This is a genomic window from Pseudochelatococcus sp. (assembly GCF_050946405.1).
Classification (GTDB): domain Bacteria; phylum Pseudomonadota; class Alphaproteobacteria; order Rhizobiales; family Beijerinckiaceae; genus Pseudochelatococcus.
In genome coordinates, this window is record NZ_JBMNUS010000010.1 from 56,913 (window position 1) to 114,583 (window position 57,671).

Annotated in this window: 44 protein-coding genes (2 of these 44 cut by a window edge); 32 read left to right on the top strand and 12 right to left on the bottom strand. The window is 66.5% G+C overall.

Features of this window, described 5'->3' with window-relative positions; all coding sequences use genetic code 11:
- The 19 genes from nuoG to pstB form a co-directional block, all read left to right on the top strand.
- Positions 1-1,297 carry the 3' portion of an NADH-quinone oxidoreductase subunit NuoG gene (nuoG, locus tag ACOYJQ_RS14830; protein WP_433459452.1) on the top strand. 782 nt of this gene lie to the left of the window's left edge, so the window shows 1,297 of its 2,079 coding nt (coding positions 783-2,079); its start codon lies off the left edge, out of view; its stop codon occupies positions 1,295-1,297.
- 10 nt (positions 1,298-1,307) lie between these two features.
- Positions 1,308-2,351: an NADH-quinone oxidoreductase subunit NuoH gene (nuoH, locus tag ACOYJQ_RS14835; protein WP_433459454.1), complete on the top strand. Its 1,044-nt coding sequence runs from the start codon at positions 1,308-1,310 to the stop codon at positions 2,349-2,351.
- Positions 2,348-2,611: a hypothetical protein gene (locus ACOYJQ_RS14840; RefSeq protein ID WP_433459455.1), complete on the top strand. Its 264-nt coding sequence runs from the start codon at positions 2,348-2,350 to the stop codon at positions 2,609-2,611. Before nuoH ends, ACOYJQ_RS14840 begins: the two co-directional genes overlap by 4 nt.
- A gap of 131 nt (positions 2,612-2,742) precedes the next feature.
- Positions 2,743-3,231, top strand: coding sequence for an NADH-quinone oxidoreductase subunit NuoI (nuoI, locus tag ACOYJQ_RS14845; RefSeq protein ID WP_433459457.1), 489 nt, complete (start codon positions 2,743-2,745; stop codon positions 3,229-3,231).
- Positions 3,232-3,339: 108 nt separating this feature from the next.
- The gene (locus ACOYJQ_RS14850) at positions 3,340-3,957 is read left to right on the top strand and encodes an NADH-quinone oxidoreductase subunit J (protein ID WP_433459459.1); all 618 of its coding nucleotides are present in this window, start codon (positions 3,340-3,342) and stop codon (positions 3,955-3,957) included.
- Between the two features lie 15 nt (positions 3,958-3,972).
- Positions 3,973-4,281 (top strand): NADH-quinone oxidoreductase subunit NuoK, encoded by a 309-nt coding sequence (gene nuoK / locus ACOYJQ_RS14855; protein ID WP_433459460.1) that lies wholly within the window; start codon positions 3,973-3,975, stop codon positions 4,279-4,281.
- A 12-nt stretch (positions 4,282-4,293) separates the two neighbouring features.
- The gene (gene nuoL / locus ACOYJQ_RS14860) at positions 4,294-6,321 is read left to right on the top strand and encodes an NADH-quinone oxidoreductase subunit L (RefSeq protein WP_433459463.1); all 2,028 of its coding nucleotides are present in this window, start codon (positions 4,294-4,296) and stop codon (positions 6,319-6,321) included.
- On the top strand, positions 6,321-7,832 hold the full coding sequence (locus tag ACOYJQ_RS14865) for an NADH-quinone oxidoreductase subunit M (protein ID WP_433459466.1): 1,512 nt from the start codon (positions 6,321-6,323) through the stop codon (positions 7,830-7,832). Before nuoL ends, ACOYJQ_RS14865 begins: the two co-directional genes overlap by 1 nt.
- 10 nt (positions 7,833-7,842) lie before the next feature.
- The gene (gene nuoN, locus ACOYJQ_RS14870; protein WP_433459468.1) at positions 7,843-9,279 is read left to right on the top strand and encodes an NADH-quinone oxidoreductase subunit NuoN; all 1,437 of its coding nucleotides are present in this window, start codon (positions 7,843-7,845) and stop codon (positions 9,277-9,279) included.
- Positions 9,279-10,082: a biotin--[acetyl-CoA-carboxylase] ligase gene (locus ACOYJQ_RS14875; protein ID WP_433459469.1), complete on the top strand. Its 804-nt coding sequence runs from the start codon at positions 9,279-9,281 to the stop codon at positions 10,080-10,082. The genes nuoN and ACOYJQ_RS14875 overlap by 1 nt, the downstream gene beginning before the upstream one ends.
- Positions 10,083-10,088: 6 nt before the next feature.
- Positions 10,089-11,759, top strand: coding sequence for a ribonuclease J (locus tag ACOYJQ_RS14880; RefSeq protein ID WP_433459472.1), 1,671 nt, complete (start codon positions 10,089-10,091; stop codon positions 11,757-11,759).
- A gap of 134 nt (positions 11,760-11,893) precedes the next feature.
- Positions 11,894-12,124: a DUF1467 family protein gene (locus tag ACOYJQ_RS14885; protein ID WP_433459473.1), complete on the top strand. Its 231-nt coding sequence runs from the start codon at positions 11,894-11,896 to the stop codon at positions 12,122-12,124.
- 401 nt (positions 12,125-12,525) lie between these two features.
- Positions 12,526-13,857 (top strand): proline--tRNA ligase, encoded by a 1,332-nt coding sequence (proS, locus tag ACOYJQ_RS14890; RefSeq protein WP_433459475.1) that lies wholly within the window; start codon positions 12,526-12,528, stop codon positions 13,855-13,857.
- A 127-nt stretch (positions 13,858-13,984) separates the two neighbouring features.
- On the top strand, positions 13,985-15,271 hold the full coding sequence (locus ACOYJQ_RS14895) for a lipoprotein-releasing ABC transporter permease subunit (protein WP_433459477.1): 1,287 nt from the start codon (positions 13,985-13,987) through the stop codon (positions 15,269-15,271).
- Positions 15,272-15,276: 5 nt separating this feature from the next.
- Positions 15,277-15,975 (top strand): ABC transporter ATP-binding protein, encoded by a 699-nt coding sequence (locus ACOYJQ_RS14900; protein WP_433459479.1) that lies wholly within the window; start codon positions 15,277-15,279, stop codon positions 15,973-15,975.
- A 929-nt stretch (positions 15,976-16,904) separates the two neighbouring features.
- A complete protein-coding gene (locus ACOYJQ_RS14905) occupies positions 16,905-17,939 on the top strand; it encodes a PstS family phosphate ABC transporter substrate-binding protein (RefSeq protein ID WP_433459481.1) in 1,035 nt (344 codons plus the stop codon).
- A 210-nt stretch (positions 17,940-18,149) separates the two neighbouring features.
- Complete coding sequence (pstC, locus tag ACOYJQ_RS14910; protein WP_433459582.1) at positions 18,150-19,517, top strand: phosphate ABC transporter permease subunit PstC; 1,368 nt, start codon at positions 18,150-18,152, stop codon at positions 19,515-19,517.
- 1 nt (position 19,518) lies between these two features.
- Positions 19,519-20,883 (top strand): phosphate ABC transporter permease PstA, encoded by a 1,365-nt coding sequence (gene pstA, locus ACOYJQ_RS14915; protein WP_433459483.1) that lies wholly within the window; start codon positions 19,519-19,521, stop codon positions 20,881-20,883.
- Between the two features lie 74 nt (positions 20,884-20,957).
- On the top strand, positions 20,958-21,740 hold the full coding sequence (gene pstB / locus ACOYJQ_RS14920; RefSeq protein ID WP_433459583.1) for a phosphate ABC transporter ATP-binding protein PstB: 783 nt from the start codon (positions 20,958-20,960) through the stop codon (positions 21,738-21,740).
- A gap of 17 nt (positions 21,741-21,757) precedes the next feature.
- Here the strand turns inward: pstB and arsK are convergent, their stop codons facing one another.
- The gene (gene arsK, locus ACOYJQ_RS14925; protein ID WP_433459484.1) at positions 21,758-22,978 is read right to left on the bottom strand and encodes an arsenite efflux MFS transporter ArsK; all 1,221 of its coding nucleotides are present in this window, start codon (positions 22,976-22,978) and stop codon (positions 21,758-21,760) included.
- A 340-nt stretch (positions 22,979-23,318) separates the two neighbouring features.
- Between arsK and ACOYJQ_RS14930 the strand changes: the two genes are divergently transcribed.
- From ACOYJQ_RS14930 to aztD, 3 genes are all read left to right on the top strand, one after another.
- Complete coding sequence (locus ACOYJQ_RS14930) at positions 23,319-23,960, top strand: hypothetical protein (RefSeq protein ID WP_433459485.1); 642 nt, start codon at positions 23,319-23,321, stop codon at positions 23,958-23,960.
- A gap of 266 nt (positions 23,961-24,226) precedes the next feature.
- On the top strand, positions 24,227-25,213 hold the full coding sequence (gene aztC, locus ACOYJQ_RS14935) for a zinc ABC transporter substrate-binding protein AztC (protein WP_433459487.1): 987 nt from the start codon (positions 24,227-24,229) through the stop codon (positions 25,211-25,213).
- 51 nt (positions 25,214-25,264) lie between these two features.
- Entirely contained in the window at positions 25,265-26,515 is a 1,251-nt protein-coding gene (gene aztD, locus ACOYJQ_RS14940; RefSeq protein WP_433459488.1) for a zinc metallochaperone AztD, read from the top strand.
- 63 nt (positions 26,516-26,578) lie between these two features.
- On the opposite strand, the gene ACOYJQ_RS14945 is transcribed toward aztD, so the two are convergent.
- Together ACOYJQ_RS14945 and hemH are read right to left on the bottom strand one after the other, a co-directional pair.
- The gene (locus tag ACOYJQ_RS14945; RefSeq protein WP_433459489.1) at positions 26,579-27,568 is read right to left on the bottom strand and encodes a KpsF/GutQ family sugar-phosphate isomerase; all 990 of its coding nucleotides are present in this window, start codon (positions 27,566-27,568) and stop codon (positions 26,579-26,581) included.
- Between the two features lie 145 nt (positions 27,569-27,713).
- A complete protein-coding gene (gene hemH / locus ACOYJQ_RS14950; RefSeq protein WP_433459491.1) occupies positions 27,714-28,799 on the bottom strand; it encodes a ferrochelatase in 1,086 nt (361 codons plus the stop codon).
- A 329-nt stretch (positions 28,800-29,128) separates the two neighbouring features.
- On the opposite strand from hemH, the gene ACOYJQ_RS14955 reads away from it, so the two are divergent.
- From ACOYJQ_RS14955 to ACOYJQ_RS14965, 3 genes are all read left to right on the top strand, one after another.
- On the top strand, positions 29,129-30,082 hold the full coding sequence (locus ACOYJQ_RS14955; RefSeq protein ID WP_433459494.1) for an energy transducer TonB: 954 nt from the start codon (positions 29,129-29,131) through the stop codon (positions 30,080-30,082).
- Positions 30,083-30,185: 103 nt separating this feature from the next.
- Complete coding sequence (locus ACOYJQ_RS14960) at positions 30,186-31,310, top strand: FecCD family ABC transporter permease (RefSeq protein ID WP_433459495.1); 1,125 nt, start codon at positions 30,186-30,188, stop codon at positions 31,308-31,310.
- The gene (locus tag ACOYJQ_RS14965; RefSeq protein ID WP_433459498.1) at positions 31,307-32,104 is read left to right on the top strand and encodes an ABC transporter ATP-binding protein; all 798 of its coding nucleotides are present in this window, start codon (positions 31,307-31,309) and stop codon (positions 32,102-32,104) included. The genes ACOYJQ_RS14960 and ACOYJQ_RS14965 overlap by 4 nt, the downstream gene beginning before the upstream one ends.
- A 65-nt stretch (positions 32,105-32,169) precedes the next feature.
- Here ACOYJQ_RS14965 and ACOYJQ_RS14970 read toward each other — a convergent pair whose 3' ends face one another.
- Positions 32,170-33,984 carry a M3 family oligoendopeptidase gene (locus ACOYJQ_RS14970; RefSeq protein WP_433459499.1) on the bottom strand — a complete coding sequence of 605 codons (1,815 nt, stop codon included), beginning with the start codon at positions 33,982-33,984 and terminating at the stop codon, positions 32,170-32,172.
- A gap of 243 nt (positions 33,985-34,227) precedes the next feature.
- Here ACOYJQ_RS14970 and ACOYJQ_RS14975 point away from each other — a divergent pair, with 243 nt between their 5' ends.
- The 3 genes from ACOYJQ_RS14975 to ACOYJQ_RS14985 all read left to right on the top strand — a co-directional run bounded on the left by ACOYJQ_RS14975 (position 34,228) and on the right by ACOYJQ_RS14985 (position 39,896).
- Entirely contained in the window at positions 34,228-35,781 is a 1,554-nt protein-coding gene (locus ACOYJQ_RS14975) for a sigma-54-dependent transcriptional regulator (RefSeq protein ID WP_433459500.1), read from the top strand.
- Positions 35,782-35,839: 58 nt separating this feature from the next.
- Entirely contained in the window at positions 35,840-37,729 is a 1,890-nt protein-coding gene (locus tag ACOYJQ_RS14980) for a L,D-transpeptidase family protein (RefSeq protein ID WP_433459502.1), read from the top strand.
- A 205-nt stretch (positions 37,730-37,934) separates the two neighbouring features.
- Positions 37,935-39,896, top strand: a complete 1,962-nt coding sequence (locus ACOYJQ_RS14985) for a DUF882 domain-containing protein (protein ID WP_433459505.1) — start codon at positions 37,935-37,937, stop codon at positions 39,894-39,896.
- Between the two features lie 114 nt (positions 39,897-40,010).
- Here the strand turns inward: ACOYJQ_RS14985 and ACOYJQ_RS14990 are convergent, their stop codons facing one another.
- The gene (locus tag ACOYJQ_RS14990) at positions 40,011-40,268 is read right to left on the bottom strand and encodes a DUF2312 domain-containing protein (protein ID WP_433459507.1); all 258 of its coding nucleotides are present in this window, start codon (positions 40,266-40,268) and stop codon (positions 40,011-40,013) included.
- 247 nt (positions 40,269-40,515) lie between these two features.
- Between ACOYJQ_RS14990 and ACOYJQ_RS14995 the strand changes: the two genes are divergently transcribed.
- The gene (locus ACOYJQ_RS14995) at positions 40,516-40,986 is read left to right on the top strand and encodes a DUF1036 domain-containing protein (RefSeq protein WP_433459510.1); all 471 of its coding nucleotides are present in this window, start codon (positions 40,516-40,518) and stop codon (positions 40,984-40,986) included.
- 12 nt (positions 40,987-40,998) lie between these two features.
- Here ACOYJQ_RS14995 and ACOYJQ_RS15000 read toward each other — a convergent pair whose 3' ends face one another.
- From ACOYJQ_RS15000 to ACOYJQ_RS15010, 3 genes are all read right to left on the bottom strand, one after another.
- A complete protein-coding gene (locus tag ACOYJQ_RS15000; RefSeq protein ID WP_433459511.1) occupies positions 40,999-41,337 on the bottom strand; it encodes an ArsR/SmtB family transcription factor in 339 nt (112 codons plus the stop codon).
- Between the two features lie 12 nt (positions 41,338-41,349).
- Complete coding sequence (locus ACOYJQ_RS15005; protein WP_433459512.1) at positions 41,350-41,556, bottom strand: YgaP family membrane protein; 207 nt, start codon at positions 41,554-41,556, stop codon at positions 41,350-41,352.
- 229 nt (positions 41,557-41,785) lie between these two features.
- Positions 41,786-46,621, bottom strand: coding sequence for a metallophosphoesterase (locus tag ACOYJQ_RS15010; protein WP_433459514.1), 4,836 nt, complete (start codon positions 46,619-46,621; stop codon positions 41,786-41,788).
- Between the two features lie 152 nt (positions 46,622-46,773).
- On the opposite strand from ACOYJQ_RS15010, the gene ACOYJQ_RS15015 reads away from it, so the two are divergent.
- Complete coding sequence (locus ACOYJQ_RS15015; RefSeq protein WP_433459516.1) at positions 46,774-47,505, top strand: UTRA domain-containing protein; 732 nt, start codon at positions 46,774-46,776, stop codon at positions 47,503-47,505.
- 51 nt (positions 47,506-47,556) lie between these two features.
- Here ACOYJQ_RS15015 and ACOYJQ_RS15020 read toward each other — a convergent pair whose 3' ends face one another.
- Positions 47,557-49,533 carry a glycerophosphodiester phosphodiesterase family protein gene (locus tag ACOYJQ_RS15020; RefSeq protein WP_433459518.1) on the bottom strand — a complete coding sequence of 659 codons (1,977 nt, stop codon included), beginning with the start codon at positions 49,531-49,533 and terminating at the stop codon, positions 47,557-47,559.
- Positions 49,534-49,873: 340 nt separating this feature from the next.
- On the opposite strand from ACOYJQ_RS15020, the gene ACOYJQ_RS15025 reads away from it, so the two are divergent.
- On the top strand, positions 49,874-50,416 hold the full coding sequence (locus tag ACOYJQ_RS15025) for an Hsp20/alpha crystallin family protein (RefSeq protein ID WP_433459520.1): 543 nt from the start codon (positions 49,874-49,876) through the stop codon (positions 50,414-50,416).
- 102 nt (positions 50,417-50,518) lie between these two features.
- Here the strand turns inward: ACOYJQ_RS15025 and ACOYJQ_RS15030 are convergent, their stop codons facing one another.
- Positions 50,519-52,735, bottom strand: coding sequence for an esterase-like activity of phytase family protein (locus ACOYJQ_RS15030; protein WP_433459522.1), 2,217 nt, complete (start codon positions 52,733-52,735; stop codon positions 50,519-50,521).
- A 414-nt stretch (positions 52,736-53,149) separates the two neighbouring features.
- On the opposite strand from ACOYJQ_RS15030, the gene ACOYJQ_RS15035 reads away from it, so the two are divergent.
- Entirely contained in the window at positions 53,150-56,194 is a 3,045-nt protein-coding gene (locus ACOYJQ_RS15035; RefSeq protein WP_433459524.1) for an ExeM/NucH family extracellular endonuclease, read from the top strand.
- Between the two features lie 78 nt (positions 56,195-56,272).
- Here the strand turns inward: ACOYJQ_RS15035 and ACOYJQ_RS15040 are convergent, their stop codons facing one another.
- Both ACOYJQ_RS15040 and ACOYJQ_RS15045 read right to left on the bottom strand, forming a co-directional pair.
- Positions 56,273-57,304 carry an ABC transporter ATP-binding protein gene (locus ACOYJQ_RS15040; RefSeq protein ID WP_433459525.1) on the bottom strand — a complete coding sequence of 344 codons (1,032 nt, stop codon included), beginning with the start codon at positions 57,302-57,304 and terminating at the stop codon, positions 56,273-56,275.
- On the bottom strand, positions 57,301-57,671 hold the final stretch of the coding sequence (locus ACOYJQ_RS15045) for an ABC transporter permease (RefSeq protein WP_433459528.1). Its footprint extends 424 nt past the window's final position; only the last 371 of its 795 coding nucleotides appear in the window; its start codon lies beyond the right edge, outside the window; it ends in the stop codon at positions 57,301-57,303. Before ACOYJQ_RS15045 ends, ACOYJQ_RS15040 begins: the two co-directional genes overlap by 4 nt.

A 57,671-nucleotide genomic window follows, 5' to 3' on the forward strand; every position in this document is an offset into this window, starting at 1 on the left:
CGAGGAATGGATTTCCGACAAGACGCGCTTCATCTGGGACGGGCTGAAGACGCAGCGCCTCGACCGCCCCTATGTGCGTGACGACGGCCGGCTGCGTCCCGCCTCCTGGCAGGAAGCGTTCGCGCGGATCGCGGACAAGGTGAAGGCGACGGCCGCGGACCGGATCGGCGCCATCGTCGGCGATCTGGCGGCGGTCGAGGAGAGCTTCGCGATCAAGTCGCTGCTCGCCCGGCTCGGCTCCCCCAATATCGACGGGCGGCAGGACGGCACGGTGCTCGATCCCATCCTCGGGCGCGCGAGCTATGTCTTCAACGCGACGATCGCGGGTGTGCACGAGGCGGATGCGGTGTTGCTCGTCGGCGCCAATCCGCGCCGCGAGGCGGCGGTGTTGAACGCCCGCATCCGCGAGCGCTGGCGGGCCGGCAACCTGCCGGTCGGCGTGATCGGCGAGCCGGTCGATCTGACCTATACGCACGAATATCTCGGCGCCGGTCCCGAGACGCTGGCCGCGATCACCGACGGCACGCATTCCTTCGCGGAAGTGCTGAAGCAGGCCGAAAGGCCGCTGATCGTCATCGGTCAGGGCGCATTGACGCGGGCGGACGGTCTTGCCGTGCTGTCGCTGGCGGCGCGGGCGGCGCTCGCCGTGGGCGCCGTCAAAGAGGGCTGGAACGGTTTCTCCGTGCTGCACACGGCGGCCGCGCGCGTGGGGTCGCTCGATCTCGGCCTCGTGCCGGGCGAGGGCGGCATCGATGCCGCCCGTCAGGCGGCCGGCGGCGTCGACGTACTGTTCCTGCTCGGCGCGGACGAGATCAAGGTCGCGCCGGGGCCGTTCGTGGTCTATATCGGGACCCATGGCGATCAGGGCGCGCATCGCGCCGACGTGATCCTGCCGGGCGCCGCCTACACCGAAAAGTCCGGCATTTACGTGAATACGGAAGGTCGCGCGCAGATCGCCAACCGGGCGGTGTTTCCGCCGGGGCAGGCGCGTGAGGACTGGGCGATCATCCGCGCGCTGTCGGATGTGCTCGGCCACCGGCTGCCGTTCGACAATATCGCGCAATTGCGCCAGTCGCTTTTCGTGTCGCATCCGCATCTGGCGAAGATCGACACGGTGGAGCCGGCCGATCCGGCGACCGTCGAGCGCCTCGCGGCTCTCGGCGGCGCGGTTGAACGGGCGGGCTTCGAATCGCCCGTGACGGATTTTTACCTGACCAACCCGATCGCCCGCGCATCGGCGATCATGGCGGAATGCTCGGCGCTGGCGCTGGGCGTGACCCGCCAGGCCGCGGAATAGGAGCCGGTCGATGGAAACGCTGCTGACAGTGCTGCTCATCCTCGGCAAGAGCCTGCTGCTGCTCGTCGCCCTGCTGGTGTTCATCGCCTATATCCTGCTCGCCGACCGCAAGATCTGGGCCGCGGTGCAGTTGCGGCGCGGGCCGAACGTCGTCGGGCCTTACGGGCTGTTCCAGTCCTTCGCGGACTTGCTGAAGTTCGTGTTCAAGGAGCCGACGGTTCCCGACAGCTCGAACAAGTTCCTGTTCCTGCTCGCGCCCCTGCTTACGTGCGTGCTGGCGCTCTCCGCATGGGCGGTGATTCCGGTGGCGGACGGCTGGGCCATCGCCGATATCAATGTCGGGGTGCTTTACATTCTGGCGATTTCGTCACTGGGCGTCTACGGCATCATCATCGGCGGCTGGGCGTCGAACTCGAAGTATCCCTTTCTTTCCGCGCTGCGCTCGGCGGCGCAGATGGTCAGCTACGAGGTGTCGATCGGCTTCGTCATCGTCACGGTGCTGATGTGCGCCGGGTCGCTCAATCTCAACGAGATCGTGCGCGCGCAGCAGGATTACGGGCTGGCGAGCGCGCTCGGCCTGCCGTGGCTGACGTTCCTGAACTGGTACTGGCTGCCGCTGTTCCCGATGCTGGTGATCTTCTTCATCTCGGCGCTGGCCGAGACGAACCGCCCGCCCTTCGATCTGGCGGAAGCCGAATCGGAACTCGTGGCCGGCTTCATGGTTGAATACGGCTCGACGCCATACCTGCTGTTCATGCTCGGCGAATATGTGTCGATCATGCTGATGTGCGCGATGACCACGATCCTGTTCCTGGGGGGCTGGACATCGCCGATCGGCTTCGCGCCGTTCACCTGGGTGCCGGGCGTGGTGTGGTTCACGATCAAGGTGTCGCTGGTGTTCTTCATGTTCGCCATGACCAAGGCCTTCGTGCCGCGCTATCGCTATGACCAGTTGATGCGGCTCGGCTGGAAGGTGTTTCTGCCGATCTCGCTCGTCATGGTGATCGCGGTTGCGTTCGTGCTGCAACTGACGGGCTGGGCGCAGGCGGGGTGAGTCTGCCGGCATTCCTGCCGCAGGCGGCGGTTGTCGGCGGGCTTCTGGGCCTGTCGATGGGGTTGATCGGGCACGGGCTCGTGTCCCGTGTCATCGGAGCCTGGCTCGACGCGGCGGAGCGCGACGAGGAGGAGCCGGTGAGCATGACGCGGGCGGAGCTTGAGCGCTGGGCCACCGGTTTTCGCCGGATGGTCTGGGCCGGCACGGTGATCCTGTTTCCGGTGGCGGGCTTTCTGATCGGCCTCGCCATCGGCGGTTGAGTTCGTGCGGTTGCGCGGTGTTCAGGACATTTCGGCCTTTCGCGGAAATGTTCTATCCTGTTGTGTGAGCATAATCTTTTCCGAAAGGCGGTTTCCGCTTTTCGGGATCATGCGAGAGAGCGAGGCGGGCGATGAGGCTCGATCAGGCTGCTAAGGCGCTGTTCCTGAAGGAGTTCGTATCGGCATTTTTGCTGTCGATGCGGTATTTCTTCAAGCCCAAGGCGACATTGAACTACCCTTATGAAAAAGGGCAGCTCAGCCCGCGGTTTCGCGGCGAACACGCCTTGCGCCGCTATCCCAACGGGGAAGAACGCTGCATCGCCTGCAAGTTGTGCGAGGCGATCTGTCCGGCGCAGGCCATCACCATCGAGGCGGGTCCGCGCCGCAACGACGGCACGCGCCGCACGACGCGTTACGATATCGACATGGTGAAGTGCATCTATTGCGGCTTCTGCCAGGAGGCTTGCCCCGTCGACGCGATCGTCGAGGGGCCGAACTTCGAGTTCGCGACGGAAACGCGCGAGGAGCTCTACTACGACAAGGAGCGGCTGCTCGCCAACGGTGCGCGCTGGGAGCGGGAAATCGCCCGCAACATCGCGGCGGATGCGCCTTACAGGTGATTCTGGAACCCGGCAAGAAAACGTGAACCTGCCGGGTTCGGTGTTTCGAGATCAATCGGCTGCATCGTCACGACATCGACGACACGGCCATCAAAGGCGGGAACGGGCATGGCGGCAGCGGCCTTCTTCTATCTGTTTGCGGGTATCTGCATCGCGTCGGCGTTCATGGTGATCGCCGGGCGCAACCCTGTGACGTCGGTGCTGTTCCTGATCCTCGCGTTTTTCAACGCAGCGGGCCTGTTCGTCCTGATCGGGGCGGAATTCCTGGCAATGATGCTCGTCGTCGTCTACGTGGGCGCGGTGGCGGTGCTGTTCCTGTTCGTCGTGATGATGATCGACGTGGACTTTGCCGAGCTGAAGGCGGGCTTCCTGCAATATCTGCCGGTCGGCGCGCTGGTGGCGATCGTGTTCCTCATCGAGCTCGTCATGGTGGTGGGCACGCTGTTCGCCGATCCCGCCAGCCTTCAGGTGGCGGCGGGCGCTGCGGCCGATGCGCCGGCAGCGGGGCTGACGAACACGGAAGCCATCGGCCATGTGCTCTATACGCAGTATCTGTTCGCCTTCCAGGCGGCCGCCTTCGTGCTGCTGGTCGCGATGGTGGGGGCGATCGTGCTCACCCTGCGCCACAAGCCGGGCGTGAAGCGCCAGGACATCGCCGTGCAGGTGGCGCGCTCGCACAAGGATGTCGTCGAGTTGAAGAAAGTGCCGTCCCGGCAAGGCGTTTGAGGGGGCTGAGGGAAAATGGAAATCGGGCTCGTTCATTACCTCACGGTGGCGGCGGTGCTGTTTACGCTGGGCGTGTTCGGCATCTTCATCAACCGCAAGAACGTGATCGTCATCCTGATGTCGGTCGAACTGATCCTGCTGGCGGTGAACATCAACCTCGTCGCTTTCTCGATCTTCACCAACACCATCGCGGGGCAGATCTTCGCGCTTTTGGTGTTGACGGTGGCGGCGGCCGAGACATCCATCGGCCTCGCCATCATGGTGGTCTACTTCCGCAACCGCGGCACCATCGCGGTTGAGGACATCAATCTGATGAAGGGCTGAGGGCCAAGCCGAATGTATCAGGCAATCGTCTTTCTGCCGCTTGTCGGCTTTCTTGTCGCGGGCCTTTTCGGCCGCTTCATCGGCGCGCGCGCCAGCGAGATCGTCACGACCTCGTTGCTCGGGGTCTCGGCCCTGCTGTCGTGGGTGGCCTTCATCTCGGTCGGCTTCGGGGCGGAAACGTTCACGGTTCCGGTCGCGCGCTGGATCACGTCCGGCACCCTCGTGGTCGACTGGGCGTTGCGCATCGACACGCTGACGGTGGTGATGCTCGTCGTCGTCAACACGGTGTCGGCGCTGGTGCATCTCTACTCCATCGGCTACATGCACGAGGACCCCGACAGGCCGCGCTTCTTCGCCTACCTGTCGCTGTTCACCTTCGCCATGCTGATGCTGGTGACGGGTGACAATCTGGTGCAGATGTTCTTCGGCTGGGAGGGCGTGGGTCTCGCGAGCTACCTGCTGATCGGCTTCTGGTATTCGAAGCCGTCCGCCTGCGCGGCGGCGATGAAAGCCTTCATCGTCAACCGCGTCGGCGACTTCGGCTTCATGCTCGGCATGCTGCTGATCTTCGTGCTGTTCGGCTCGGTTGGCTTCACCGACATCTTCTCCCGCACGGAAGAATTCAAGGACGCGACCTTCCATTTCATCGGCTTCGACTGGCATGCGCTGACTTTGGTGTCGCTGCTGCTGTTCGTGGGTGCGATGGGCAAGTCGGCGCAGTTCCTGCTGCACACCTGGCTGCCGGATGCGATGGAGGGGCCGACGCCGGTCTCCGCGCTCATTCATGCCGCCACCATGGTGACGGCCGGCGTGTTCATGGTGACGCGCATGTCGCCGGTGTTCGAATATGCGCCGGACGCATCCTCCGTGGTCATCGTGGTCGGCGCGACGACGGCATTTTTCGCCGCGACCATCGGGCTCGTCCAGAACGACATCAAGCGCGTCATCGCCTATTCGACGTGTTCGCAGCTCGGCTACATGTTCGTGGCGCTGGGCGTCGGGGCCTATAGCGCGGGTGTGTTCCACCTGTTCACGCATGCCTTCTTCAAGGCGCTGCTGTTCCTTGGCGCGGGCTCGGTCATCCACGCGATGCATCACGAGCAGGACATGCGCAAGATGGGGGGCCTGCGCAAGCATATTCCCCTCACGGCGATCGCGATGACCATCGGCACGCTGGCGCTGACGGGTTTTCCCTTCACGGCGGGCTTCTACTCCAAGGATGCGATCATCGAGGCCGCCTATGCCTCGCATGCGCCGGGCGCCACCTTCGCCTTCATCTCGACGGTGCTCGCCGCGCTGATGACATCGTTCTACTCATGGCGGTTGTATTTCCTCACCTTCGAGGGCAAGCCGCGCTGGGGGCATGACGCGCACGACGATCATGCGCACGACGACCATGCCCATGCCGCCCACACGCACGACGATCACGCGCATGACGATCACGCGCATGACGATCATCACGGCCACGATCACACGCCGCATGAGAGCCCCTGGGTGATGCTCGGTCCGCTGGTCGTGCTCTCCGCGGGGGCGATCCTTGCCGGCCTGGCATTCTATGGCGCCTTCATCGGCGAAGGCTATGACGCCTTCTGGAAGGGGGCGATCTTCACGGGTGAGCACAACCACATCCTGCACGACATGCATGACGTGCCCTTGTGGGTGAAGCTCGCGCCGTTCGTGATGATGATCTCCGGCTTCCTGCTCGCGCTGTGGTTCTACGTGCTCGATCCGGCAAAGCCGCGTCAGCTCGCGGCCGCCAACCCGCTGCTTTACCGCTTCCTGCTGAACAAGTGGTACTTCGACGAGCTGTACGAGCGGCTGTTCGTGCGTCCGGCGAAGTGGCTCGGCAAGTTCTTCTGGAAGCAGGGCGACGGCTGGCTGATCGACGGTTTCGGGCCTGACGGCGTCTCGGCCCGTGTGCTCGACGTCACCGGACGCGTCGTGAGGCTGCAATCGGGCTATGTCTATCATTACGCCTTCGCGATGCTCGTCGGTGTCGCGGCCTTTGTGACCTGGTACATTTTCGGGGGCGCGATCTGATGTTTGGGCTTGGCATCCTCTCAGGCCTGCTGTTGCTGCCGCTGGTCGGCGCGGCGGTCATCCTGACGCTGCGCGGCGACGATGCCGCCGTCCGCTCCAACGCGCGGTCCATCGCGCTGGCGACGACCCTCGTCACCTTCGTTCTGTCGCTGGTGGCGTGGGGCCGGTTCGATGCGGCCGATCCCGCCTTCCAGCTCGTCGAGACGCATCCGTGGCTGGCGGAAACGGTGGCGTTCAAGCTCGGCGTGGACGGGTTCTCGTTTCCGCTGGTGCTGCTGACCACCTTCCTGATGCCGTTCTGCATCGCCGCCTCGTGGAATTCCATCGACACGCGCGTGCGCGCCTATTACGTCGCGTTCCTCGTGCTGGAGACGACGCTGCTCGGCGTGTTCGTGGCGCTCGACCTCGTGCTGTTCTACGTATTCTTCGAGGCCGGCCTCATTCCGATGTTCCTCATCATCGGCATCTGGGGCGGGAAGCGGCGTATCTACGCCAGTTTCAAGTTCTTTCTCTACACGCTGCTCGGCTCGCTGCTGATGTTCCTCGCCATCCTCGCCATGTACTGGCAGGCAGGCACCACGGACATTCCCACCTTGCAGACGTTCAAGTTCGGATCGTCCCTCCAGATCTGGCTGTGGCTGGCGTTCTTCGCCTCGTTCGCGGTGAAGATGCCGATGTGGCCGGTGCATACATGGCTGCCGGACGCGCACGTCGAGGCGCCGACGGCGGGATCGGTGATCCTGGCCGGCATCATGCTGAAGATGGGCGGCTACGGCTTCATCCGCTTCTCGATCCCCATGTTTCCTGAAGCCTCGCTCTACTTCCAGCCGCTCGTCTTCGCGCTGTCGGTGGTGGCGATCATCTACACCTCGCTCGTGGCGCTGGCCCAGCAGGACATCAAGAAGCTGATCGCCTATTCCTCCATCGCGCACATGGGCTTCGTGACGATGGGCCTGTTCACGCTCACCGAGCAAGGCATTCAGGGCGCGATGTTCCAGATGATCTCGCACGGGATCGTCTCGGGCGCGCTGTTCTTCGGCGTCGGCATCATCTATGACCGCATGCACACGCGCGACATCGCCGCCTACGGCGGGCTGGTGCACCGCATGCCGCATTATGCGGTGGCCTTCATGGTGTTCACGATGGCGAACATCGGCCTGCCGGGGACCTCGGGCTTCATCGGCGAGTTCCTGACGCTGGCCGGCGCTTTCCGAGCCAATCCGTGGGTGGCCTTCTTCGCGGCGACGGGCCTCATTCTTTCCGCGCCCTACGCGCTGTGGCTCTATCGCCGCGTGATCTTCGGACCGCTGGAGAAGGAGAGCCTGAAGCTCATTCCCGATCTGGACCGGCGGGAGATCGCCGCCGTGGTGCCGCTGATCCTGCTCATCATCTGGTATGGCGTGCAGCCCGACGACATCCTGAACGTGTTCGCTCCGGCGACGGAGCAATTGCTGAAATCCACAGAAGCGGCGCTGGCGCTCGTCAAGACCGCCGCCGTAAGCGTGCAGTGAGGCCAGAGCGATGACATCCGAGACACTTCCTGCGATCGGCGTGGTCCTGCCTGAGCTGCTGCTGGCGGTCGGCTCGCTTTTTCTGCTGCTGATCGGCGCGATCCGGGGGGATCGCTCGAGCGGCCTCGTCAACGCGCTGGCGCTTGTCCTTCTGGTGCTGGCGGGCGCGGCGGTCGCCCTGCAAGGCGGCGAGACAGTCGTGACCCTCAGCGGTTCCTTCATCGTCGACGGCTTCGCCCGCTTCTGGAAGATACTGGCGCTGATCGGCTCGGCGGTAGCGATCGCCCTGTCGCGCGAGTTCTTCGCACGCGAAGGGCTCGACAAGTTCGAGTTTCCGGTGCTCGTCCTGCTGTCGACGCTCGGCATGCTGATGATGATCTCCGCCAACAGCCTGCTCATCCTGTATGTCGGGCTGGAGTTGCAGAGCCTGGCGATCTACGTCATCGCCGCCTTCGATCGCGACAACGCGCGCTCCACCGAGGCCGGGCTGAAGTATTTCGTGCTGGGCGCGCTGTCGTCGGGCATGTTGCTCTACGGTTCCTCGCTGGTCTACGGCATGACGGGCAGCATCGTGTTCCAGGACATCGCCGCCTCGCTCGCCGGCGGGCACGGCGTCGTGTTCATCTTCGGGCTGGTGTTCATCATCGCCGGGCTCGCGTTCAAGATTTCGGCGGTTCCGTTCCATATGTGGACGCCCGACGTGTATGAGGGCGCGCCCACGCCCGTCACCGCGTTTCTCGCGGCCGCGCCCAAGATGGCGGCCATGGCGCTGACCGTGCGCGTGCTGGCGGGCGTGTTCCCCGCCATTGTCGATCAATGGCAGCAGATCCTCGTGGTCGTGGCTTTCGCCTCGATGGCGCTCGGCTCGTTCGCGGCCATCGGGCAGCGCAGCATCAAGCGGCTGATGGCCTATTCGTCCATCGGTCATATGGGTTATGCGCTGGTCGGGCTCGCGGCGGGCACGCCGCAGGGCGTCGAGGCGGTGCTGATCTACATGGCGATCTATCTCGCCACCACGCTCGGCGCCTTTGCCGGTATCCTGGCGCTGCGCAACGGCAATGTCTATGTGGACCGCATCGACGATCTCGCCGGCCTGTCGCGGACGCAGCCGGCGATGGCGTTCTTCTTCGCCATGATCTTCTTTTCCTTCGCGGGTATCCCGCCGTGGGCCGGCTTCTTCGGCAAGCTTTATGTATTCGGGGCGGCGATCGAGGCGGGGCTCTATACGCTGGCTGTGATCGGCGTGCTGACGAGCGTCGTCGGCGCCTATTACTATCTGCGCGTCGTCAAGATCATCTATTTCGATGAGGCGACGACGCCCTATGAGCCGATGACGCCGGTGCTCAAGGCGGTGCTCGGCGCATCCAGCATCGTCGTGCTGCTGTTCTGGGTGGTGCCCGCGCCTCTCGTCGGCGCAGCCGCGACGGCCGCAAAGTCCCTGTTCTGATGGTGTCGGACGGCGGTTTTTCCCTGTCGCCCGAAGTCGAGGCCGCCGGTTTCAGACTGGCGGCTTTTGACGTGTTGAGCGGTTCCACCAATACCGAGGCGATGGGGCGCGGCCGTGCGGGCGATCCCGGCCCGCTGTGGGTCGTGACCGGCCATCAGCTCGGCGGGCGCGGGCGCCGGAACAGGGCATGGACCTCCCCACAGGGCAATCTCGCCGCAAGTCTGCTGATGACCACGGATGTGACGGTGGCCGCGGCCGCGACCCTCGGCTTCGTGGCCGGCGTCGCGGTGGAGCGGGCGATCGTGCGGGCCGCGCCTTTTCTGCGCGGGCGCATCAGTCTCAAATGGCCCAACGACGTGCTGGCGGACGGAGCGAAGCTCTCCGGTATCCTGCTTGAAAGCGAGCCGCTCGAGTCTGGAAAGCGGCTGGTGGTGGTGGGCATCGGCGTCAACGCCGTGGCGGCGCCGCCCGGTCTGCCCTATCCGGCGGCCTCGCTTCTATCCCTGGGGGCGGCGATTTCGGCGCAAACGCTGTTCATGGCGCTTGCCGAGGAGTGGCATCGCTGTATAGGACTTTGGGATGACGGGCGCGGCATGGCGGTCATCCGGGATCTGTGGCTCGAGCGCGCATCGGGGCTCGGTGCGCCGGTGAACGTGCAGACGGCCGGAGGCGCTCTGAAGGGCGTGTTCGAAACAATAGACGATTCAGGTCGTCTGATCATGCAGCGGGCGGATGGGCAGGTCGTGGCGATCGCTGCGGGTGAGGTTCATTTCGGCTCGGCTGCGACGGTACGGAAGGATTGACAGCCTATGGCGCGTCGCGCGGACGATCTGGTATTCGTCGCCCTCGGGGGGCTTGGCGAGATCGGCATGAATCTCGGGCTTTACGGCTTCGGCCCCGAGGATCGCCGCAAATGGATCATGGTCGATTGCGGCATCAGCTTTGCCGGGGAGGAGGCGCCTGGCGTCGATCTGGTGTTCCCCGATATCCGTTTCATCTCGGAGGAGCGGCGCGATCTCATCGGCATCGTCATCACCCATGCGCATGAGGATCATATCGGCGCGCTGGCGAAGCTGTGGCCGCATCTCGATGCGCCGGTCCATTGCACGCCTTTTGCTGCGGGACTGCTGGAAACGCGGCGGCTCTCGGAGCCCGGCGCGCCGCGTATCCCGCTCAAGACGGTGAAACCGGGCGCGCGGATCGCGTTGCCGCCGTTCGACATCGAGTTCGTGCCCGTCGCGCATTCGATCCCGGAGGCGACGGCGCTGGCGATTCGCACGCCGTTGGGCACGGTGCTCCATACGGGCGACTGGCGGATCGACCCAACGCCTTTCGTCGGCGTTCCGACAGACGGCGCGCGCCTGTCGGCGATCGGCGACGAGGGCGTTCTGGCGATGGTGTGCGATTCCACCAACGCCACGAGCGACGGCGCCAGCGAAAGCGAGACTGCTGTCGCAGCGTCGCTGGTCAAGCTGATCGCCGAAGCGCCGGCGCGGGTGGCGGTGACGACTTTCGCCTCCAACGTGGCGCGCATCCGTGCCGTGGCCGAGGCCGCGGCGAAGGCTGGACGCGAGGTGGTGGTCGTGGGGCGCGCGATGGACCGCGTGATCGGCGTTGCGGGGGAACTCGGCTATTTCGATGGCCTGCCGCCGTTCAGATCATCGGAAACCTGGGACCAGTTGCCGCGCGACAAGGTGGTGGCGCTGCTCACCGGCAGCCAGGGCGAGCCGCGGGCGGCGATGGCGCGAGTCGCCGTCGACAACCACCCCGATATCTCGCTGGCGTCGGGCGACCGCGTGATTTTCTCGTCGCGCGCCATTCCGGGCAATGAGAAAGCCATCAGCGGCATCATCAACAATCTGGTGCGGCGCGGCGTCGAGGTGATCACGGATCGCGATGCGCTCGTGCATGTTTCCGGCCACCCGCGCCGGGGCGAACTGGAGCAGATGTATCGCTGGGTGCGGCCGAAGATCGTGCTGCCCGTGCATGGCGAGCCGCTGCATCTGGCGGCGCATCGCGATTTCGCGCGCAAGCAGGGCGTCGGTACCGTGCTCAACGCGGAAGACGGGGATGTGGTGCGTTTCGCGCCCGGCGATGCCGCCGTCATCGACGAGGTGCCGGTCGGGCGCGTGTATCAGGATGGCGATCTGCTCATCAGCGCCGCCGAGCGCGCCGTGCCCGAGCGGCGCAGGCTGGGTTTCTCCGGTGTCATTTCGATTGCCGTGGCGCTTTCCGACAAGGGGGAACTGGCGGGCGATATTTCCGTGGGCAGCTCCGGGCTGCCGGCTGCGACGCCCGACGGCCAGAACTTCGATGAGATCATCGGGGAAACCGTCGTCGAATTGCTGGAATCGCTGCCGCGCGCGCGCCGGCGCGATCCCGATTCCGTGGTGAATGCGCTGGAACGCGCCGTGCGCGCTGAAATGCAACGCAGGTGGGGCAAGAAGCCCACCTGTCATGTGCATGTCGTGACGGTCTGATGCGCCGCAATCCGGCTCCGGAGCGACGGAGATTCAAACGGGGACATGCCGCCGCTCCATCCATTTGTTTACGCGCTGAGTTTTCCTGCAAGGCGCATACACTTCCCGGCTTGATGCCATAGCCAGAGGCGATCATGGATAGCCCCGCGGGCATGATAGCCCTCTATTTCATCATCTGGTGGATCACGCTGTTTGCCGTGCTGCCTTTCGGCGTGCGCGGCCAGTGGGAAGAAGAGGTGCAGCCCGGCACGGAACCGGGCGCGCCGCAGCGCCCCCGTCTGTGGCGCAAGGCCGCCGTCACCACGGTGCTGGCGGCGGCGATCTTCGCCGGGGTACAGGTGCTGATCCGCACCGTCTCGCTGTGATGCGACAGGCGGGCGCCGACAAAAAAGCAAGGCCGAAGCCTTGCCGTGAAGTGTCAGCCAAATTCTCAACCTACCGCTACGCAAAGGGCCTTTTGCGGCCATTGACCTGCCGCTTGTTGGTGGCGTTGACCGCGCGCGGCTGATTTCCTCCCGAGACTTGGACCGCTGCATCGATACCGCCTTTCGGGCAGCCGACCGCCAGCCGGGGCGATTCATACGACATCCGCGGCAAGTTGTCACCTTTTTGTGCACACGGGCGGATGGTCGCCGGGCGGTGTCCGCGTCGGGCCCGCTTCGCGGCAGCGCCTTGCGGAAACCTGTGTGCAGATGGCGCTACAGATGCTATGGCCTTTGATCCAGAGGTTTTTGCGATTCCATCTGTCTTATCGATCAGGGTTCCCATGCGTCTCAGCCGCTATTTTCTTCCCAGCCTCCGCGAAACCCCCAAGGAAGCGGAAATCGTCTCGCATCGGTTGATGCTGCGCGCCGGGATGATCCGGCAGCAGTCGGCGGGCATCTACGCCTGGCTGCCGCTCGGGCTCAAGGTGCTGAACAGGATCTGCGCCATCATCCGCGAGGAGCAGGCGCGCGCCGGGGCGCAGGAAATCCTGATGCCGACCGTCCAGTCGGCGGATCTGTGGCGCGAATCGGGGCGCTACGAGGCCTATGGCAAGGAGATGCTGCGTATCCGCGACCGTCACGACCGCGAGATGCTCTACGGCCCCACCAACGAGGAGATGGTGACGGATATCGTGCGCTCCTTCGTGCGCTCCTACAAGGATCTGCCGCTCAACCTCTATCATATCCAGTGGAAGTTCCGCGACGAGATCAGGCCGCGTTTCGGCACCATGCGCTCGCGCGAATTCCTGATGAAGGACGCCTATTCCTTCGATATCGACGCCGCCGGCGCCCGCCATTCCTATAACCGCATGTTCGTGGCCTATCTGCGCACCTTCGCGCGCATGGGACTCAAGGCCATCCCGATGCAGGCCGACACCGGGCCGATCGGCGGCGATCTCAGCCACGAATTCATCATTCTCGCCGATACCGGCGAGAGCGAGGTTTTCTGCCATCGGGATTTTCTGGAGTTCGTGGCGCCGCCCGCCGATACCGATTTCGACGACGCGGAAGGGTTGCAGGCCATCTTCGACCGCTGGACGGCGCTCTACGCGGCGACATCGGAAAAGCACGATCCCGCGACCTTCGACGCCATCGCGCCCGCCAAGCAGGTGTCGGCGCGCGGCATCGAGGTGGGGCATATCTTCTACTTCGGCACCAAGTATTCCGATCCCTTCAAGGCGTCCGTGACCGGGCCGGACGGGCAGGAACACACCCTGCACATGGGCTCCTACGGCATCGGCCCCTCGCGGCTGGTCGCGGCGATCATCGAGGCGAGCCACGATGACGCCGGAATCATCTGGCCTGATCCGGTCGCGCCTTTCCATGTCAGCCTTCTCAACCTGAAGGTGGGCGATTCGGCCACCGACGCCGCGGCCTTCCGGCTGGAGAAGGCGTTTGCCGCGCGCGGTTTCGACGTGCTGCATGACGATCGCGACGAGCGCCCCGGCGCGAAGTTCGCGACCGCCGACCTGATCGGTTCGCCCTGGCAGGTGCTGGTCGGACCGAAGTCGCTGGCCGAGGGCAAGGTCGAGGTCAAGCGCCGGGCGACCGGCGAGCGCGAGTTGTTGTCGGTGGAGGATGCCGTCGAGCGCATCGCCGCGGGCGCGTCCTGAAGCGGCGCGGCGGCGGACCGGAGGGCGCTCGCGCTTTCCGGGGCGCGTGATGCGTCAACGAATGGATGGAGCGTCGCCTTGGCGTTCGCGAAGGCGCGATGCTCCGGGGAGAAGAGGTTCGAGGACGATGGCGAGAGGCGGCGATGCATCGCAAGCCGGCGCGACGAGGCCGTTCGCGCCCTTCGAATGGTTGCTGGCGTGGCGTTATCTGCGCGCGCGCCGGCGCGAGGGCTTCATTTCGATCATCGCCGGCTTCTCCTTCGCCGGGGTCATGCTGGGCGTCGCGACGCTGATCGTCGTGATGTCCGTGATGAACGGCTTTCGCGCCGAGCTTCTGAGCAAGATCATCGGCGTCAACGGCCATATCTTCGTCGCTCCCATCGATTCGCCCCTGCGCGATTATGTCGAGGTATCGGAGCGCATCGCCGCCGTGCCCGGCGTGACGCGCGCCGTGCCGATGGTGGAAGGGCAGGCGCTCGCTTCCTCGCCCTACAACGCCGGCGGCGTGCTGGTGCGCGGGGTGCGCGAACAGGATCTCGCCGCCACGCCCTTCATCGCCGATACGGTCCGCGAGGGCACGCTCGCCGGCTTCGACGAGAAGGGCGGGGTGGCCATCGGCCGCCGGCTCGCCGAGCAACTGAGCCTGCGGGCGGGCGACACGCTCACCGTCGTGTCGCCCAAGGGGGCGGCGACGCCCTTCGGCACCGCGCCGCGCATCAAGTCATACCCCATCGTGGCGATCTTCGAGATCGGCATGTCGGAGTTCGACGCCGCCTTCGTCTACATGCCGCTGGAGGAAGCGCAGAACTACTTCAACCGCGACGGCGACGTCAGCGTCATAGAGGTGTTCGTCGCCGACGCCGACCGGGTGGACGAGGCGCGCGCGGCCATCGATCAGGCGGCGGGGCGCCAGATCATGATGACGGACTGGCGCCAGCGCAACCGCACGTTCTTCAGCGCGCTGGAGGTCGAGCGCAACGTCATGTTCCTGATCTTGCTGCTGATCGTGCTCGTGGCGGCGCTCAACATCGTCTCCGGCCTCATCATGCTGGTGAAGGACAAGAGCGCCGATATCGCCACCCTGCGCACCATCGGCGCGACGCGCGGCGCCATCATGCGCGTGTTCCTGATCACGGGCGCGTCCATCGGCATTTCCGGCACGCTGGCCGGCTTTCTCCTCGGGCTCGTGATCACGCTGAACGTGGAATCCATCCGCTCCTTCCTGTCGTCGCTGACCAGCACGGAGCTGTTCTCGGCGGAAATCTACTTCCTGAGCCGCCTGCCGGCGGTGATCGAGCCGGGGGAGGTGGCGACCGTGGTGTTCACCGCCATGCTGCTGTCGCTGCTGGCGACCCTTTACCCAAGCTGGCGGGCGGCGCGGCTCGATCCCGTCGAAGCCCTGCGCTACGGTTGACAGAGATGGTTCACACGAATCCGCCGCCGACACCCGCCCTGTTCCTGTCGCAGGTGGTGCGCCACTACCCGCAGGGAGAAGGATCGCTGGAAATCCTGCGCGGCGCGGATGTCGCCGTGTGGCCCGGCGAGATCGTCGCGCTGGTGGCGCCGTCGGGGTCGGGCAAGTCGACGCTGCTGCATTGCGCCGGCCTGCTGGAGCGGCCCGATTCCGGCGAGGTCTATATCGGCGAGCAGGCGACGGTGGGGCTGGACGACGGCGGTCGCACGCGCCTGCGCCGTCTGGAGATCGGTTTCGTCTATCAGTTCCACCACCTCCTGCCGGAGTTTTCAGCCCTCGAGAACGTCTGCCTGCCCCAGCTCATCCGCGGCCTCGACAGGCGGACGGCGGTGCAGAGGGCGCAGGAGCTGCTGTCCTTTCTCGGGCTCGGCGAGCGCCTGCATCACCGGCCCGCGGAGCTGTCCGGCGGCGAGCAGCAGCGCGTCGCCATCGCGCGCGCGGTGGCCAACGCGCCCCGGCTGCTGCTGGCGGATGAACCCACCGGCAACCTGGACCCCAAAACCGCCGATCACGTTTTCGCGACACTGGTCGCGCTGGTTCGCGCCTCGCGGCTCGGCGCGCTGATCGCCACCCACAATCTCGATCTCGCGGCCCGGATGGATCGCCGCGTGACCATCCGCGACGGTCTCGTGCTGCCCGCGTAGGGTGCGTGGTCAGGCGCAAGCCGCATGCGCGTCAAAACGCCTTCGGCGTGAATCGAAAAATCGCCCCGAGCCGTTTTCCGGCGGCGCTTTTTGCGAAATGTCGGTCTTCTTTCCGTTTCGATGCAGTAGAATGCACAGCAGAGCAACTTGCGTTCAAGCCGATCCATCGGCTTGAACGCAAGTTGCGGTAAAATATGGAATTTAGAGCGGGATGGCGATTCAACCTGATCGCATCCCGGTCTAAAGCGTTTTCAAGCAAAGCGGATACCGCTTTGCGTGAAGAAAACGCGTCAAGTCAATAAGATAGAGCCTTGAGCGGAAAAGCGCGCGCTTTTCGCCGGGCGGCTGTTTGCGCCGGAAAAACGCGACGCATCAATGCATTGACAGAGCCTCCGAGCGCCTCGACCGGGACGTCCGCCGCTTCGGATCTCCATGGCGCGTGGTCGCCCGTTGCCGCCGCCGCGACAGTCAGCCGCACGCCGGTTCCAATATAAAATCGTAAAATCATCGATTTTCCGCCGGGCGGTCAGTTCTTCCAGGTGCTTCGGGGGCGTAGCGTCCGCTTGCCGACGAAGAGTTCGCGAAAAGCGGAAGCTATGGTGCCAGAATGCTATTTGTTATTCATTATCAACTTCTTATGCTGTCTCTGAAATGTTGTTTTATCCTGATATCGTTCTCTCATGCGGTGATTCAGGTGATTGTAGACGCGTCATCCGCAGCCGGCCTCGCAAGGGGCCGGGCAAGACGACCGGCGGGATGTCATGACGCCGCCGGTTCATCGGGATCTTCGCATCCTCCGCCTGCTTCTCCAGAGCAATTCTACTTTTCGTTGAAATGCAGAATTGCTCTATCTTTTTGTTCGAGCATCATCTTTTCCAAAAAGTGGCATCTGCTTTTGGGGATCATGCTCCAGATACGGAAGAGAGATCATGAAGAACGCACTCAAGGCGAGCGTCGCCGCTCTTGCCATTATCGGGGCATTCGCCACCACCGGAGCTTTCGCCCAGAGCCGGGACACCATCCAGATCGCCGGATCTTCGACCGTTCTGCCTTTCGCCTCGATCGTCGCCGAGGAATTCAGCGCAGCCAACCCCGAGTTCAAGACCCCCGTGGTGGGTTCGGGCGGCACGGGCGGCGGCCTGCGCCAGTTCTGCGAGGGCGTGGGCACCTCCACCATCGACATCGCCAATGCCTCGCGCCGCATTCGCGCCGGTGAGATCGAGACCTGCAACAAGAACGGTGTGAAGGACATCCGCGAAGTCCAGATCGGCTATGACGGCATCGTCTTCGCCGTCTCGATCGGCAAGGAAGATTTCAAGCTCGAGCCGGTGCATGTCTACAAGGCGATCGCTGCGCAGCTCTTCATCGACGGCAAGTGGGTGGCCAACCCCAACAAGAGCTGGAAGGACGTGGACGCCTCGCTTCCCGACCAGCCCATCGCCCTCGCCATTCCCGCTTCCAACCACGGCACGCGCGAAGTGTTCGAGGAGCGCGTGATCGCCGCCGGCTTCAAGGCGTCCAACCCGCCGGCGGACGCCCCCAAGGAAGCCCAGTCCGCGTTCCGTCAGGACGTGGTGATCGAGATCGCCGGCGATTACACCGAGACTCTCGCGCGCCTTCAGTCCAACCCGAACACCGTCGGCGTCTTCGGCCTGTCGTTCTATGACCAGAACCGCGACACGCTGAAGGTGGCCACCGTGTCGGGCGTGGAGCCCACGCTGGAGACGATCGCCGCCGGCCGGTATCCGGTGTCGCGTCCGCTGTTCTTCTATGTGAAGGGCGAGCATATCGGCGTCGTTCCGGGCATCGCGGAATATGTCGCGTTCTTCCTCTCGCCGGACATCGCCGGTGTGGGCGGGCGTCTCGAATCCGCCGGCCTGATCCCGGCCCCGGCCGATGAGACGGCGAAGTTCCTGGCCGCCTTCAACGAGGGCAAGAGCCTTTCGGCCGCGGACGTCAAGTAAGCCCCGCGCGGGCGAATGCGGGAGGCGGGCGTTTGATCGACGGCAATTCGCCTTCCGCACGAATCGCGGATCATCCGCAGACCGGAGCGTTTCTCCTTTTCATTGAAACGCGGAAGCGTTCCATCTGGTTGTTCTGACGCAGTTCCGGGGCAGGCGCGATATTCGCTTGCGCCGGAATGGCGTTATCCGTTCCGACAGACGATTATCGTGATTTCATTCCTCACCGCCGCGCTCATTCTCGTTCTTCTCGGCTTCGCCTATACGCAGGGCGTGTCGCGCAGCCTTGCGGTGGCGGGCGGAGGGCGCCTGCATTCGCGCCCCGGCTATCACGGCACGCTGGTGGCCATCTGGTGTCTCGTGCCCATGCTGCTCGTGCTGGGGTTGTGGGCGCTTTTCGGGGCGGGGGTGACGCGCGGGTTCGTCATCGCGCAACTGCCCGCCGAGGTGGCGGCGCTCGACGCCTATCCGCTCGACGCCGCCATCCGGCGCATCGAGGCCATCGCTTCCGGCTTCGGCGTCGCCGGGCAGGCGCAGCCCTATGAGATCGCCGCCGGCGCGGCGCTGCGCGCGTTCCGCACCTTCGCCTTCCTGATCGTGCTGGCCGCCGCCGCCGGGCTCGGCATTCTGGGGCTTCTGGCGGCGCGCCGGCGCATCTCGCCCGCCTTCAGGGCGCGCAACCGGGTGGAGACCGTGATCCGGGCGCTGCTGCTCGCGTGCTCCGCCATCGCCGTGCTGACGACGGCCGGCATCGTGGTGTCGCTTTTCAACGAGGCGTTCCGTTTCTTCGCCTTCGTTCATCCGCTGGATTTCTTCTTCGGCACGGTCTGGAATCCGGGCTTCGCCACCACCGGCACGCAGGCCATCGGGCAGTACGGGCTGCTGCCCTTGCTGTGGGGCACGATCATGGTGGCGCTCATCGCCATGCTCGTCGCGCTGCCCGTCGGCCTGCTGACGGCGATCTATCTCTCGCAATACGCCTCGGAGCGCCTGCGCGACGTGGCCAAACCGGTGATCGAGGTGCTCGCGGGCATCCCCACCATCGTCTACGGCTTCTTCGCGCTGGTGACGGTGGGGCCGTTCCTGTCGAATGCGGGGGCGGCGATCGGCCTCGACATCCGCGCCACCAGCGCGCTCACCGCCGGGCTGGTGATGGGCGTCATGATCATTCCCTTCGTGTCCTCGCTGTCCGACGACATCATGCGGCAGGTGCCGCTCTCGCTGCGCGACGGCTCGCTGGGGCTTGGCGCGACGCCGTCGGAAACCATCCGCCGGGTGACGTTGCCGGCCGCCCTGCCGGGCATCGTGGGCGCGCTGCTGCTGGCGGTGAGCCGCGCCGTCGGCGAAACCATGATCGTGGTGCTCGCGGCCGGCAACAGCCCGGTGCTGCGCTTCAACCCGTTCGAGCCGGTTTCCACCATCACCGTGACCATCGTCAACCAGCTCACCGGGGATTCCGACTTCGCCGGTCCGCAATCGCTGGTGGCCTTCGCGCTCGGCCTCACCCTCTTCGTGCTGACGCTGCTGCTCAACATGGTCGCCCTCTACATCGTCCGCCGCTTCCGGGAGCAATACGAATAGCATGGTCGATATCGCCGCCAGCTTCGACGAACTGGCCGCCCGCCGGCAGGCGCGGGTGCGGGCCGGCCTCGCGCGCCGCCATCTGGTCGAGCGCCTGTTCCGCGGCGCGGGGCTCGCCGCCATCGTCATCGCGCTCGGCCTCGTGGTCACGCTGTTCTGGATGATGGTGTCCAAGGGCGCGCCCGCCTTCATGCAGGCCACGCTGTCGCTCGATGCGACCTTCGATCCGGCCGTCGTCAAGGTCGGTCCCGCGCCCGTGCGCGCCGTCGGACAGTCCGACGCCGATTTTCGCGCCGCCATGCTGGCGTGGCGGCGTCAGGTCGCGGCGGTGAACTGGGGCGCGCTGGTGGAGCAGGCGGTGCGCGAAGGCGCGCCGGAGGGGTTCGCCATCGACCGGCGCAGCGCGATGGCGCTGGTCGAGACCAACGAGCGCCATCGCCTGCGCGACATGTTCGTCGCCGACCCCGGCCTGCTCGGGCAAACCGTGCGGGTCGACATGCTCGCCTCCGCCAATACCGACAACTGGCTCAAGGGCACGATCAACCGCGACCTGCCCGATGCGCGCCAGCAATTGTCGCGGCAGACGCGCGACCTGGCCGACGCCATGCTCGCGGACGGCACGATCCGCTTCGCCTTCGCATGGCACATCTTCACCAACACCGACTCGCGCTCGGCGCCCGCCGCCGCCGGTCTGGCCGGGGCCTTCGTCGGTTCGCTCTACATGATGCTCATCGTCATCGTGCTCGCCGTGCCCATCGGGGTGGCGAGCGCCATCTACCTTGAGGAATTCGCGCCGCGCAACCGCGTGACCGATCTCATCGAGGTCAACATCAACAATCTCGCCGCGGTTCCCTCCATCGTCTTCGGTCTTCTGGGCGCGGCCGTGTTCATCCGCTATTTCCGGCTGCCGATGTCCGCGCCCCTCGTCGGCGGCCTGGTGCTGACGCTGATGACGCTGCCCACCGTCATCATCGCCACCCGCTCGGCGCTGCGGGCGGTGCCGCTGTCGCTGCGCCAGGCGGTGCTGGGGGTGGGCGCGTCGCAGACGCAGATGGTGTTCCATCATGTGCTGCCGATCACCTTTCCGGCGATCCTGACCTCCGCCATCATCGGGGTGGCGCAGGCGCTGGGCGAAACCGCGCCGCTGCTGCTCATCGGCATGAACGCCTTCGTCGCCTCCATCCCGGCGACGCCGTTCGATCAGTCGAGCGCCCTGCCGGCGCAGATCTATCTGTGGCAGGGCAACGAGAACCGCAATTTCTTCGAGGCGCGCACCTCGGCGGCCATCATGGTGCTGCTCGGCCTGATGATCGTCCTGAACGGCCTCGACATCTTCCTGCGTAAAAGACTGGAGCGCCGCCAATGACCGCCCTCGACCCGACGACCGGCGCCCGGCTGGCGCCGCCGGATGCCGCAAGCGCGGTCGCCCCCGTCGAGACCGTGCGCACGCCGGACCCGCAGCCGCGCGGCATCCGGCTCAAGGCGCGGCATGTCGGCGTCTTCTACGGCGAGAAGCAGGCGCTGTTCGACGTATCGCTCGATGTGCCCGAAAAGGCGGTGACGTCGCTCATCGGCCCGTCCGGCTGCGGCAAGACGACCTTTCTGCGCTGCATCAACCGCATGAACGATACCATCGAGGGGTGCCGCGTCGTCGGTGACATCACGCTGGACGGACAGGACATCTACGATCCCTCCCTCGACGTGGTGGAATTGCGCGCGCGCGTGGGCATGGTGTTCCAGAAGCCCAATCCGTTCCCGAAATCGGTTTTCGAGAACGTCGCCTACGGCCCGCGCATTCACGGGCTGGCGCGCTCGAAGGCCGATCTGGAGGAGATCGTCGTCGCCAGTCTCAAGCGGGCGGGGCTGTTCGAGGAAGTCAAGGACCGTCTGCGCGAGCCGGGCACCGGGCTGTCGGGCGGGCAGCAGCAGCGCCTGTGCATCGCGCGCGCCATCGCCGTGAGCCCCGAGGTGATCCTGATGGACGAGCCCTGCTCGGCGCTCGATCCCATCGCCACCGCCGTGATCGAGGAACTGATCGACGAATTGCGCGAGCACTTCACCATCGTCATCGTCACGCATTCCATGCAGCAGGCGGCGCGCGTCAGCCAGAAGACGGCGTTCTTTCATCTGGGATGGCTGATTGAGGAAGGCCCGACCGAGGTGATCCTCACCCATCCGCGGCACAAGAAGACGCAGGACTACATCACCGGGCGCATCGGATAGCACCACCGGCGCGGCGTTTACCGGGCGGGGGCTTGCAGGCGCAGCAGCCGCATGATCGCGATGAACATGAAGACCGACGCGCCTCCGACGGCCGCCGAGGCGGCCAGTGTCCAGGCGACGCCGGCCCGCTCCATCAGCAGCGAGAAGATCAGCGGCGAGGCGGAAGAGACGATGAGCTTCGCCGAGGTGATCTGTCCCGCCCGCGCCGCATAGCCCGTGCTGCCGAAGAGAACCAGCGGCAGCGTGCCCTGCACGATGCTGCTCAGGCCCGCGCCGAGCCCGAACACGACGGCGAAGGCGACAGCGCCGCCGATGTGGGGCATGAGGGCGAGCAGGATCAGCAGCGAGCCCGACATCAGCCCCGCCGAGACGATCGCCAGCGTGGACTGCGACAGCCGGCCGCCGAGAACCATGCTCCCCGTGCGGCTCAGAAGCTGCGCGGGACCCACGAGCATGCCGATGGCGACCGCCGACGACTGGAGGCCGATGGCGTAAAGCAGCGGCAGCATGTGGATCAGCAGCGCCGACAGCACGAAGCTCTGAAAGGCGAAGCCGGCGATCATCAGGGCGGACGCCGTCGCCCTGTGCTCCGGCGCGAGTTGCCCGTCGATCCTGTCGGGGCCGGGCTCCGGCCGGGTTTCGCGCGGCGCTTCCGCGCAGCCGCCGCCCGCGCGGAAACGCCGCGCCCAGGCGAGAAGCCAGATGTAGAGCGGCAGGCAGATGACGAGATGCGATGCGGCGAACACGAGATACACCTGCCGCCACGACAGGACGGCGTGCAGGGATGTCGTGATGGGCCAGAAGATCGTCGAGGCAAGGCCGGCGAACAGGGTCAGATAGGTGATGTTGCGCTGCGCCGAGCGGGGATCGAGTTGCACCAGGAACGAAAACGACGTGTTGTATTGTATCAGGATCGCCGCGATCTCGATGGCGGTGACGGTGGCGACGAATGCGGCGCGGCCCGGCAGCAGCGCGCATGACGTCAGCGCCGCCGCCGAAGCGAGCGTGCCGATCGCCATCACCCGTCCCGCGCCGATGCTGTCCGCCCAGCGGCCCGCGCGCGGCGCCAGCAGCCCGCTGGCCAGCAGCGCCGCCGAAAGAACGCCGAACACCCCCTCGACGGGCCACCCGAGCCCTTGCGCCATCGCCGGGGCAAGCAGCGCGAAGCTGTGATACAGCGTGCCGTAACCGATCACCTGGGCGATGCCGAGGGCGGTGATCATGGTGAGGGAATTCATGTCGGATCGCCCCGGATGCCATGCGCGCGGCCGTGAAGCGCGCCTCGCGGAAACATGTCTCCCGGAAGTGCAGATTCCTGCCATGGCAGGCAGTTTCCGGCCGATTGCTTAACGGTCTGGAAACGAACGTCTGTTTGCCGCGCAAGGCTGATGCGCCATCCGGGCGGGGTACGGGAATCGTCCGCTCATAAAAAGATATCCATGCGCGCCGTTTTCTGCTTCAAGGTCCATGGGCGATAGACATAATTGTCGGTTTTCTTCGCTTGTTCAGGCGATAGTGGCGTATGATCAGATGTTTTCGTCATTCAGAGGCCCGAGGTTTTCGGGAAGCGCCGCCGGAATGCGGAACCGGGATGCGGCGGAAGGCGATGCGGCGGAAGGCTTGGGCTTCGCACGCCGGATGACGGCGTTTCCTCTTGCGGCCGCGCTTCTGCTGGTCGTTTCCTCCGCGCGGGGAGACGACGCGACCGATCTTCTGTTCCTCTACGCCGATGAAACGCCGGGCGGCGGATACGGCGGCGCCGGCTGGCTTCACGCTCCCGGCGGTCTCGACCGCACCGGGCCGGTTTTCTCGGCCGAAGCCGGCCGCTCGTTCGAGTATGAGGCGCGCGTCGCGGCCATGGCCGGGTGGCGTCTCGCATGGGGCCGGACCATCACCACCGTGCTCGGCGGTCTTGAGGCGGGTTCGACCATCCGGCCCGTGGCCTCCGTCGATGTATGGCTGGACGACGCCGGATGGATGGCGACGGCGCGGGCGCAGGTGACGCCGGATTACATGTCATGGCGCGCGGCTGTCGGCTGGAAGGCGGGCGACGGCCTGCCCTGGTTCGGCCCCGAGCTTTCCTCGACGGGCGACGAGCGGACGCGCTTCGGCGCGCACGCCACCGGCGTCCGGCTGCCGTGGCGCTTCGAGGCGCGCGCTTCCGCCGGGTGGTCGGCGGGCGGCACCTACGGCGAGCTGTCGCTCTGGCGACGGTTCTGAACCCGCCTGTCCGAACATTCTCACCTGCCTCTGAATCGCGAAAAACCTCCGGAACCTTCGTTACGGGAGGGGCTCGACAAGCGGGTGCGGATCGCCTAGAAATGAAACGTTATTACATTATGCCTTGCGCTGCGATGAAGCGCTCGCGTCAGAGCGTTTTCCGATCGGATGGAACCATCCGATCGACGGGAACGCGCGCGGGACAGATGCTCAAGGTGCGTCGTCCGGCCCGCAGGCCGGAGAGCGAAGCGAAGGATGACCGGCGGATGAACGGGTTCAGGAAACTGGGGGCGGCGCTGGGCGTCGCGGTCGCGCTGTCCGCCATGTCGTCGGCGGCGATGGCGGAAAAACTGCGCGTCGTCGCGAGCTTTTCCATCATCGGCGATTTCGCGGCGCGGATCGGCGGCGAGAGGATCGAACTGCGCACGCTCGTCGGCCCGGACGGCGACGCCCATATGTACGAGCCTCGCCCGTCCGACGCCATCGCGGCGGCGCACGCCGACGTCATTCTGATCAACGGGCTTCAGCTCGAGGGCTTCATGACGCGCCTCATCGCCGCGAGCGGCGCCAGCGCGCCCGTCGTCGAGGTCACGGCGGGCATCGACGTGCTGCGCGATCCGGCGGGCGGCCATTATCATTATGTGGGCGGCAAGGCCGTTTTTCACGCGGCGCCCTTCGATCCCCACGCATGGCAGTCCGTCGCCAACGCCCGCGTCTACGTCGGGAACATCGCGCAGGCCCTTTGCGCCGCCGACACGGCCGGCTGCGACATTTACCGCGCCAACGCCCGCGCCTATCTCGGCGAACTCGACGCGCTGGAGGGCGACATTCACAAGGCCATCGCCGCCATCCCGGCGGAAAAGCGCATCGTCGTCGTGGCGCACAATGCGTTCCGCTATTTCGAGCGGGCCTATGGCGTCAGGTTCCTGTCGCCGCAGGGCGTCTCCACGGAAGCGGAGGCTTCCGCCGCCGATGTGGCCGGCATCGTGCGCGAAATCCGGGAAAAGCGCGTCGCGGCCGTTCTGGCGGAAAACATCTCCGACGCCCGGCTCGTGAAGCGGATCGCCGCCGAGGCCGGCATGCGCGTGGGCGGCGTCCTCTATTCGGACGCACTGTCCGGGCCCGAGGGGCCGGCCCGCTCCTACCTTGCGATGATGCGGCACAACGTCGACACGATCCGCGCCGCCGCAGCGCCCGATGCTTCGCGCCGGGTCACGGAACATCCGGTTTCGACCGGCATCAACATGCAATAGAATAACGTAGTGGAGACAGATATGCCGAGAATGTCTATGCCGAGAACGTCTATGCCAAGAACGTCGTTATCCGTTCCCGCCCTTGCCCTGGCGCTCGGCCTTGCCGGCGGGGCCTTCGCGGGCAACGCCCTTGCCGATGAAAGCGTCACCGCCTGGCGGCTGTTCGTTTCCGATCACGAGAAGCCCGTGGTCCATGTCATCGATGCGCTCGACGGCGACAGGCTCGGCACGTTCACGGTCGACGGGCCGGCGACGCTGCATCGGACGGGGAGCGGCGAGACGGTTTTCGCGGTGCAGGGCGCAGCGGGCAAGGTATCGGCGATCGCCACGGGCATCGCCTTCCATGACCATGGCGACCATGCCGATATCGATGTCGACGAGCCGAAGTTGCTTGATACCGTGTTCTCGGGCCAGAAGCCGGCACATTTCGTGGAGCGGCAGGGCATCGTCGCGCAATGGTTCGACGGTGAGAAGGCCGCGCGCGTCTTTTCGGAGAAAGCGGTTCTCGACGGCAAGGCGGAGGTTCGCACCGTCGATGTGACAGCCGCGCATCACGGTGTCGCCGTGCCTTACGACAACCACGCCGTCGTGACGATTCCCAATCCCGAAGATGCCTCGAAGCGTCCGGTCGGGGCGCGCATCGTCGGCTTCGACGGGAAGCAGGCGGGCGGAGATGCAGCTTGCCCCGGCCTGCACGGTTCCGCCGGATCGGGCGATATCTACGCGCTTGCGTGCGGCACGGGTCTTCTGCTGATCACCCGGAAGGGCGACGCGCCGGAAATCCGCCATCTGCCGTATGCGAAATCGTTGCCGGAGGGCAGCGTGTCGACCCTGATCGGCGGCAAGGGCCTGCAATATTTCGTCGGCAATTTCGGCGCCGACCGTATCGTGCTTGTCGATCCGTCCGAGGCCGAGGCGTTCCGGCTGGTGCAACTGCCGACGCGCCGGGTTCATTTCGTCGTCGATCCCGTGCGGCCGCAATACGTCTATGTCTTCACCGAGGACGGCAAGCTGCATCGCGTCGATGTGGTGAAGGGCGAAATCGCCGGTTCGCTGACGCTGACCGGTCCCTACTCGATGGATGGGCACTGGAGCGATCCGCGCCCGCGTGTCGCCGTCGCCGGCGACAAGGTGGTCGTCACCGATCCGCTCGCCGGCAAACTGCATGTGGTCGACGCCGGGAACTTCGGCAAGACGGGCGAGATCGCCGTCGAGGGCAAGCCCTTCAACATCGTCGCCGTCGGCGGCACGGGGCAGGTTCACGACCATGCCGAAGGTGAGGGGCACGCGCACGCCCATTGACGGGATCGTGCGGGCCTGCGCGCCTCGTCGACGGCCGGCGCTTCGCGCGCCGGCCGTTCGGCGTCATACCGTGCCGGCGCGCAGCAGGTGGAGGATATGCACGATGCCGACCGGCCGCCCCGCGGCGTCGGCGACGACGAGCGCGCTGATGCGCGTGTGCTCCATGATCCGCACCGCCTCGCCGGCGAGCGTGTCGGGCGCGATGACCTTGGGGGAGCGCGTCATCACCTCGTCGACGAGACGCGCGGGCAGGTCGTTGTTCATGTGGCGGCGCAGGTCGCCGTCGGTGACGATGCCGGCCAGCCGGCCGTCGGCGTTCTCCACCAGCACGCAGCCGTAGCCTTTCGCGCTCATCTCGACCAGCGCCTCGGCCATGCGCGCGCCGGTGCGCACCAGCGGCAGCCTCTCGCCGCCATGCATGATGTCGCGCACGAAGCGCAATTGCGCGCCGAGACGTCCGCCGGGATGAAAGACCTTGAAATCCTGCGCGGAAAAGCCGCGCGCCTCGATCAGCGCCACGGCGAGGGCATCGCCGATGACGAGCTGCATCGTTGTGGAGGTGGTGGGCGCGAGCCCGTTCGGGCACGCTTCGGAGGCTTTGGGCAGGATCAGCCCGATATCGGCCGCGCGCCCCAGTTCCGATTCGGCGTTGGCGGTGATGGCGACGAGCGCGATGCTGAACCGCTTGGCGTAGGTGAGGATCGCCCCCAGCTCCGCCGTGTCGCCCGACCACGAGAGGGCGAGCACGATGTCGTCCGCCTGGATCTGCCCGAGATCGCCGTGGCTCGCCTCAGACGGATGCACGAAATAGGCGGGCGTGCCCGTCGACGACAGCGTCGCGGCGATCTTGCGCCCCACATGGCCGGATTTGCCCATGCCGGTGACGATCACGCGGCCGCTCGCCTCCCGGATGCGCGCCACCGCCTGCCGGAAAGGCTCGCCGAGCCCGTTGCGCAGCGCTTGCGCGAGCTGGTCGAGTCCCTGCCGTTCGGTCTCGATGGTTTCAAGGGCGGAAGTGAGGGCGTTGAAAGGCGCGCCAGGCGCTCCGGGCATGATGGTGGATTCTCCGATGTGAAAGGAATGGGCCGCGGGCGGTCAGAGTTTTTCCCGTTCTGATTGAATCGCCATCCTGCTCCAAGTTCCATATTTTACCGCAACTTGCGTTCAATTCGATGGATCGATTTGAACGCGAACTGCTCTAGAGATCGACCCAGCCGCGCAGTTCCCGCCGCACAACATGGTCGATGACGGCCATGCCCTCGGGCGTGTCGTTGAGGCAGGGAATGGCGGCGAAGCGCTCGCCGCCGTTCTCCAGAAAGATGTCGCGGTTCTCGACGCCGATTTCCTCCAGCGTTTCCAGGCAATCCGCCGAGAAGCCGGGCGTGATGACGGCGAGCCGCTTCACGCCGGCTTGCGCCAGCCCCTTCACCGTCTCGTCGGTATAGGGAGTGAGCCATTCCTCGTTGCCGAAGCGCGACTGGAAGGTGAGCATGAGCCGCTCCGGCGAGAAACCCGTCGCCTCGCACAGCAGCGCATGGGTGCGCACGCAATGGCTGCGGTAGGGATCGCCCTTCAGGATATAGCTCCTGGGCACGCCGTGAAAGGAAGCGAGGATCTTTTCCGGCTCGAAGTCGAGCGCGGCCAGCGATTGCTTCAGGCTCGCCGCCAGCGCCTCGATATAGACGGGATCGTCGAAATAGGGCGGGGAGACGCGCACCGTCGGCTGCCAGCGCATGGCCATCAGCGCCTCGAAAGCCTTGTCGCAGGCGGTGGCGGAGGTCGCCGCCGCGTATTGCGGATAGAGCGGCACCAGCAGGATGCGGTCGCAGCCGGCCGCCTGCAAGGCCCGCAGGCGATCCGCCACGGCGGGCCGGCCATAGCGCATCGCCCAGTCGACCGTGACGCGCGCCGCCGCTTCCGGCGCCTGCCGCGCGAGTTTCTCGCCAAGTTTCTCGCCAAGTTTCTCGCCAAGTTTCTCGCTTTGCGCGCGGGTGATGGTCTTGAGCGGCGATTCGTTGCGCTCCCGGTTCCAGATGCTGTCGTAATCCTTGCCCTTGGGGCCGGGGCGCTTCGTCAGGATGATCAGGTTGAGCACCGGCCACCAGATCAGGCGGGAGGTCTCGATCACGCGCCTGTCGGAGAGGAATTCCTTCAGATAACGGCGCATGGACCAGTAATCGGTCGCTTCCGGCGTACCCAGATTGAGCAGCAGGACGCCGATACGCCCGCTTTCGAAGACGGGGAAATCGTCGGCTGTCGCGGTCGGCGCGGCGGCTGGCGGCATGCGGAAATCCCTTCATCGGTTCGCCCGGCCCGGCGCGGGGCCGCCAACATGTAATGCGATTTGCGCGCCGATCCAACCTCACAAGTGCGTGGCGAAACGGACGCAATGCGAAACGGGGGGCGCGTAACTGGTTTTGAACATGGCGCTTTTTCGGCTGTTTTTGCTGCTTCTAAAGTGTTAAGGTGCTGAAATTATTTGATTATTCCGCTTGATTCTCTCGCCGGGGAAAGCTACTTGTTGCGCGACTTTACGGAATGTTAATGCGCCATGCGCCCCTTCCGGGCCTGCGTGTGGCGGGGTGAGTGCTGGTTTCCCTGAGTTGTGGCGCGATGAGTTCAGTAACCTTTCACTATGACGACGGTCGCGAGCCGAATGGCGTGCCGCGCTGGATACTCGCGGCTGTGGTGGCGATCGCCGCGCACGGCGGCCTTGTCGCGCTGGTGAACGCGTGGGGGACGAGCGAGCCGCCTGCCGGCGAACCGCCGGCCGCGCTGATGATCGACATGGAGCCGATGGCCGCAGCGCCGGAAGCCGCGTCTTCGGAGGCGGCCGATCCCGGCCCGCTGGCCGAGGAAGCGCCGCCGATGGAGGATCTGCCGCCTGTCGAGGAGGTGCCGCCGATCGAGGAGCCGGAGCCTGAACCGGAGGTGATTCCCGAGCCGGAGCCTATCCCGGAGCCGGAGCCGATCGAGGAGCCGCCGCCCGAGCCCCTTCCTCCCGATCCGGTTCCCGAACTGGTCGAGACGCCGCCCGTGCCGGAGCCGGCGGTGTCCCTGCCTCCGCCTCCGCCGCCGCGTCCGGTGGTCGAGAAGAAGCCGGAGCCGAAGCCCGAGCCGCGCAAGCGGGCCGAGCCCAAGCCGAAACCCAAGCCGGCGCCGGCGAAGGTCAGCGAGAAGCCGCCGGCGCAGCGCACATCCGCGCCGCCGAGTTCGCGCGGCGCCCCCGGTTCGCGCTCGGCGGCGCCGTCGCAGGGCGGAGCGGTCAATCCCTCCGCCACGCCGGCGTCCTGGCGCAGCCGCATGCTCTCGCATCTCAACCGCCACAAGCGCTATCCCGCCATGGCGCGCCAGCGGGGCGAAACCGGCGTCGCCCGGCTGCAATTCACGATGGACCGTTCCGGCAGGGTGCTGTCGTACCGCCTGCTGGGCACCGCCGGCAGCCCCCTGCTCGACCAGGAGACGCTGGCCATGATACAGCGCGCCTCGCCGCTGCCGCCGGTTCCGCCGGAGGTGCCGGGCGGCACGCTGACCCTGACCGTGCCGGTCCGGTTCAATCTGCGGTAGAGCGCTTTCCGTCGGGGGAATCGTCCGAACGACGGGGGTTCTCTCGAAATCAGTAAGTGAGAGCCCGCCGGCGTTTTATTGTAACGCCGGCGGGCTCCGGGGCATGAGCCACAGGCCGAAGGTGCGGATGACGATTGCGCGGGAAGAGACGGTGCCGGCGGGCGCTGGCGGCGGCGATATGAACGGCGGTCATGCGGGCCTGTCGCGGCAATACGCGCGTTTCATCGCCGTGCGGATCACCGTGCTGGCGGCGCTCTGCGCGCTGCTGGTGGCGTCCTTTCTGGCCGATGTGGCGACGGGCACGTCGAACCTCGCGGTCGGCGACATCCTGCGCGGCCTTGTCGATCCCGCCGCGTTGAGCCGGGCGCAGGCCGTCATCCTGTGGGACGTGCGCCTGCCCTATGCGGTGATGGCGGTGCTCGTGGGGGCGGCGCTCGGCCTTGCGGGCGCGGAAATGCAGACCGTGCTCAACAACCCGCTGGCGAGCCCCTTCACGCTGGGCGTATCGGCGGCGGCGATGCTCGGGGCTTCCGTCGTCATCGTCTTCGATGTGCTGCCGGCCTGGCTGGACCAGAATTACGGCGTGGCGCTCGGCGCCTTCGTGTTCGCCGTGGGCTCCACCATGCTGATTCAGGCGCTGTCGCGCCTCTACGGTGCGACGGTGGATACCGTCGTGCTGTTCGGCATCGCCATGGTGTTCGTGCTGAACGCCCTCGTCGCCCTGATCCAGTTCGTGGCGGACGCCGACGCGCTCCAGCAGGTCGTGTTCTGGAACATGGGCAGCCTGACGCGCGCCACCTGGGGCAAGATCGCCATCGTCGCCGGCGTGCTGGCCCTGTGCCTGCCGCTGTCGATGATCCATGTCTGGGCGATGACGGCGCTGCGCGGCGGCGAGGATCACGCGCGCAGCTTCGGCATTCCGGTGGAGCGCCTGCGGCTGCTCGTCATGCTGCGGGTGAGCCTGCTCGCCGCCGCCGCCGTGTGCTTCGTTGGCACCATCGGCTTCATCGGCCTTGTCGGCCCGCACATCGCGCGCCTCGCGCTGGGCGAGGATCACCGCTTCTACCTGCCCGGCGCGGCGCTGGCCGGGGCGCTGGTGCTGTCGCTCGCGTCCATCGCCAGCAAGACGCTGGTGCCGGGGCTCATCCTGCCGGTGGGCATCGTCACCTCGCTCGTCGGCATCCCGCTGTTCATGGCGCTCATCCTCACCCGCCGGAGGGGCGCATGAACGATGCGGTTGCGGGCGGCGCGCTGCGGCTTGCGGACGTCAGCGTCGGCTACGGCCGCGTGCCGGTGCTCTCCCATCTCGATATTGGCCCCCTCGCGCCCGGTTCGCTGGTGGCGGTGGTGGGGTCGAACGCGGTCGGCAAATCCACGCTGCTGAAGGCGATCGCGGGCTTGCGGGCGTCATCCGGCCGTATTGCGCTCGGCGATACGGATCTTTCCCGTCTGCCGCTGACGAAGCGCGTGCGGCTGGTGGGCTATCTGTCGCAGGCGCTGCCGCAGTCCACCTCGCTCGTCGCCTATGAGGCGGTGACGAGCGCGCTGCGCGCCGTGCGCGGCGATCTTTCCGCCGCCGAGGTGGAGAGCACCGTGGAGGCGGTTTTTTCCGCGCTCGACCTGCGGGAACTCGCGTTGCGGCGGTTGTCCGAGATGTCGGGCGGCCAGCGCCAGATGGTCGGGCTGGCGCAGGTGCTCGTGCGCAAGCCGCCGCTGCTGCTGCTCGACGAGCCGACGAGCGCGCTCGATCTGCGCTGGCAGCTCAACGTGCTTGAGACGGTGCGCGCCATCACCCGCGACGAGGCGGCGATCTGCCTGATCGCCATCCACGACATCAACCTGGCGCTGCGCTTCTGCGACGCCATCGTCGTGCTCGGCGGCGGCGGCGTGCTGGCGGCGGGAGCGCCGGGCGAGGTGATGACGCCCGACCTGCTGCGCCGCGCCTATGGCATCGAGGGGCGGGTGGAGCGGTGCTCGCGCGGCTTCCCCATCGTGCTGACCGACCGCGCCGTCGCGCCCTGAGCGCCTTGAGTGCCGTGCACCGGCCCGGAACGCGCGCGTTCCGGGCCGGTGCACGGACGTATGGTTTACCGCTCCAGCGCTTCAAGCTCCGTGATAAACCCGTCGATGACGTTGAGGCCGTATTGCCAGAAGGCCGGATCGCTCGCGTCGAGGCCGAAGGGGGCGAGCAGTTCCCGGTAGTTCTTCGAGCCGCCCGCCGACAGCAGCGCGAAATATTTTTCCACGAAGCCGTCGCTCGCCTTCTCGTAGACGCCGTAAAGCGAGTTCACGAGGCAATCGCCGTAGGCGTACGCATAGACGTAGAACGGCGAATGAATGAAGTGGGGGATGTAGGACCAGAAAGTCTCGTAGCCCGGATTGAGCCGGATGGCCGGGCCAAGGCTCTCGCCCTGCACCGAAAGCCACAGATCGTTGATCTGCCCGCTGGTCAGTTCGCCCTCGCGCCGCGCCGTGTGCACCTTGCGCTCGAACTGGTAAAAGGCGATCTGGCGCACGACCGTGTTGATCATGTCCTCGACCTTGCCGGCGAGCAGCACCTTGCGCTGCACGGGGTCGGAGGTGGCGGCGAGCAGCTTGCGGAAGGTCAGCATCTCGCCGAACACCGAGGCCGTTTCGGCCAGCGTCAGCGGCGTTGGCGCGAGCAGCGCGCCCTGCGGCGCGGCGAGCACCTGATGGACGCCGTGCCCCAGTTCGTGCGCCAGCGTCATCACGTCGCGCGGCTTGCCGAGATAGTTGAGCAGCACATAAGGGTGCGCGGACGGCACCGTCGGATGCGCGAAGGCGCCCGGCGCCTTGCCGGGGCGGGCGGGCGCGTCGATCCAGCGCTTGTCGAAGAAGTCGCGCGCGATGTCGGCCATGCGCGGCGAGAAACCGGCATAGGCGTCGAGCACCGTGGCGCGCGCCTCGTCCCAGCCGATGACGCGGTTGTCGGTTTCCGGCAGCGGGGCGTTGCGGTCCCAGTTCTCCAGCACGTCCTTGCCCAGCCAGCGCGCCTTGAGCCGGTAATAGCGGTGCGACAGGCGCGGGTAGGCGGCGCGCACGGCTTCCGTGAGCGCCGCGACGACCTCCGGCTCCACGCGATTGGAGAGATGGCGGGAATCGGCGATGTCCCGGAAACCGCGCCAGCGGTCGGAGATTTCCTTGTCCTTGGCCAGCGTGTTGGTGATCAGCGTGAACACGCGCGCGTTGTCGGCGAACACCTTCGCGAGCGCCTCGCTGGCGTCCCGCCGCAGATCGGCTTCGGGCTCCTGCAACTTGTTGAGCGTTTCCTCCAGCGTCAGCTTCTCGCCGCGCACCTCGAAGCGCAGGGCGGCGAGCGTCTCGTCGTAGAGGCGGTTCCAGGCGCCACGCCCGGTCACGGATTTTTCGACGAAGAGTTTTTCGATCGCATCGTCAAGCTGATAGGGCTTGTCCCTGGCGAGATCGTCGAGCCACGGCTTCCAGCGCGCCAGCGGCTCCTGCGCGGCCGCCTGCGCCAGCAGCGCATCGTCCAGCCGGTTGAGTTCGAGCGCGAAGAACAGCAGATCGGTCGCGACCGCGGTGAGCTTGTCCTGCGTGTCGCCGTAGAACTTGGCCCGCGCCGGGTCCGTGGTGTCGCCGGCGTAGACGAGGCCGGCGTAGGAGGCGAGACGGCCCGTCAGGTCGTCGATGGCTTCATATCGGCGCACCGCCTCGCCGAGATCGGCGCTGGCGCTCGCGCCGCGCAGCAGGCCGTCCAGCTTGCCCGCGTAGGTCTGCGAGAAGGCCGCCGCGAGGGCGCCGGCCCGCTCCAGATCGGCCGCGAAGACGGGAGAGTCGATCGCCGGATAGAGGTCCGACAGGTCCCATTCCGGCAGGTCGCCGAGGGAGGCGGGGGTCGATGAAACGGCGCTGGTGGGCATGAGGCGCTGACTCCAGAATCGCGGCATTGGCATGACATGTGATCGGGACGGACGTTGAACTTAATGAATGCCTTCTTCCCGCGCAACGGACGGCTTGCGCCGCGTGGATGTAATATCAACGTTAACGGATGCTTAACCGTCGCCGTTGCAACCTGCGCCGGCGGGGAACCGGTATATGGTTTCCCCGGTTTCACGCCCGTTTTCCGGCGGGTATCGTATCGGGCAGTCAACTTTCCGGCGGCGATGGCGACCATTCTTATTGTCGATTGCGATGCGGTCCAGCGCGGGCGGATGGCGCGGGTCGCCGAGGAACTGGGGCATCGGGCCGTCGTGGCCGAGTCGCTCGCGCGCGCGCGTTCCCTGCTCGCGGTCGCCGCGCCGCGCCAGCCGCATCCGCCTTCCGGGCCGGCGATCGATGTCGTCATTGCGGATGCGGCGATGCAGGGCGGGGAGGGCGCGGTGGCGGGCCTTGCCGCCCGGCACGGCGCGCCGCCGGTGATCGCGGCCGTGGCGCCGGGCGCGGCCGACGCGGTGGCGCGGCTGATGCGGGCGGGGGCGGCCGATTTTCTCGTCAAGCCCGTGAGCCCGGAGCGTCTCGCCGTGTCGATCGCCAACGCCTTGCGCATGCAGGCGCTGCGCTTGCAGGTCATGCGCATGGACGTCCTGCGCGCGCAGGCGCCGGTGCAGGGCGCCGGCGGCCGTCATGCCTCGCTCGCCGGCTTCGTCGCCGACGATCCCGCGATGGAGAGGGCGCTGTCCGTCGCGGCGCGGGCGGCGCGCGCGCCCGGCCTGCCGGTGCTGATCGAGGGCGAGGCGGGCAGCGGCCGCGAGACGATCGCCCGGCTGATTCACGCCGGTGTCGCCGGCGCGGAGGAGCGCCGGGCGCGTCCGTTCACGGTCTTGCGCTGCGCCGTGGCGACGCCGGCCAGCCTGGAACAGGGATTGTTCGCGGCGCGCGTGCGCGAGGCCCAGGGCGGCACGCTTTATCTGGATGATGTGGATGCGCTGCCCGCGTCGTTGCAGGCGGAGGCGATGCGGCTCGTCAACGATGTCGAGGAGCGGCCGCGGCGCGGGTCGCGCGCGGAGGCGCGCGCCGACGTGCGGGTGATCGCCGCCGCGCGCGCGAGCCTGCTGGACGCCGTGCGCCGGAGCGCCTTCCGCGAGGATCTTTTCTACCGCTTCAGCGTACTGCCCATCACGCTGCCGCCGCTGCGCGCCCGGCACGGCGACATCGGCGCGCTGGCGCTGGTCTTTCTCGCCCGTTTCGCGGCGGCCGAAGGCAAGGCCGTGCACGACATCGCGCCGGACGCGCTGGCGCTGCTGCGCGGCTATGCGTGGCCGGGCAACGTGGCGGAGCTTGAGAATGCGATGTTCCGCGCCGTCGTCCTCGCCGAGGGCGAGCGGATCACGGTCGCCGATCTGCCGCAGATCGCGGCCCGCATGACGGCCGGCCATGCGCCGCCGGTGCGGGCGGAGGTTTTCGCCGGCGCGGCGTTCGACGACGCCGGGATGCGGGCGATCGATCCCGACGCGGTGACGCTCGTCGACGGTGACGGCGACATGCGTTCGCTCGAATCGCTCGAAGCCGATATCATACGCTTCGCGGTCCGCCGTTATCGCGGACGCATGTCGGAGGTGTCGCGCCGTCTCGGTATCGGGCGCTCGACGCTTTATCGCAAACTCAAGAGCGTTGGTCTTGAGGGCGCGGTCGATGGCGGGACCGAGGAGGATTTCGTGATGTCCGGCCGGCAGCCGGGCGTCGATGCCGATCGAGAGGATTCGCAGATCGCGGTCTGAACGGGTTTCCTGCGCCGGAGACGGCCGGGGAGGCGCCTGACGCGGGGAGAAGTGGGCGATGGACGGGCTTCATATCGGCGGATCGGCGCGGGACAGCGCGGGAGCGGGCTCCTCATGGCGCGCCGGCCTCGCGCGGACGGCCGCGACGGCGGGTTTCGCGATCGCATGCGCCCTCGCGGCGCCGTCCGCTCGCGCGCAATCGTTTGCCGAAGCGCCGCTTCCGGGTGAGGCGGCTCCCGCGCGGCCAGCAGCCGATCCCCTGATCACGGGGTCCATCGGCTCCGCCGGCGGCGATTCGGCCGGCGACTTCCTGTTTCCCCCGGTCGCCCGTTTCCGCGCCGGTGCGGCGGGAGCGCCGGACGAACTCGGCCTGCCGCCGCCGGAAGCGCCGCTGCCCGTGACCGTTTCCGCGCCGGATCTGCCGACGATGATCGGCGTGCGCCTGCGGGAAGAGGGGAGTGCGCCGGGCATCGGGCTGCCGCGCGACGTGCGCGAGGCCATCGCCGGCATCTATGAGGCGCGGGGCTTCGCGCCCTTCTGGCTGCGGGACGGCGCATGGAACGCGGCGGCGCGCGGCGCGCGCGCCGTGCTGGCGGATGCCGGCTCTCACGGCCTGGCGCCGGAAAGCTACCGCGTGCCCGAAGCCGGCGGGGGAAGGCCCGGCGCGGGAAGGCCGGATGCGGAAAGGCTCGACGTGCTTGCCGAGGCGGAGATCGCGCTGTCGATGGCGATCGTCTCCTACGCGCGCGATGCGCGCGGCGCGCGCCTCAACCGCCGCCGCATCGGCACGCTCGTCATGCCCGCGCTCGACCTGCCGCCCGCCGACGCCGTGCTCTCCGCCGTGGCCGGCGGGGCGGCGGGAGCGGGCGCGATCCTCGAAGCCTACCAGCCGCGCGCGCCGCAATATGCGGCGCTGCGCGACCGCTTTCTCGCGCTGAAGGGGCGGGACGGCCGCGCCGGCGCGCCGATGGCGCGCTTGCAGCACGGCCCCACGCTGAAGATCGGCATGCGGGATGCGCGCGTGCCGCTCATCCGCGCGCGTCTCGGCCTCAGTCCCGTGGACGACGGCGAGAGCGCGAGCCTCTACGATCAGGCGCTGGCCGATGCCGTAGCCGCCTTCCAGAAGGAACGCGGGCTGCCGGGCGACGGTGCGTTCAATCGCCGCACCGTGGTGGCGCTGGCCGGCGGCGGCGACATGCCCGCGGTGAGCGGGGGCGATCCCGAACGGCTGCTGATGGCGCTGCGGATCAACATGGAGCGCTGGCGCTGGTTCCCGCACGATCTCGGCGACAGGCACGCCCTCGTGAACGTTCCCGAGCAGAACGTGAAGATCGTGGAAGGCGGCAAGGTCGTCCATACGACCGCCGGCATCATCGGCAAGCCGGAGAGTCCGACGCCGGTATTCTCGGACACCATGCGCTACATCGTCGTCAACCCGTCGTGGTACGTTCCTCCCTCGATCGTGAAGAACGAAATCCTGCCGGCTCTCGCGCGCGATCCCGGCTATGCCGCGCGGCGCGGCTACGAGATCATCCGCGAGGGGAAGACGGTGCGCGTGCGCCAGCCGCCGGGAGAGAGCAACGCCCTCGGCAGGGTCAAGTTCATGTTTCCGAACGACCTTGCGATCTACCTGCACGATACGCCCAACCGCAGCCTGTTCCGGCAGAGCAAGCGGGCTTTGAGCCACGGTTGCGTGCGTGTCGACAATCCACTGTTACTTGCCGAAAAAGTGCTTGGGAATGGCTGGACGCAGGCGCGTCTCGAACGGCTGATGGGCGGCAAGGAGCGCAGCATCCGGCTGGAGGAACCGCTGCCGATCCATCTCACCTATTTTACGCTGCGCGTCGAAGAGAACGGAAAAATCGTGACCTCGCCTGACGTCTACGGCTATGACGCGCGCTTGAAGACGGCGCTCGAAGCCCTCGATCGCGCGGCGTCCGCGCGCTGAGGGGCCATTCCGCATCGGCCGGCGCGATTTTGCCGTGTTTCTTGCGGGCCACAGGTTGATGATTTTTTCGCGTACAGCTAACTTCTCGTTAAGGCATCTGGGCAAGAGTTGGACGGGCGGGGCTGTGCGGTTCCGCCGAGTCTGTCAAACGTAGCGATGGTCGCCGGGAAGTTCGGGGACGGTCGTGCAACGGGCGAGATTTTTTGTGCATTTCACGCGCGCATGGCTGACACCGCCACTTCCGATCCTGAAACCCGGCGCCGCTCGCGGGCGGGCGTTGCGACGGGCGTTCTGCGGCCTGCTCGGCGCGGCAAGCGTCACCGTGACGCTCGTCGCGGGCACGGAAGGGCTCCAGGATGCCGTCGCCAACGGCGATACGCGCACCCTGTCGTTCTATCATGCCCACACGCGCGAATCGCTTACCGTCACGTTCCGCCGCAACGGTCGCTACGACCGGGCGGAGCTTCAGAAACTCAACTGGTTCCTGCGCGACTGGCGCAACGACGAAACCACCTCGATGGACCCGAAGCTGTTCGATATCGTGTGGGCCGTGCAGCGCGAGGCTGGATCGCGGGGAGAGGTGAAGGTGCTGTCCGCCTATCGCTCGCCCAAGACCAACGCCATGCTTCGCCGCCGCTCCAGCGCGGTGGCGAAGAACAGCCAGCACATGCAGGGCAGGGCGCTCGATTTCGCGCTGCCGGATGCGAACATGGCGACGGTGCGCGCCATCGGCATGCGGTTGCAGCGGGGTGGCGTCGGCTATTATCCCAACGTGCCCTTCGTCCATCTCGATTCGGGCTCCGTTCGCTCTTGGCCGCGCATGCCGCGCAACCAGCTCGCCCGGCTGTTCCCCGACGGCAAGACGGTGCATCTGCCCGCCGACGGCCGGGCGCTCGACGGGTATGAAGACGCGAAGCGGATGATCATCGCGCGCGGCGATCTCGTGCCGGGCGTCACGGGGCCGGTGGCCTCGGCGGTCGCCTCCGCGCTGCCCGAGCGGCGTCGCAGCCTGTGGGCCGCGCTGTTCGGCGGTGCCGACGAGGAAGAGGATACGCAGATGGCGGAGAGCACCTCGCGCCGTCAGGTGGTCGCCTCCGCATCGCGTGGTTCCCCCGGCGCCTACGATGACGAGGGCGGAGACACCCGTCGCTTCTTCGTCACCAACCAGGCCCGCAGCCCGGCCGCGCAGGAAGCGCGGACACGGCCTGCGCCTGCTCCCGCGCCTACGCCGGTGCGCCAGCCCCCGCCGGCTCCCGTCCCGGTTGCGCCGCCGGTGCCCGTTCCCGCGCCTTCGCTGCCCACGACGCCGCTGGTCATCGCGCGCCAGCCCGTGCCGGTTGAGTCCGCCGTGCGGGAGGCGCCGGCCGTGGCCGCCTTCGACGGGCCGCTGCCGGTCGCGCGCCCCGACGCCCCGGCGCCGGAAGCGCCTGCGGCGCTGCCCGTTTCCGCGCCCGTCACCACCTTCGCCATGCTGCCGCTGCCGCCGCGCCGTCCGGGAGAAGCGCCGGCCGTGGAGCCGCCCGCGCAGGCGGTTCTCGCCGCGGCGCTTCCCGTATCCTCCGTGCCGTTGCCGCCGGTGCGGCCCGGCGAGCTGGGGCCGGACCAGCCGGCGGCCGCCGGCGATTATCCGGCGAAAAGCGCCCTTGCCGCCATCGCCGCCGCGTCAGTGGGCGCGTCCATATCCGCGCCCGCACCGGCCGGCGTCGACACCACCATCCAGACCGCCGCCCTTGCCTATGCGCCGCCGACCGCGCCGGTCGCGCCGCCTCTTCCGCCCGCGCGCCCCGTCCTGGCCGCGCCGTCGCTTGCCGCGCCGCCGTCGAGTGCGTCTTCCTCCGGCCCATCTTCGTCGCCGGCCCGCGCCCGCATGACGCCGCCGCTGCCAGCCGGGGCGGCGACGGTCGCCAACGACGAGCGCAACGCGCTGCGGCAGCTTTTCGCCATGGCGGTGACTGACGCCGAACCCTCGCCGCGTGCCAGGGTGAGCACGGCGAAAGTCGTTGCCGCCGCACCCGCCGCGCGCATGCCCGCGCCCGTGCGGGCGGCCGCGCCGACTGTCGTGGTTCGTATGGGCTTCTCGAAGGATGGAGATGCGGCGGAACTGTCGACGAACAGCTTCACCGGCCCCGCCGTCAAGCCGCTTCCCGTCGCCCGCTTCGGCCAATAAGGCGGCTTCCCGGCGGGCGGACATCGCTTTTCGGGAAAAGATCGCACGCGAACAAGGGAATACGGCGTTTCCGCGTTTCAGTGGAACGCGGAAACGCCGCAGGTCGTTCCGGCGTCAGGCTTGCATTCCCAGTGCCTGTAGATAGAGGTCGAGGATGGCGTCTTCCTCGGCGCGTTCCTCTGCCGGCTTCTTGCGCAACTGCACGATCTTGCGAATCGCCTTGGCGTCGAAGCCACGGCCCTTCAGTTCCGCGTACACTTCCTTGATGTCGCCGGCGATAGCCGTTTTCTCTTCCTCAAGGCGTTCTATCCGTTCGATGAATTGCTTCAGTTCGTCGGCGGCGACGCCGCTGTCGGCTACGTCTGTGACCATGTATCCTTGCTCGTGACTGTCGGGCCGAAGCCCTGAAATCCGTTGTGGGTGCAGACTAGAGGTTGATGGCGGGCTTCGCCAGCGCGGCTTCCGCGCCGCCCCCCGTTTCGTGCGAAATTATGCACCGGAACATGCGGGACCCGCCCCGCGATATGGAAATCCGGCTGGCGGCGACGGTGCCGGTGAGGCAAAATCAGCACGCGCGGTCTGCGCCGCTTCCGCCGCCGAAAAGGAGAGCCTTGCCATCATGCGTCGTCCGTCCGTTCCGCAACCTGTCCGCCGTCTTTCGCCCGCCGTCGCGCTCGTGCTGGCGGGGCTGGGGTTCGTCCTGCTCGGGACGGGCGAGGCGCAGGCCGACCTGCGGATCTGCAACATGACGACAAGCCGCGTCGGCGTGGCGCTGGGATATCGCGACGGCCGGGGCTGGCAGACGGAAGGATGGTGGAACCTCGGCGTGCGCGACTGCGAGACGCTCGTGACCGGCGCGCTCGCCGCGCGCTACTACTACATTCATGCCGTCGATTACGATCGCGGCGGCGAATGGTCCGGCAAGTCGCTGATGTGCACGCGCGAGACGGAGTTCGCCATTCGCGGCATCGAGGATTGCCTGGCGCGCGGCTATGACAGGACCGGCTTTTTCGAGGTCGATACCGGCCAGCAGAAAAGCTGGACCATCCAGCTCACGGAGCAGAACCAGCAGGGCGCGGCGGGGCGGTGAGGCGCCGCGCCGTCAATCGTGCGCGCAGAAAAGCTGGTGGACGGTCGCCATGAAGGTGCGCGCGCGCGGATCGGCAAGCCGGTAGAAGACCTCCCGGCCCTCCTTGCGGCCTTCGATCAGTCCGGCGGAGCGCAGTTCCGCCAGTTGCTGCGACAATCCCGGCTGACGGATGCCGAGCTGATCCTCAAGCTGGCGCACCGACAGCTCGTTGTCCACCAACGCGCAGACGACGAGCAGGCGGTCGGGGTTCGACAGCTTCTTCAGGAATTGCGACGCCTCCCCCACGCTCGCACGCAACGCCGCGGTCGCGGGAGAAAGCCTGTCGGATAAATCGGATGCGTTGCCAGCCAAAGGCTTGTCCAATCAGTTGCGCCGCCCCTTCAGCGGGCAGCTCGAAAATCCGAACAAAGAATAGAGCGGGCAGAAGCTGAAAAGCCCCGTCGCCAGCGGCACCAGCCCCACCAGACCCCACCAGCGCATGTCGCCCTCCAGAACGAACACGAGCGACAGGACGACAAGGCCCGCGACGATGCGCAGGATGCGATCAATACCACCAACATTGCCGGTCATGAAACCCTCCATTGAATACCCGCCCGCCAACCGCGCCGCAGGCGAACGCGGAATACGCGCGGCTCATATTATTTCGTATTTTTTATATAATGAAAATGCAATCGAAAATTTATAGCTCATGCCGTGACAACCTGTGGTTCCGGTCGTCGTATGAAAGCGCCGTGGCGGGGCGCTTGCGCACCCCGCCACGGCTTGATTCAGGCGCGTTCCGGCTGCGGCCGCGCGAATGTCACGCCACGAGATCGTAAGTAACGACCTGGCCGAGATTGCGGATGGCGTCGCCGCCCACGAGATCGAGTTCGACGACGTTTCCGATCGCAAGATGCTCCGCCGCCGCGTTGCCGATCTGCGCCAGCGCGCCGGGGTTCATCAGCGACCACATGTTGATGAAACCGCCGATATCGTCCGCACGCTCGCCCGTCTGCACCACGTACCAGTTGTCGTCGAACTTGAAGCCGGCGACGCTGTTCTCGCTCATCAGGCCGGCGACGACGCTCGTCGCCAGCGCCGCATCGTTCGTCACCAGGCTGATCAGGCTCGAGATCGTGTTGCTCAGCACGCCGTCCTTGAACAGCGAAGCGAAGAAGAACGACTTGTCGGCCTGCTGCTGCACGCCCAGATCGGCGAACACGACCCTGTCGCCCTCCGCGGCGTTGAAGTCGGTCACGGTGTCGATCTGGCGGGCGCCGGACTGGCCGGCGGCGTCGAACACGAAGAGATCGGCTCCCGCCCCGCCCGTCAGGATGTCGCGGCCCGCGCCACCCTTCAGGACGTTGGCCGCGCCGTTGCCCGTCAGCACGTTGTCGAGCGCGTTGCCGATGAGGCTGCTGTCCTGCGCCTCGTCGAGCAGCGTGCCTTGCTCGATGGTTTCCGGCAGCGTCAGCACCGCCTTGTCGCCATCGTAGAACACGCGGTCGAGCTTGTCGGTGCCGAGTTCCGGCACGAGCGCGCCTGCGACGTGCAGGAAGATGTCGCGCCCGCCGAGGTCGTTGTCCACGATTTCATAAGGCGCGGCAGGCGTCTCGACCTGATGCGCGCCCGACACGGCCGACCAGGCCAGCGCGTTGCCGGCGGCGTCGGCGATGGACACGGCCGGCGCCAGCCCCAGCGCGAGCGAGCCCTTGCCGGCCACGCCGGTGACGGTGACGGTCCAGACGGCGCCGTTGCCCTCGACCTTGTCGATGGCGTAGCCGTCGGCAAGACCCTCGGCTTCGAGCGCGAAATCGGCGGCGTCGACATGCGTCACCGCCTCGTCGAACACGACCTTGAACACCACCGTGCCCGCCGTTGCGTCTTCCGTGAGCGATGTGATGCCGGCGACCGTCGGCGCGGTCGTGTCGTCGGGCGGCGTGCCGCCGTCGCGCAGGCTCACGACGCGCACGTCGTCATAGGACAGTCCGGCGCCCGCGCCCCAGTTGTAGAGGGCGATGGTGCCGTGGTCGAGGGAGCGGTCCTCGATCACGTTGGCGAAGATTTTCTCGCCGTCGATGGACGCCGTGATGACGTGATCCTTGATGTCGACCCGCACGAGGGCATCGTCGTGTCGCGAGAGCTGGCCGCCCGTGCGGCCCAGCACGGTCTCGACGCCGTCGACCATGCGGATGAGCTGGACGATCTGGTTTTCCTTGTTGAGGTCGAGCTTGTAGTAGTTGTTTGCGTCCTGATAGTAGAACAGCAGGCCGGTCGAGCGGCCTTCGCCGATGTCGAGGCGCGCCTCGACGGAGTAGTCCTGCCACGCCGCCGCGCCTTCGCCTTCGAAGAGCGCATAGGTGCCCTTGCGCAGCACGTAGTCGCCGTCGCCGAGCGGGCTCCAGCCGCGATCCCAGATGTCGGCGGAGCTTGCGTCCCAGCCGCTGGTGAGCTGGCGGGAATAGACGTTGGCTTCCTGCACCAGCGCGCCGTTCTCGATGCGCCAGTCGGCCTTCTCCTCGTACTCGCCTTCGTCGACGAAGCGCCAGCCGGCGATGTCGCCGCCGAAGGTCTCGTCGAGCAGGAGAGCGCTCTTTTCGGCGATGTCGAGAACGATCCTGTCCGTGGCCCAGTCGCCGTTGACGTCGAGAACCTCGAGCGTGATGTCCTTCGCGTCGACGGGCAGCGTGACCGTGGCGTCCCGGCCGGTGGCGACGATGCGGTCGTCATGCACCCAGCGGTATTCCACGATCTCGGCCGGACCGAAGCTCGCGGCGGCCGAAAGCGACACCTGCACCGTGCCGTCGCCGTCCGTGTCCGTGACGCGCGCGCCGGTTTCGCCGTGCGCGGTCAGGGCGATCCGGTTGACGAGAACGTTGTCGAAGGAGGCGGTGTCCTGGGTGGCGGAATAGACGCCGACCGTGCCGTGCGCGATCGGGGCCTCGTCCGTCACCGGGCCGCCGAAGACGTCGCGGCCGTCCAGCAGCACGCGGATCTCGCCGCCGGTGACGGCCACGCGCAGCTCGACGTCGGCATCCATGACGATGCCCTTGTCGGCCGCGGCGAGAACCGTTTCCTGCCCGCCCTGCACCTTGACCAGCGTGCGGGCGTTGCCGTTGACGTCGAAGGTGAGGCGGTAGTGGTTGTTCTCGTCCAGATAGCGGAACACGACGCCGATCTGGCCGGAATTGTCGGTGGTGCGCAGCGTGGCGTCATACACGTAATCGCCCCACGCGCGGGCTTCGGCCGCATCCCACACCAGCAGGTTGGTGCCGGTGTTGGTGAGGTCCTTGAGCGTGCCTTCGCCGTTTTCGTCGCCCGACCGGACCGTGCCGACGACCTTGAGCGGCGAGGCGCCGGCGGCGGAAACGTCCAGCGTGCCGGTGCCGAAGGTCGCATCGAGCGCGCCGCCGGTGAAATCGAACTGCGTCGCGCCCGCGACCGGCGCGGAGGCGATGCCGCCGGCGGAAGCCTTGCCGAAGCTTCCGATTTCCTGCGCGTCCAGAACGCGGTCGGCGAAGAGGAAGCTGTTGATGTAGCCGCCGGAGGTGTCCGCGCCGTCATCGGTGAACAGCAGCACGCCCTTCGCCGGATCGATGTCGAAGCGCGCGCCGCTGTCGATCTGCTCGCCGACGAACGCGCCCTCGATGTACTTCCTGATCAGGAAGGAGCCGTCCGCCTGCTTGTCGACCGTGATGGCGATGCGCTGCCATTCGTTATACTTGAAATCGCCCTGATAGACGCCGCTGATGCCGAGGCTGCCCGTGCCGTCGCCGTCGTTGCGCAGGTAGAATTCGGCGTCGCCGCCGTTGGTGACGTCGGTCTGGAACAGCGCCCACCAGCTTTCGGTCGGCTGCAACAGGGCGTCGAAGACGAAGGTGTACGAGGAGACCAGACCGCCTTCCGGCGCTTCGGCGAGCTCCGGCTTGAACAGCAGGTGCTGCTGGGCGGTGTATTTGGGAAACCCGATGATGTCGGCCTCGCCGCCGGCGATTTCCGGCAGGCCAAAATCGGCGGGAGAGCCCGGTTCCACGAGCTTGATGTCGCCGGGGATCGCCCAGCCGGCCGTGTCGCCGTCGTTGAAGTTGTCCGCGAGCAGCGTGTTTTCACCCGTCACGGTCACGCGCACGGTGTCGGTGGCCGTGAAGCCGTCAGCGCCGGCGACTTCGAGCGTGAGGACGCGCGCGCCCGCCTGCTGGAAGACATAGGCGCTGCGCCCGGTGGCGACGACGGCGCCTTCCGCGTCCTTCCAGGTATAGGTGACGTCCGCGTCGTCGGATACGATCGTCTGCGAGGCGTCGAGCCTGATCAGCGCGATGTCGCCGCCCTTCGCCGCGACGAACAGATCCTTGCCGGCCTTGGCCACCGGCACGTCGTCCGGCGTGGAAAGGTCGATGTCGGTGAAGGTTTCCTGATGGCCGCGGTAATAGCCGGTGAGGCCGTCGCGGTCGAGCTCCGTCTTGCCGCGGTAGCCGTCGAGATAATCGTTGAATGCGGTGAAATAGGTTTCGGTGTAGACGGCGTTGTTGTCGGGATCGATGGTGAGCAGGCGGATGGCGCCGTTGCCGCCGTTGCTGCCGAGCGCTTCGTCGCCGTTGCCGGTCGATTCCCGCGCCACCCCGTTCTGGTAGTTCATGATCATTTGCAGCACGGGCTGGCCGCCGGCGCCGTAGTTGATCTGGGTCTGGGCGCCGTCGATGAAGTTGTGGCCGGAGAAGACGAAGGCGATGTTGGGATACTGGCTGACGAGCTTCTGCCACATGCCGTCGCCGTCCGACGAGCCGCGCTCGTCATTGCCCACGCCGTAGCCCGGCCCCGCGTTCTCGCCGGTGAGCTGGGGCGTCAGCGGGCCGACGCGCTCGTCGCCCGCCATGTAGCCGTGCGTGGTGATCATGACGCGGTGGTCGAGATGCTGCTCGATGACGTCGCCCGCCCAGCGCAGCACGTCGTCGCGCGCGCCGAATTCGAGCGAGAGGTTGAGCCACTTCGTGCCGTCCGGGGCGGTGAAGGTGGAATAGTTGTTGTTGAAGCTCTCGGGCTCCCGGTCATAGACGCCGCCGAAGCCGGGCAGCTTCGACTGCTCTTCCACGGAGAAATACTTGCTGAGATTGTCCTGCGTGCGCGAGGCGGCGCTGCCGCCGGCGGCGAGATCGTGGTTGCCCGGCAGCAGCGAATAGGGGAGCTTGCCGTCGAGGATGCGCAGCGAGGCTTCCGCGTTGGTCCATTCGGCGTCGGTGTTGTGATAGGTCACGTCGCCGACATGCGCGACGAACTGGATGCCGAGGCTGTCCTTGTTGTCGACCAGCCATTGCGTCATCTGGCTGAAGATTTCCTTCGGCGCGTATTCCGCCGTGTAATCCTGCGTGTCGGGCAGCACGGCGATGGTGTAGGCGTTCTCGCCCGCCACGCGGACGCGGAAGTTGTCGGCGATCACGGTGCCGTCGGCGGCGGTCGCCGTGATGCGGATGTCCGAATGGCCTTGGTCGCCGAAGGACAGCGTGAGCTTGCCGTCGGCGTCGACGGCGGTCGTCACGCTGTCGCCGTTCGAGGTTTCGACGGAAAAGCTGTAACCGTCTCCGAACTTCTGTTTAAGATCGATGATTTGCGGTTCGCCGCCTTTCTTGACAAGGAAGGCGTTCAGGGACGTCGTTGCCATGATTGAACACTCCGGCAGGGGGGATTTCAAAAAATCGGTTAAGATATTGATTTTTATATGTTATATGATTGTGGACTAGTCCACTTTCCAATTTATAGTCCCGCAGTTTGAATTCGGGATGACAAGTTGTCAGTTTTCGTTTGGGGTCGATAATGAGTAATGCTGGTGTCGGTTCAGAATCTCGTGGGCGTCTGAGGGCGGTTCAGCTTGAAATTCGCAAGCGCGTTCGGGGCAAGGATTATGCCGCGGGTGCGCGTCTGCCGTCCGAGCGGGACCTGAGCAAGGAGTTCGGCATGCCGCGCGTGTCGGTGCACGAATGTCTCGTGCAACTGGAGGCGGAAGGGCTGATCTACCGCGAGACGAACCGCGGATGGTATGTGTCGCCGCCGCGCTTTCTCTACAATCCGCAATCGAAAGGGCATTTCACCCTGTCGGCCGAGCAGCAGGGGCGGCATCCGCACACGCGGGTCATCGACAAGCGGGTGGTTGCGGCGCCGGAGCAGGTGGCGGAACTGCTGAAGTTGCCCGCCGGCACCGAAATGGCGCGCATCCGCCGCGTGCGGTCGATCGACGGGCGGCCGGTGCTCTACGTGGAGCACTATTACATGCCGTGCGTGTTTCCGAACCTGTTCGAGCACGATCTGTCCGTGTCGCTGACGGAGCTGTATCGGGACAAGTACGATTTTCACTATGGGCGCATGCGCTACCAGATCATTCCCACGGCGGTGCGGGAGGCGGCCGCGCGGGTGCTGCGTCTGGCGGTGGGCAGCCCGGCGTTGCTCGTGCGCCGGGTCAACCATGAAAGGAACGGCGCGGTCAGCGATTGCGATCTCGAATACTGGCGTCATGACGCCGTTCTGGTCGAGGTCGAGGTCGACGACTGACGGGTTTGACGAGGCGATGCGGGAGCGCGGTGCGCGCCCCCGCGCCGCGGGTCAGGCGAGGTCCTGCCACAGGTCGGCGGGCGGCGTCAGCAGCGCGACCTTGCCTTGCGCCTCGGCGCTCTGCGTGAAGGCGAGGGCGATGTCGGCGTGCGAGGCGTCGGCGGCGTCGAGCCGGCCGACCCAGTAGTCGCGGCCGGCGGTATCGGCGGCGCGCGCCAGAACCGTCGTATAGAGCGCATCGACGAAAGCCGCGCTGTCGAGCGTCTCGCTGCGCTGCCGGAACTCGTCGGAATCGGCGAAGCGGGCGGCGAGCGCCCACACGTCCTGCCCGGCCAGCCCCTGATTCAGCCAGAAGTCGAAACCGGCGTCGTCGGCGTCGCGTCCGAGGAAGGCGTGGTAAAGCCCCTGAACATCGCTCTGTCCGGCCGCGAAGAGCGAGACGGTCTCATCGGCATAGGCCAGCGTCTCGATATCGCTCACGCGGTGCACCGAGCCGGTCGCGGTGTTGGTGACATGCGCGAGCCCGTCGCGGATTTCCACGGTATAGCCGGCCCTTGCACCGGACAGCGCCAGGGTGTCGTGGCCCGCGCCGCCGTCGATGCGGTCGTTGCCCGCGCTCTCGATGAAGCGGTTGTCGCCGGCGTTGCCGAGCAGGACGTTGCCGAGCGCGTTGCCCGCGATCTCCACGTCATCGGCTCCGTTGAGGCGCAGCGCCTCCACGTTGTCCGCCAGCGCGATCCGGCCCGCGCCGTAGTACACGGCGAGGTCGTAGCCGTCGGTGCCCTTCTCCGTGGTGAGCGCGTCGGCGTCGCGCACCAGAATGTCGTTGCCGCCCCGGGCGTTGGGCGCCGCGATCGCGCCGTCTCCCGCCGCGTACTGGTCCACGATGATGCGGCCGAGGTCGGGGAAGTCGGTGAAGAGGCCGTCGATTCCGAAATCGAGCAGCTTCACGAATTCCTCCACCGGCAGTTGCAAGGTGCCGTCGGGGTTGAGCGACAGATAGCCCTCGTCGGCGCGCACCGTCCAGAGGATGGTTTCGAGTCCCGCCGCGCGCGCCACCTGCGCGAGGTCGAGGATGCCGGTGACGATCTTGCCGACCTCCGCCTTGCCGTCGCCATTGGCGTCTACCGGGTTGAGCAGGCGGGAGGTTTGCAGCAGCGCATCCTTTGCCGGCGCAAAGGCGTCGGCGTAGAGCGCAGCCATCGCCTTGGCCGCGTCGAGCGTGTAGAGGTCGGTGTTCAGCGCGCTTTCCCTGGTCAGCGGAAAGTCGAAATTCTCATAGAGATCGGGATTGGCCCCGAGCTCCGCGAATTCCGGGCTGAAGTGGAAGTAGATGTCGGCCGCCCCGCCGAGGAGCTGGACCAGTTTGAAATCGACGCCGGCTTCCGGCATGATTTCCGTCTTGAGCTGGATCAGGTTCAGCACGTCGAACGACTGGATGTAAACGCGGTCGCGCTCCGTGAAGCCGAGCTCGACCAGTTTTTCGACGAGAAGGGCGCTCGTGTCGACGCGGATGAACCCGCCGTCGACATACTGGCCGGTGTAGGCGAAATGCGTGGGGTGCTTGGTTTCCGGCGCGATGGCGATCTTCTTGCCGGTCTCCTGCTCCACCTCGTTGACGAGCGCGATGATTTCCTCGATCGTCGGGATGGCGAACCGGTCGTTGTATTCCGCGCTGTCCGGGCGCATCTCCGGCAGGCGCTCGCGGGCCTTCAGCGTCTTGATCTCGGCGAGGGTGAAGTCCTCGGCGAACCAGCCCGAGACGATCTGTCCGTCGAGATTCTTCGTCGTGTAGAGATGCGCGAACTCGGAATGATCCGAGACGTCGGTGGTGTCGTTGAGAAGGTTTTCGTGGCGCGCGATGAGGTGCCCGTCCTTCGTCACGACGATATCGGGCTCGATGACTTCCGCGCCCTGCTCGATCGCCAGCTTGTACGCTTCGAGCGTGTGTTCGGGGCGGTAGGCGCTGGCGCCGCGATGACCGATAACGAGAGGGGCCTTGACGGCATCCTGGGTCTGTTCAGACATATGATCGTCCTCGCATGAAAATGAATACGGCTGATCATGAGAGCGTCGCGGTCAAATTCCAGATGACATGCGAGGCTTTGATGGGATGATTGTTTATATTCGATAGGCAGTGACTTGATGATGACGCCGGCTTCCATCGCCCGGCGGGGCGCAGCGTCAGCGTGGCGGCGTGTGGAGGGAGCGGTCCCGGCGGGACGTCTCTCGCGCGGCGGAATTTTGCGCTGCGATATACTTTGTCCGATCTGTCGGCGTTATGATGTTCGACGACAGGTTATCCCGCTGATAACCGGTCACGCCTCATGGCGATTGAAAGATGTGCTATTTCCGAGGAGACGATATCATGTCTGAGACCGAGAAGAATGTTTCGGCCGAGGAAGCTGGCAAGGGCGCTCCCGCTCTCCATCAGGCCGATCTGCCGAGCCCGTTCGAGTTCATCCGCCGTCAGATCGATCAGGTATTCGACGATTTCGGCTTCGGTAAATTCCGGCAGTCGTTCGCCGGACCGACCGCGATCCAGACCATCCCCGCGGCGCGCTACTTCACCTGGGCGCTGGAGCCGGCGGTCGATCTGGTGGAGAAGGACGAGGCTTACGAAATCGCCGCCGAACTGCCGGGGCTGGACGAGAAGGACGTCGAGGTTTCCTTGTCGGGCGGTATCCTGACCATCAGGGGCGAGAAAAGCGCGGAGAGCGACGAGAAGCGCAAGGGCTATCACCTTTCGGAGCGCCGTTACGGCGCGTTCACGCGCTCGTTCCGCGTGCCGGACGGGATCGACGCCGAGAAGATCGAGGCATCCTTCGCCAAGGGCGTCCTGACGGTGCGGCTGCCCAAATCCGCCACGGCCACGCGTGAGAGCCGGGCCATCGAGGTCAAGGCGGGCTGACCGCCGGGACCGTGATCCGGGGCGATCGGAAACGTTTCATGGCGACGGCCGGCGGATTGCTCCGCCGGCCGTCCGTTATCGTGCGGTCCCCGTGGCGGGATGTCAGTCCAGCTTGATCTTGCCCAGCCGGATGAACTGCGTCTCGCCGGACGAGCCGTCGATGCCGTCGTTATCGGTGATGAAGATGGCCTCGCCGTCCTTGTCCACGGCGAAGCTTTCCACCTTGTCGAGAACCGTGCCGCGCGGCGCCTTGAGGTCCGGCAGCAGGTCGCGCACCAGCGTCTTCTTGACGACGGGGATCTCCTTGGCGCCGATGGCCGCCGGCGTCAGGCCCGCGACCGAGAAGCGATAGAGCTTCTTGATGACGGCGTTCTCGCCCACCTGGTTGTCGCGCTCGATGACGATGAAGCCGTCGTTGCCGACCGAGGTGATCTCGGACAGGCCGATCCAGCCCTTTTCCACCGCGTCGAGCGGGTAGTGCAGCGCGCCCCACGTCTTCGTCGCGGGCTTGTAGGTCAGGATCTTGGCGTGCCCCTTGGGGTCATCCTTCCACTCGCGCTGAACGGCGACCCAGACGGTCTCGTTCTCGCCCTCGCCCGTCACGGCGGCGCCCTCGAAGCCGAAGCGCGTGGCGTGCGCCTTCAGCTCTTCCGGCAGCTCGACGATCTCCTGCACCGCGCCCTTGTCGTCGACGCGGACGAGACGGGAGTGGGTCGGGGTCTTCTTGTGCGCCGGATCGCCTTCGGAAGCCAGCCAGAAACCGCCGGCGGGACGGGCGGCGATGCCTTCGAGGTCGAGATTGGCGGCGGGCGCGCCGTCCTGCGTGACGACGCGCTTCTCGATGATGCGGGCCGGGGTCTGCGTGGCGTCGACGACGTAGATCGCGCCCTGCGCGTAGAAGCTGTCGCTGACGACATAGAAGCGGCCGGCGGTCGACGGATCGGCGGCAGCGCCGGACAGGGCACCCCAGCCGATGGGCCGGCCGGCGTCATCGTTGCCGGAGACGATGGTCGGATAGTTCGCCGGTGCCTGCTCGCGCTTGAAGATGGCGACGGTCGTGCCCTGGCCGCCATCCTCGCGCAGGTCGGTTTCGTTGGCGATCACGAAAAGATCGCGCTGCGGAATGGCCAGCAGGCCCTCGGGGCCGATGCCGCCGCCCGGCAGGAGCTGGAGAAACGCCGGCTCCTTGCCCGCGCCCTGATCGCGGTACACGCCGACGACCGAACCGCGCTCCGAACCGACGAAGAGGATGTTGTCGTCGCCGTACTTTCCAAAGGCGATGCCTTCAGGCTCGACGCCCTTCTTGTTGCGCTTTTCCGGGTAGTGGCCGGCGCGCAGCACCTCGTGCTCGAAGGAGGCGTGGCTCTCGTAGTCCACCTTGCCGCTCTTGTTGAAGATCGTGAAGCCGCGCGCGCCGCCCTTGTAATCGCCCTCGTTGGCGATCGCGAAACGCTCGCTGTCGAGCCAGCGCACCGCGTCCGGTTCGCGCAGGGCGTTCTCGATCGTGTCGGTGGGGCTGATGATGCCGTCGCGCTTCGTGTCGACGTTCTCCAGCTTCACGCCGCCGGCGGAGAAATGGGAAACGACCTTGCCCGAAGCCGCGTCGACGACCACGATGTGGTTGTTTTCCTGCAGGGTGACGACGACTTCGTTGTTCTCGTTGAAGTCGACGAATTCCGGCTCCGGGTCCTCGGGCGCGATTTCCGTGAGGCCGGTGAGCTCGATGCGGCGCAGGGAAGCCTCGTCCACGGTGCCGTCCGCGTTCACGGCGGCGAGCGAGAGATAGCCGGCGGGGAGCTGCGGCAGCTCGCCTTCGTTATGCTCCTCGTTGCGCTCGTTCTCGATGGCGATGGCGACGGACTTCTTGTCGCGGCTCAGCGCGACGGAATCCGGCTGGCCGCCGAGGTCGATCTTCTTCTCCAGCGTCTTGGTGGTGAGGTTGACCACGCCGAGGAAGCCCGACGGCTCCGTGTAGCTCTTCGAGGTGTTGACGGCGACGAGCGCCCTGTCGCCCACGACGACGACCGAGGTCGGCTCGCCCTCGACCGCGACGACACCGCCGGCCTTCGGAGCCGCGGGATCGGTGATGTCGACCAGACCGACGCGATTGCCGGGCGAATCGGTGTAGACCAGCAGCGTGCCTTCGGCATTCGCCGAGATGATCTCGGACACCGTTTCCTTCGCCGGATCGGCGTCTTGCGGCAGGTTATTGATCACCGGAAAAACCGCGATCCGGTTGAAGTTCAACGCTTCCGCGGCCGTCAGGGCGGTGCCGGACAGCAGGCTGAAGCAGGTCGCCAGCAGAATTGAGCGTTTCATGTCGTTGGGTCTCCAGAGATCCGCGCGGGATACATGGGTTGCGGAGCCCTATGTCATTGGCGGGCGATGACAATGGCGTGACATGACGCGTCATCATTGGCGGAAAAGAGACAATATGAACGACAAGAAACAGTCCGGGCGGGCGCTTCCGTTCACCATGACATCCGGGCCGGTGAGGCCGGCGTGAGACACCGCCGCCGATGCCGGCGGCCGCTTCCGCGACAATGCGCGCCAGGCGCCGGGCGCGATTCTCACGATGCCGCAAGCGGCGCGGGTCGCGCATGGATGCGCGCTCCTGAAGACAGGGAGTCGTTCCCGAACGGCAGTTAATCAGTTGTCACTGACGGGTGATATTGAGTCGAAATCCCGTATCCCAACGACAATTCGCAACAAAGTTCTCAGAAGGAAGGTGATATGTCGCTTTTTTCGTTTATTTCGGCTCTTCCGTCGTTCCACCTCGGCAAGATCGGCGACGATACCATCAAGGGCAGCAATCGGCCCGATCTCATCGTCGACCTGTGGGGCAATGACGTCATCGAGGGCCTCGGCGGCGACGACACGATTTTCGCCGGCGCGGGCGATGACATCATCGACGGCGGCGCGGGCAACGACACCATCGACGGCGGCAGCGGTTTCGACATCGCCTTTTATGCCGGCAAAGTATCGGATTACACCTTCGGCCGTCAGTCCTTGTGGTTCCTGAACTGGGTTTCGGTGACGGACAACGCCACCGGCGACCGGGACAAGCTCTTCAACATCGAGGCGCTGCGCTTCAACGGGGACGACTACACGCTCTATCTCGACGGCCGCAATAACGCAGCGCTCGCCCGCGACGACGCGGCGTCGGTGCTAGAGGGTGAGAAGCTGACCATCCGGGCGGTCGACCTGCTCGCCAACGACTGGGACTACGAGGGCGATCCGCTGTCGATCGCCCATGTTTCGGCGACGAGCGCCAGCGGCGCGTCGGTGTCGATCGTCGACGGCGCCGTCACTTACGACGCGGGCGATCTGTTCGCCTATCTCAAGGCGGGCGAGACCGCGACCGATACCTTCACCTACACCGTCGATGACGGCAAGGGCGGTTTCGACACCGCCACCGTGACGGTGACGATCGACGGCGTCGACGCGCCCGAGCCCGCCGTCGCCCCGCGCATCAACGAGATCCACTACGACAACACCGGCACGGATGCCGGCGAGTTCGTCGAGATCCGCGTCAAGGCGGGCGAGGATGCGGCCGGCCTCAAGGTCGAGCTTTACAACGGCAACGACGGCAAGACCTACAACGCCGCGGACGTGTCCGCCCTCGCCAAAACCACGGACGGCGATTACGACTATTACGTCTGGAGCCTGCCCGCCAACGGCATCCAGAACGGCTCGCCGGACGGCGTCGCCCTGTCGCGCGACGGCGAGGTGATCGAGTTCCTCTCCTACGAAGGCGTCTTCACGGCCGCGAACGGCGTCGCGCAGGGCAAGACCTCCATCGACATCGGCGTCGCGGAAGGCGGCGACACGCCGATCGGGCAATCGCTGCAACGCGTCGGCGACGGCCCCACCGACTGGACCGGGCCGCGGGAGCACACCCAGGGCGCGGCCAATGAAGGCGGCGGCGAGCCCGGCCCCGGCGAACCGCAGGCGCTGCTGATCTCGCAGATTCAGGGCACGGCGACGGCCAGCACCTATGTCGGTAATTACGTCCTCGTCTCCGCCATCGTCACCTACACCACGGCCGACGGCTTCTTCCTGCAAGAAGAGGATGCCGACGCCGATGGCGACGTGCGCACCTCGGAAGGCATCTTCGTCTACACGCGCAACGCCCCCGCCGTCGCGGCCGGCGATCATGTCGAGGTTTCCGGCACGGTCGACGAATACTTCAACCTCACGCAGATCAAGGATGTCACGGACATCGTGACGCTGTCGGCGAACAACGCCCAGCCGACGCCGGCGACCATCGCGCTGTCTCCCGATTTCATCGACGATCTGGAGCAGTACGAAGGCATGGCGGTCACGCTGACGACCGGCACGGCGGAACCGCTGACCATCATCGAGAACTACAATTTCGATCGCTACGGCGAGATCGTCGTTTCGGCCGGCGAGCAGGTGACGCCGACGCAGATCTACGATCCCAACACGCAGCTCGATGAAATCAAGGCGCTGCAACAGGCCAACGCCAACAACCGCTTCAAGATCGACGACGGCAATTCCGCCCAGAACCCGGACGCCTTCCCCTACGCGCCCGCCGCCGCCGGCGACAACGGCAACGGCTATCTGGACGCCGGCGACACGTTCTCCGAAGCCGGCCCCACGCTGCGCCTGGGCGCGCAGATCACCGAGCCCGTCACCGGCGTCCTGACCTACAATTTCGACGAATACAAGCTGCTGGTGAATGGCGTGCTGGCGATCGACGAGGCCACCAACGGCGGCGCGCGCGAGCCGGCGCCCGAGGATGTCGGCGGCCGCCTCACGGTCTCCAGCTTCAACCTGCTGAACTATTTCACCACGCTCAACGACGGTTCCGGCGCCGGCTCCGGCCCCGACAACCTGACGCCGCGCGGCGCCACCACCGCCGGCGACCTCGAACGCCAGACCGACAAGATCGTCGAGGCGATGCTGACGATCGACGCCAGCGTCTTCGGCTTGCAGGAGCTGGAGAACAACGGTTTCGGCGATAGCTCCGCCATCGTGGCGCTGGTCGACGCCCTCAACGCCGGGGCGAGCGACGGCACCACCTATGCCTTCGTCAACCCGAACGGGGAGGGTGTCGACGGCTTCATCGGCACGGACGCCATCACCACGGGCCTGATCTACAAGAGCAACGAGGTCAGCCTCGTGGCGAGCGACGTTCTTGTGTTCGACGAGGGCGGCGAGCAGAGCACCCGCCCGGCCATCGCCGCGACCTTCGCGGAAATCACCACCGGCGAGCGCTTCAGCGTCGCGGTCAATCACTTCAAATCCAAGAGCGGCACCGGTACGGGCGACGACGCCGATCAGGGCGACGGCCAGGGCGCGTTCAACGCCATCCGCACCGAAACCGCCCGCCAGCTCGCCGCGTGGCTCGACGCCGCCAATCCCGACGGCTATCTCGCCACGAACGGCATCGACGACACGGATGTGCTGATCATCGGCGATCTCAATTCCTACGCCAAGGAAGATCCTGTCACGGCGCTTCTCGATGCGGGCTTCGTCGACCTGATCGACGCGCACATCGGCCAGGACACCGCTTTCAGCTACCTGTTCAACGGCCAGCGCGGCACGCTCGACCAGGGCCTCGCCAATCAGTCGCTCGCCGGGCAGGTGAGCGGCGTGACCGAATGGCACATCAACGCGCAGGAGCCGGACCTGCTGAACTATTCCAGCCAGTACAAGGATGCGCGTTTCTACAACGTCGATCCCTTCGCCACGTCCGATCACGATCCGCTGCTGATCGGCCTCAACCTGTCGTCCGAGCCCGCGCTCGTCTGACGGCGGTTCCGCCATGCGAGAGGGGCGGCGTCCATGCGGACGCCGCCCCTTTTCCATTCCGGCAAGACGGCGGCGCCGTCAGCGCGCGACCGTGTGAATGTCCTGCCGGCGCAGCGTGAGCGTGACGCCGGTGCCCGGCGCAAGCTCCGCGGAATCGTATCGGTTGGGGGTCTCGACCTTCAGCCGCAGCCCGGCCGCGGTCACGATGTAGCGGATGAACGGGCCGGACAGGCTGGCGTCGGCCACGACGCCGCGCACGCGGATCGCATCGTCGTTTCCGGCGGCTGCGTCGGCGCTGTCGCGCGCATCCGTGAGCCGCCAGTCCTGCGGCTGGATGACGACCGCATCGGGGCTCTGGATGCCGGAAAGCTCGGTGAACTCCGCCGGCGTCAGCACGTTGGCGTCGCCGATGAAGCCGGCGACGAACAGATCGCGCGGCCGGTGATAGATGTCGCGCGGGGTGCCCGTCTGGGCGATGACGCCCGCGTTCATCACCGAGATGCGGTCGCCGAGCGTCAGCGCCTCGTCCTGATCGTGCGTCACCAGAATGCTGGTGAGGCCGGTGTCGCGCTGGATGCGCTTCAGCTCGTCGCGCAGGCGCTTGCGGATTTGCGCATCGAGCGCCGACAGCGGCTCGTCGAGCAGCAGAAGGGCGGGCTCCAGCACCAGCGCGCGTGCGAGCGCCACGCGCTGACGCTGGCCGCCGGAAAGCTGATGCGGGCGCACGTCGGCGCGCGCGCCCAGCGCCACCATGTCGAGCGTCGCCTCCACCTTGCGCGCGATCTCGGCGCGCGGCAGCTTTTTCTGCTCCAGCCCGAAGGCGAGATTCTGGCGCACGGTCATGTTGGGAAACAGCGCGTAGTGCTGGAACACCATCGCGATGCCGCGTTCCTTCGGAGGCAGGTTGTCGATCCGCCGCCCGCCGAGCCGGATCTCGCCCTCCGAAGGCTTCACCAGCCCGGCGATGGCGCGCAGCAGCGTGGTCTTGCCGCAGCCGGAGGGACCGAGCAGCACATGCATCTCGCCCTTGCCGACGGCAAGCTGGATCCCGTCCAGAATGGTGGATGCGCCGTAGGTCGCGCCGACTTTGTCGATGGTGAGATAGGTCATGCGCGTGCGCGCTCCGTTCTGGCAAGCCCCAGCGACGCCAATGTCAGGGCGAGCAGGAGCACGAAATAGACCAGCACGATGACGCTGGTGATGCGCCCGCTCAGGTTGCGCTGGGCGTACATGTACATCTGCAACGTCTCGAAACCGCCGCCCACCAGCATCTTCGCGTAGACGAACTCGCTGAACAGGATGGCGAAGTTCAGCACCGCGGCGACCATGACGCCCGGTGCGATGGCCGGCAGCACGACGCGGCGCAGGATCACCGCGTCGCTCGCGCCGACCAGCCGGCCGGCATCGAGCAGGTCGGCGATGGCGAGGCCCCGCAGGCTGTTCTTGATGGTGATGTAGAACATCGGAAAGCAGACCG

Bases quoted from the DNA above. Each gene is read 5' to 3' on its own strand.
- nuoH (WP_433459454.1), top strand. From the start codon at position 1,308: ATGGAAACGCTGCTGACAGTGCTGCTCATCCTCGGCAAGAGCCTGCTG.
- nuoI (WP_433459457.1), top strand. From the start codon at position 2,743: ATGAGGCTCGATCAGGCTGCTAAGGCGCTGTTCCTGAAGGAGTTCGTA.
- ACOYJQ_RS14850 (WP_433459459.1), top strand. From the start codon at position 3,340: ATGGCGGCAGCGGCCTTCTTCTATCTGTTTGCGGGTATCTGCATCGCG.
- nuoK (WP_433459460.1), top strand. From the start codon at position 3,973: ATGGAAATCGGGCTCGTTCATTACCTCACGGTGGCGGCGGTGCTGTTT.
- nuoL (WP_433459463.1), top strand. From the start codon at position 4,294: ATGTATCAGGCAATCGTCTTTCTGCCGCTTGTCGGCTTTCTTGTCGCG.
- ACOYJQ_RS14865 (WP_433459466.1), top strand. From the start codon at position 6,321: ATGTTTGGGCTTGGCATCCTCTCAGGCCTGCTGTTGCTGCCGCTGGTC.
- nuoN (WP_433459468.1), top strand. From the start codon at position 7,843: ATGACATCCGAGACACTTCCTGCGATCGGCGTGGTCCTGCCTGAGCTG.
- ACOYJQ_RS14875 (WP_433459469.1), top strand. From the start codon at position 9,279: ATGGTGTCGGACGGCGGTTTTTCCCTGTCGCCCGAAGTCGAGGCCGCC.
- ACOYJQ_RS14880 (WP_433459472.1), top strand. From the start codon at position 10,089: ATGGCGCGTCGCGCGGACGATCTGGTATTCGTCGCCCTCGGGGGGCTT.
- ACOYJQ_RS14885 (WP_433459473.1), top strand. From the start codon at position 11,894: ATGGATAGCCCCGCGGGCATGATAGCCCTCTATTTCATCATCTGGTGG.
- proS (WP_433459475.1), top strand. From the start codon at position 12,526: ATGCGTCTCAGCCGCTATTTTCTTCCCAGCCTCCGCGAAACCCCCAAG.
- ACOYJQ_RS14895 (WP_433459477.1), top strand. From the start codon at position 13,985: ATGGCGAGAGGCGGCGATGCATCGCAAGCCGGCGCGACGAGGCCGTTC.
- ACOYJQ_RS14900 (WP_433459479.1), top strand. From the start codon at position 15,277: ATGGTTCACACGAATCCGCCGCCGACACCCGCCCTGTTCCTGTCGCAG.
- ACOYJQ_RS14905 (WP_433459481.1), top strand. From the start codon at position 16,905: ATGAAGAACGCACTCAAGGCGAGCGTCGCCGCTCTTGCCATTATCGGG.
- pstA (WP_433459483.1), top strand. From the start codon at position 19,519: ATGGTCGATATCGCCGCCAGCTTCGACGAACTGGCCGCCCGCCGGCAG.
- arsK (WP_433459484.1), bottom strand. From the start codon at position 22,978: ATGAATTCCCTCACCATGATCACCGCCCTCGGCATCGCCCAGGTGATC.
- ACOYJQ_RS14930 (WP_433459485.1), top strand. From the start codon at position 23,319: ATGCGGAACCGGGATGCGGCGGAAGGCGATGCGGCGGAAGGCTTGGGC.
- aztC (WP_433459487.1), top strand. From the start codon at position 24,227: ATGAACGGGTTCAGGAAACTGGGGGCGGCGCTGGGCGTCGCGGTCGCG.
- aztD (WP_433459488.1), top strand. From the start codon at position 25,265: ATGCCAAGAACGTCGTTATCCGTTCCCGCCCTTGCCCTGGCGCTCGGC.
- ACOYJQ_RS14945 (WP_433459489.1), bottom strand. From the start codon at position 27,568: ATGCCCGGAGCGCCTGGCGCGCCTTTCAACGCCCTCACTTCCGCCCTT.
- hemH (WP_433459491.1), bottom strand. From the start codon at position 28,799: ATGCCGCCAGCCGCCGCGCCGACCGCGACAGCCGACGATTTCCCCGTC.
- ACOYJQ_RS14955 (WP_433459494.1), top strand. From the start codon at position 29,129: ATGAGTTCAGTAACCTTTCACTATGACGACGGTCGCGAGCCGAATGGC.
- ACOYJQ_RS14960 (WP_433459495.1), top strand. From the start codon at position 30,186: ATGAGCCACAGGCCGAAGGTGCGGATGACGATTGCGCGGGAAGAGACG.
- ACOYJQ_RS14965 (WP_433459498.1), top strand. From the start codon at position 31,307: ATGAACGATGCGGTTGCGGGCGGCGCGCTGCGGCTTGCGGACGTCAGC.
- ACOYJQ_RS14970 (WP_433459499.1), bottom strand. From the start codon at position 33,984: ATGCCCACCAGCGCCGTTTCATCGACCCCCGCCTCCCTCGGCGACCTG.
- ACOYJQ_RS14975 (WP_433459500.1), top strand. From the start codon at position 34,228: ATGGCGACCATTCTTATTGTCGATTGCGATGCGGTCCAGCGCGGGCGG.
- ACOYJQ_RS14980 (WP_433459502.1), top strand. From the start codon at position 35,840: ATGGACGGGCTTCATATCGGCGGATCGGCGCGGGACAGCGCGGGAGCG.
- ACOYJQ_RS14990 (WP_433459507.1), bottom strand. From the start codon at position 40,268: ATGGTCACAGACGTAGCCGACAGCGGCGTCGCCGCCGACGAACTGAAG.
- ACOYJQ_RS14995 (WP_433459510.1), top strand. From the start codon at position 40,516: ATGCGTCGTCCGTCCGTTCCGCAACCTGTCCGCCGTCTTTCGCCCGCC.
- ACOYJQ_RS15005 (WP_433459512.1), bottom strand. From the start codon at position 41,556: ATGACCGGCAATGTTGGTGGTATTGATCGCATCCTGCGCATCGTCGCG.
- ACOYJQ_RS15010 (WP_433459514.1), bottom strand. From the start codon at position 46,621: ATGGCAACGACGTCCCTGAACGCCTTCCTTGTCAAGAAAGGCGGCGAA.
- ACOYJQ_RS15015 (WP_433459516.1), top strand. From the start codon at position 46,774: ATGAGTAATGCTGGTGTCGGTTCAGAATCTCGTGGGCGTCTGAGGGCG.
- ACOYJQ_RS15020 (WP_433459518.1), bottom strand. From the start codon at position 49,533: ATGTCTGAACAGACCCAGGATGCCGTCAAGGCCCCTCTCGTTATCGGT.
- ACOYJQ_RS15025 (WP_433459520.1), top strand. From the start codon at position 49,874: ATGTCTGAGACCGAGAAGAATGTTTCGGCCGAGGAAGCTGGCAAGGGC.
- ACOYJQ_RS15030 (WP_433459522.1), bottom strand. From the start codon at position 52,735: ATGAAACGCTCAATTCTGCTGGCGACCTGCTTCAGCCTGCTGTCCGGC.
- ACOYJQ_RS15035 (WP_433459524.1), top strand. From the start codon at position 53,150: ATGTCGCTTTTTTCGTTTATTTCGGCTCTTCCGTCGTTCCACCTCGGC.
- ACOYJQ_RS15040 (WP_433459525.1), bottom strand. From the start codon at position 57,304: ATGACCTATCTCACCATCGACAAAGTCGGCGCGACCTACGGCGCATCC.